We start from the raw sequence: 44,206 nt of genomic DNA on the forward strand, positions 1-44,206 counted from the left end.
GCCCGTCCTGAGCCTGTCGAAGGGGCTGTCCGTCCGGTGGACCGGCAGCGGCAGGCCGATGTCGGGCTGTCGGCGGTCGACATCCAGGTGAAGTTCGACGGGCTCGAGGCGGGGCGGCTTCTCAACGTGTCGACCATGCCGGTGGAGCGCACCTATTCGGCCGGCGAGGCGGTGACGTTCCTGGCGACCAGCAACTATCCGGCCTTTATCGACAAGGCGGAGATCCGCATCTTCGAAGCCGATGCGGTGCACGAGGGCCGGCCGCTGGCCATCATTCCCGTCGCGATCAACGGCACGGCCTCTTGGACCATGCCGGCGGCGGAAGAGAGCGCGTTCGCCTATGTGCTGCGCGTCCATGACAAGAGGGGCCGCTATGACGAGACGGTGCCGCTGACGATTGCGCGCACCGACCGTGCGGATCTGGCCGACCACAGGCGCGAGGACGCGGTTGCGCCCGGCTGGGGCGAGGACCGCACCGCCTTCCACAACATTCCCGTCAATGGCGGGGCGGTGACGGTCTATGGCCGCAACGTTCCGCCTGGCTACCGGGTGGAGGTGCTGGGCGAGACGATTCCGCTCGATCGCGAGCAGTCCTTCGTGGTGCAGCGCATCCTGCCGCCGGGCGACCATGCCGTGGCGGTCGCGGTGAAGGGCGCGTCGAAGACCGGCGGGCTCACCTTTACCCGCGACATCAACATTCCCGACAATGACTGGTTCTACGTCGCGCTGGCCGATCTCACCATCGGCAAGCGGATGGGCGACGACCGGATCGAGGAGGTGCGGCCGGGCGAATATGACGAGGTCTATTCGAAGGGAAGGCTGGCCTTCTATCTGAAGGGCAAGATCAAGGGGAAGTATCTGCTGACGGCGGCCGCCGACACCGGCGAGGACGATCTCGACGCGCTCTGGCGCAACCTCGACAAGGAGGACCCGCGGCGCATCCTGCGCCGGCTCGATCCGGACGACTACTACCCGGTCTATGGCGACGATTCGACCATGGTCGAGGACGCGCCGACCAAGGGCAAGTTCTATGTGCGGCTGGAGCGCGGCGACAGCCACGTGATGTGGGGCAACTACAAGACGGCGATCACCGGCACCGAGTTCCTGCGTTCCGACCGGGCGCTCTACGGGGCCAACGCCGTCTACCGCTCCGAAGCGGCGACGCCCTTCGGCGAACGGCGCACCGAGGTCACCCTCTACGCCGCCCAGCCCGACACGCTCCCCTCACGCGAGGTGTTCCGGGGCACCGGCGGCTCGGCCTACTTCCTGAAGCGCCAGGACATCGTCGAGGGCTCGGAGACGGTGCGCGTGGAGGTGCGCGATCCGGTGACCGACCGCGTCGTCGAACGGCGCACGCTGGCCTATGGCGAGGACTATCACTTCGACTACATGCAGGGCGTGATCATCCTGCGCCGGCCGCTCAATTCCATGACCGGGGCGCGCGGCCCCGTGCGTAACGGCGCGCTCGGCGGCGAGCGGCTCTATCTGACGGTGGACTACGAGTACGAGCCTTTGGCGAGCGATGTCGACGGCTATGTCTATGGCGGGCGCGCCCAGCACTGGCTGAACGATCACGTCCGCCTCGGCGTGACCGGCATGGACGATTCGACCGAGCTTGCCGACCAGAAGGCCTATGGCGCCGATATCCAGATCCGCCATTCCGAGCGCACCTTCCTGGAGGCCGAGATCGCCCATTCCAAGGGGCGCGGCTTCAACCTGTCGCAATCGGTGGATGGCGGGCTGACCTGGGGCGACAACCGGCCCGGCGCGCCGGCCGGCGCGGACGACGAGGGCACGGCCTGGCGCGTGCGCGGGCAGGTCGACCTCGAGGAGGCCGGCGCCGGCATCAAGGGCACGGTGGGTGGCTATTACGAGGAGAAGGAGGCGGGCTACGCCAGCCTCTTCGACCATGCCGGCGTCGACCGGCGCATCTGGGGCGCCCACGCCGACCTGGAGCTGACCGAGGATCTCGGTTTGAAGCTCGCCTATGACGACCTGAAGGACGGTGACGGGCGGGTGCGGCGCGACGGCACCGGCAGCGTCAGCTGGCAGTTCGACCGGCACTGGAAGGCCTCCTTCGGCGTCACCTATACGGAGATCATGTCGCCCTGGGCGAGGCGGGCCGGCAAGTCGGGCTATGACGGCAGCCGCGTCGATGCCGGTGTGCGCATCGACTACCGCTTCGACGACGACCGGCTGGTCTACGGCTTCGCGCAGGGCACGGTTCACCGCTCGCGCGACATCGACCGCAACGACCGGGTGGGCGTCGGCGCGGAATGGCGGCTGACGGAGAAGGTGGGGGTGACCGGCGAGGTCTCCTACGGCACGCACGGCATCGGCGGGCTGGCCGGCATCACCTATGACCCGACCGCCGACGACCACTACTATGTCGGCTACCGGCTCGACCCCGACCGCGCCTTCCAGCTCGACAACAGCCGCGACCTCTACGGCACCGACAAGGGCACCATCGTCGCCGGCATGCGCCGGCGCATGGGCGAGGCGGTGTCGGCCTATTCGGAAAGCAATTACGACCTCTACGGCAACCGCAAGTCGCTCACCCAGACCTATGGCGTCGTCTATACGCCCGACGCCCAGTGGACCGTCGACGCCGGGCTGGAGATCGGCCGGGTGCGCGACGACACGGTCTATGAGGGCAAAGCGCGCGAGGACTTCGACCGCTACGCGCCCTCGCTCAGCCTCGCCTACAAGGACGAGGAGGCGGGCATCAATGCGCGGGTGCGCGGCGAGGTCAGGATCGAGCGCTCCGACGACGGCACGCGCGACCAGAACTCCTATCTGTTCGCCGCCGGCCTCGGCTGGAAGACCAGCCCCGACTGGCGGCTGCTCGCCCATGTCGACGCGGTGGTCTCCGACACCAAGTCCAGCGAGGTCTTCTTCGCCGACACCGACTATGTCGAGGCCTCGCTCGGCTACGCCTACCGGCCGGTCGACAACGACCGCTTGAACGCGCTGTTCAAATACACCTGGCTCTACGACCTGCCGGGCAACAGGCAAGTGATCAGCGGTGCGACCGGCGATTCCCATGCGCCGGCCCAGCGCAGCCACATCCTGTCGGCCGACGTCAGCTACGACCTCGTGCCCTGGCTCACCATCGGCGGCAAATACGGCTTCCGCATCAGCGAGGTCAAATACCGCACCGGGCACGGTTCGCACACCGCCTTCGAGGAGGAATGGCAGAAATCCTCCGCCCATCTCGGCATCCTGCGCGCCGACCTGCATCTCATCAAGAAATGGGACCTGCTCGTCGAGGGCCGCCTCATGCACATCCCCGACGTCGACACCGAGTATGGCGCCCTCGCCGCCCTCTACCGCCATGTCGGCAACAACTTCAAGGTCGGCGTCGGCTACAACTTCGGACGCTTCTCCGACGACCTCAGAGACCTCACCCTCGACGACCAGGGCGTCTTCCTCAACGTCGTCGGAAAATTCTGACCGCGCTCCGCTCACGATCAGCGGAGGGGCGTCTGCGAAAAGCGGGAGTCCTCGCAGCTTATCAGGATCGGCATCGAGGCCGGTGGTTCGGGGTGTCGGCCTCTCGCCGACGCAAGGCTGTTCCGCTGCACAGAAATCGTGCTGTAATCTCTCGGGCTATAACGGCGAAGAAAACCGCGCTGGGCGGCGCAGACCGGCTCGGTCAGCCCGGGCAAGATGGGCGGGCACCGCTGGAGGGGCAGCGGGACTGGCTGCTCGATCAGGTCCGGACCCGTCCGGAGACAACCCTGAAAGGGCTTCAGGCGCTCCTGGCCGAACGTGGTGTCGCGGTCAACCACGATACCATCTGGCGGTTCCTGCGGGCCTGCGGGCTCAGTTTCAAAAAAAGACGCTGGTCGCCGGATGAACGCAACCGCCCTGATGTGAGGCGCCGCCGTGAACGCTGGCAGCGCCATCAGGGGCGGATCGACCCGAAGCGGCTGGTCTTCATCGACGAAACCTGGGTGAAGACCAATATGGCGGCGCTCAGGGGCTGGGCGCCGAAAGGGGGAACGGTTGCCGGGCGCGGCAGCGTCCGGGCACTGAACACGTCGACCTTTATCGCAGCGCTGAGGCACGACCGGATCGATGCGCCCTGGGTCTTCGATGGCCCGGTGAATGGCGATATCTTCCGCACCTGTGTCGAGAAGGTGCTGGCTCCGACCCTGCAGCGGGGTGATGTCGTCGTGATGGACAATCTCGGTAGCCACAAGAGCGAAGCCGTGCGTCGGGCCATCCGTACCGCCGGGGCTCACCTGCTGCTCCTGCCGCCATATTCGCCCGACTTCAATCCCTGTATGGATGGCTCCTGCGGGTCAAGGGTGTCAGATCGGGTTTGGTGAACAGATCGGTTGCGGCCATATATACGGCGTCTGAATGTGCAACGGGATCGCTGCGCGCCCTGATGAATATCCGCTTGAGAACAGGTCCCACTCAATCGAACGCGATCGAGGCGCGTCGGATTGATCGGGGTATCCTGGTTCTTCGTCTCCGTCCGTTCGCCATCACCTCACTTCACTTTGCCCTGACCGTTCCTTGAGCCATCAGGCGGCAGTGGCCTGCGGCTTCCGTGATCTGCGCCATGGCACCCAGATACAGCAACCGCCGGATATATCGATTGCCCATCTTTGAGATCCGGCCCACCCTCGGCACCGTCAGGCCGGGCGAAACAGTCGACAAGGCGGACCTTTCCAATCCCTGGGCCGTGTTCGACAACGATATCGACCGCGTCGTCATCGAATGCGTCAATACGCTCACGCCCGAATGGGAAGACAAGATGGCCGGCCGGCTTCGACGTCTTCATCTATGACCAGTGCCTGGCCATGGAGCAGAGCATCCGAGTTGACGGGCCGAGTCTGTGATGAGAATGAGCCGGGGCGCCGCCAAGGCGCCCCGCGCGGCTCAGGCGTCCAGTCCGCGCACATAGATTGCGGCTACCCCTGCTGCGACCTTACGGATCTCGGCCTCACTCTCGCGATCTGGTGGGCGTTGGTCGAGGGCTGCGCGATAGGCCTGCCGCGATATCGCTTTGGCAAAGCGCGTTCGGCAGGAAAGCTTACCTAGGCAGGCTCCTGCTCGGCGCAGATCCGGCCGGAATCATCATCGGAGAGCGGAACATCGAGCAATGCGCAGCGATGCGGCATCGTGCGATCGCCGGCGCGCTCATCGCGACGGAAAAAGCGGCAGGTCGCGCAGATGCCGAAGCTCTTTGAGCGGTTTTGAAGGATGGCTTCATGAAGAACGGCCGAAAGCGCCTCTTCCAGGGTGCCGTCCGTACCGGTCGCAGCAATATGCGCCGCGAATTCCCGCAGCGGGTCTTCGGCAAGCTGTGCGCGGCCGGCATCGGTCAGGGTCATATCCACCGACCGGCGATCGCGCGTGCTTTGCCGCCGCTCAACGCAGCCCTTCTTCTCAAGCGCAATCAGCGTCTGAGAAACCGTACCCCGGGTCGAGCCGAGATACTCGGCAAGCGCAGCAGGCGTACGCGAGAAGCGGTTCGCCTTTTCGAGATAGCGCAGCGCCTCCCACTGCGCCGGATTCAGGGGACTCTTCTGCTCTTCCGCCTGGATCAGCCGGCCGATGCGTTCGATCAGATCGGCTGCCCGGCGTGCTTCATCTTCTGACATAGTAGCGACTCGCTATTTTTCTTGACGGCTCGCGACCACATTGCTAGCGATATGATAGCGACTCACTACTATATGAGCAAGAAAGGAGCCCATGTGTCATTTCGCGTCCCTACAGCACTTGCGCTTCCTGCGCTGATCGCGGCCCTTGCGGCAGCGCCGGTCCAGGCTCACAGCATTGAAGGCACGGCGGCAACGCAGCCTGCGGCCTTCGATATTCACCAAGCCGACATCACGGCGGAGGGCAACGATCTCGTCTTCTCGATGCAACTGAAGGCCGCGCCGGGCAGCGCCGTTCCGGAGGCGGCAGGCCAGCTTCGTGGTGCGCCGGTATGGTCCTATGTCTGGCCGACCTCGTTCGATTCCGGTGTCGTCGGATTTGAACCGGAGGCGGGCATCCTCGCCTTTGCCGTTACTGCCCATCCGGATTTCGACGACACGCCGCTTTTTGATGAAGACGGCGATGGCGATCTGGGCAATGACGGGCGCCGCTGGCACTCGCACTGGGTTGTTCTCGTTGAGGATGATGCCTGCGGCGGGGGCGCGCTGAAGGTCAAGGACATCCCGGAGGGTGAGACGCCCCGGCTTCCCAAGACCTGGCCGAACCTGCCGATCCTGATCGACAGCCCCGGCTGGCATCCGCAGTTCACCGAAGACAGTCTGAGCGTGCGCGTCCCGTTCGATCCGGAAACGGACCTCAAAGGCGTGAAGTTCGATGCCGTCACGGCGGCGCTGCAGGTGAACGCGAACATCCACGCCCCCTTGCTGTGCGTCACAGACGTCTTTGAAGCGGCTGGCAGCCTCGGCCTGCCCGGAACGATCGACTAGGGAGGCCGCCGATGGGAAAATCCGCAATCGCAATTCGGCACTTGGCATTCGAGGATCTCGGTGCGTTCGGCCTCGCCATAAGTGCGGCCGGTTACACGGTGGGCTATCATGATGTCGGACTCGACGAATGGGAGGCTCTCCGCAAGGCGGACCCTGACCTGCTCATTGTGCTCGGCGGTCCCATCGGCGCCTATGAAGACTGCAACTATCCGTTCTTGGAAGACGAAGTGCGGCTTCTCGCCAAGCGCCTGGAAGCCGGACGTCCGGTGATGGGCATCTGTCTCGGCGCGCAGCTGATCGCCCGCGCCGCCGGCGCGCGGGTCTATCCGGGTTCGGCCAAGGAGATCGGGTTCGCGCCGATCGAACTCACCGATTCCGGGCGCCTCTCTTGCCTCTCACCCTTTGCGCAAGACGCGGTGACCTTGCACTGGCACGGCGACACTTTCGATCTGCCCACAGGCGCCGTTCACCTTGCCACGACGAAAGCCTGCACCAACCAGGCTTTCTCGATGGGGCCAAACGTTATCGGCTTTCAGTTTCACCCGGAGGCCGGCGGCGCGGGTTTCGAGCGCTGGCTGATCGGGCATACCGGCGAACTTGGCGCCGCCGACATCGATATCCCGGAACTGCGCGCGCAGGCCCTGCACTACGGGCCCGCGCTCGCAAGGAAGGCGGAGGCAACCTGCAGCGCGTGGCTAGGTGGCCTGCGCCCATGACAGCGTCTGCCGACACGCATGGTACGGACAGGGACGACACAGAGGATGTGGCGCTGATCCGCCGCAATCTGCAGGCCGTTCATGCCCGCATTGATGCCGCCTGCACCCGCGCCGGGCGAAGCCCTTCCGAGGTCCGGCTGCTGCCTGTCACGAAGACCGTCCCGGAGCGTCGAATCCGGCATGCCATCGAAGCCGGATGCACGATCTTCGGTGAGAACAAGGTGCAGGAAGCTCGCATGAAGGCGGAGGCCCTTTCCGATCTGCCGGTGCGCTGGTCGGTTGTCGGGCATCTGCAGACGAACAAGGCGAAATATGTCGCCCGCTTTGCATCGGAATTCCAGGCGCTTGATAGTGCAAAGATCGCGGAAGCGCTCGATCGTAGACTGCAGATCGAAGGCCGCGCGCTCGATGTGTTCGTGCAGGTGAACAGCTCGGATGAGAAGAGTAAATACGGCCTCGCGCCGGACGAGGTAGAGCCCTTCCTGAAACTCCTGCCGCGCTATCCGGCATTGAAGGTGCGCGGCCTGATGACGCTCGCCGTGCTCTCCGCAGATCACCGGCGTGTCCGGGAGTGTTTTGTGCGGCTGCGCACCCTGCGCGATCGCCTGCGTGCGGATGCGCCGAACGGCGTGGAACTCCACGAACTCTCGATGGGAATGTCGGGCGATTTCGAGGTCGCGATCGAGGAAGGCGCGACCGTGATCCGCGTCGGCCAGGCCATATTCGGGCCGCGCCTTCTTCCGGACAGCTACTATTGGCCCGCGTGAAACAGGAATGGAGGGAAACCGGTGGAACTCTATTACGGCGAGATTTCCGGAAACAGCCGTAAGGTGCGCCTGTTCCTCTCGCTGATCGGCGGGCAGGCAACGCTGCGGCCGCTCGATCTTGCCGCCGGGGAACAGCGCGAGGAGGGCTACCGCGCCCTCAATCCGTTCGGCCAGGCCGCGGCATCGGCACGCTGCGTCTGATCAGAAAGCTTGGCCGCCCCTTCGACGAGCAAGCGGCAGCCGCGGCCGCGGATCGTATCCTCGGCATCATGGACTCGCACTTGGCGCAGCGGAACTGGCTCGCAACGAACGAAGCAACGATCGCCGACATCGCATGCTTTCCCTATATCGCACTGGCGTACGAAGCCGATCTGAGCATCAAAGACTACCCTGCGATAACGAGATGGTGTGAGCGCGTCGCCGCACTGCCGGGATTCGCGTGGCTTCCGGCCGATTTCTACGCCGTCTATGTCGGCTTCCGCTGCGCCTATGTCAGACCGGCCTTGGTCCCGAAGTAATATTGAACCAGACGCAGCGAAACTCCGGCTTCGGTCGCCACTGCGCGAAACGAAACGGCATGCAGTCCCTCATGCGAGGCCACTCTCATCCTTGACAAGCGCTGGTTCGCTTTTCACGAACCTGCCGGCGCGCTGGTGCTTGCTGCCCGTCGAGTGTCCAGGCAGCATTCTGCTAACGTTTCAGAAAAGGAAAGACAGATGTTCGACAGCGCTCATATCGCCGAGGCCATCGCATGGCGTCACGACCTGCACCGCCATCCCGAGCTGGGCTTTCAGGAAACGCGGACCTCCAAGCTGATCGCAGGGCTGCTCGAGGGCTGGGGCTGGCGGGTCCATTGCGGGCTGGCGGAAACCGGCGTGGTCGCGCGGCTGGGCGAGGGCAGCCGTTCAATCGGGCTGCGCGCCGACATCGACGCGTTGCCGATCGAGGAAGCGACGGGTCTCGATTACGCTTCGGCCCATCCGGGCAAGATGCATGCCTGCGGTCATGATGGGCATACCGCGATGTTGCTTCTGGCCGCACGACAGATCGCTGCCGAGGGTGTGGCGGGCGGCAGCGTGATGCTGATCTTCCAGCCCGCCGAGGAAAATGATGGCGGCGCGCGGGTGATGATCGAGGATGGCCTCTTCCGCGAGTTTCCCTGTGATGCGGTTTTCGGCATTCACAACTGGCCTGGCCTCACTCCCGGACGGCTCGTCGCCTGCGATGCCGAGATGATGGCGGCTTTCGCGGTTTTCGAAATCATCATTGAGGGCCGCGGCGGCCATGCCGCCATGCCCGAACAAAGCGACGGTGTGGTCGCTGCGGCGGCTCGGATGGCAGCGGCTTTGCAGGAACTCCCGGCGCGGCGATTGTCGCCGCTGGTCCCTGGCGTCTTGTCGGTGACGCAGATCCATACCGGCTCTGCCTGGAATGTCTGCCCGGACCGCGCGGTCCTGCGCGGCACGGCGCGCTGGTTCCTGCCGCAGGCGGGCGATGAAATCGAGGCGCGGCTGTCCGAAGTCGTGCACGGCGTCGCTGCGGCGCATGGCTGCCGGGCCAGCGTCGACTACCAGCGTCGATATCCCGCGACCATCAACAGCGCGGCCGAGGCGGCATTGGTTCGGCGGGTCGGCGAGACGATGGGCCTCGATACCAGCGAAACTGAACCCAGCATGGCCTCGGAGGATTTCGCCTTCATGCTGAACGAGAAGCCCGGCGCCTATATCTGGCTGGGTGCGGCGCGCGAGGGCGACAATCCGGGACTGCACTCGCCGCATTTCGATTTCAACGATGCCGTGCTGCCGACCGGCGCCGAATTCTGGGTGCGACTGGTGCGGCAGGTCTTGGCCTGATGGATGCGCTCGACAGCCGCTTCCTGCGCGCGTTCTTGATCGTCGCGCAGGAAGGGTCGATCCGCCGCGCGGCCGAGCGGCTGAACATCGCGCCTTCGGCGATCAGCCGCAAGCTGGCCGAAGTCGAAGCGCGCCTGGGCGTTGCGCTGGTGGATCGCAGCGCGCAGGGCATCAGCCTGACCGATGCAGGGCGTTTGGTTCGCGAGCATGCGCTGTATCAGCAGGATGAACAGACGTTCCTGCTCGACGAGTTGGGCAAATTCCGGGAGGCTGGCGGTCAAGTGGTGCGGATCGCGGTGGGAGAGGGCTTCGCCGCCGATCTGATGCAGAACGGTCTGGCACCGCTCGGCCGCAACCATCCGCAACTGCGGTTCCGTATCGAATTGGCCGGGACTGAAGAAATCCAGCGCCGCGTGATCGAGGGCGAGGTCGATCTGGGCATCGCCTACAATCCGGTACCGACAGAGGCAACGCGCTCGGTTGCTTTCGCGCGCCAGCCGCTTTGCGCAATCGTACCGGTCGGGTCGGCCCTGGCGGCGCGCGGGCACATTCCACTGACCGAGATGCTGGCGCAGCCGGTGGCAATGCTCGACGGGCGTCACGCGATCCGCAATCTGGTCGCACGCGCGGCCAGCGATCAGGGCCTGGCCCTGCGCCCGCAGGTCGAAACCTCGTCCATCGCCACGTTGATCCGCTATGTGGGCGCGGGAATGGGCGGAACATTCCTGCCGCGCTTCTCGGCCTCGATCCAGGCTGAGCGGGGTGAGGTTGCCATCGTCGATCTGGACGAGGAAAGCCTTCAGCATGTCAGCGCGCATCTGATGGTTCGCGCCCGCCGCAGGCTGCCGCAGTCGGCGGCGCTGACAGCCGAATATCTGGCGGCGCATATGGTCGCGTTTCGCGAATAGTGTTGCGAAAATCGCAACACATCGTACCGGATTCCAAGTCTACTCAAGAACACGATGTCACCGCAGTGTCACGAAGCCAAGTGAAGTGGGAGGCATCATGGCGCAGTCGATCGGTGTGATCGGACTTGGGGCGATGGGAATGGGCATGGCCCGAACCCTTTCTGCCAAGGGTTTTGCGGTCGCGGCCTATGATCTGTCTCCAGCAACGATGACTAAGGCAGCCGAGGCTGGAATCGCCACGCTTGCGACGCCCGCCGAGGTGATTGCCGCCGGCGACGTGGTAGTGCTCTCGCTGCCTTTGGCCAGTCATGTCGAAGCAACCATCGAGGCCGGGCTGGCTGCCGATGCCTTCAACGAGCCAAAGGTCATCATCGATACCTCGACATCCGAGGCGGCGGTCAGCCGCAAGCTGGCAGCAAAGCTGGCCGATCTCGGCCATGGCTTTCTTGACGCTCCGGTCAGCGGCGGCCCGCAAGGTGCCGCCGGAGGCGCGCTGTCGGTGATGCTGGGCGGGGATGCGCATTGGGTCGCCAAGGCGCAGCCGGTGCTGAACGCAATGGCGGCGAAGGTGATCCATGTCGGCCCCAGCGGCGCCGGGAACATCGCCAAACTCGTCAACAACATGCTGGTGGCCTGCCACATGCTGACCACGGCCGAGGGGCTGCGCCTGGCCGAAGCCGCGGGCCTGCCTGCCGAGGATGCGCTCCGTGTCATCAACAGCGCCACGGGCCGCAGCGCGCTGAGCGAGGTGCATTTCCCGAACTGGGTTTTGAGCGGCAGTTTCGACAGCGGCTTTTCTGCCGGGCTGATGCGTAAGGACGTGCGGCTGGCGCTGGAGCTGGCGCAGGAGTCGGGCTGCGCGCTGCCGGTCTCGGAACTGGTCGCAGCACTTTGGTCCGAGGTACGTTCGGGCATCGGTGACAATCAGGATTTCATGCTGCTGGGCCGTCTGGAGGCCGGCGCGAAAGAGAATGCGAATGGCTGACGATATGACTTTTGCTCTCGACAGCCGGACCGAAGTTGCGCGGCTGATGACGGAACTTCTGGGCAGCCCCCAGGTGCAAAGCCATGTCGCCGGACGGCTCATGCCGGGCGACGGCGAGACGCTGGCGCTGACTGATCCTGCGATCGGCAAGGTCTTCAGCGAGTTTTCCGAGGCGGGTGAGGCGGTCGTCGAGGCGGCGGCCGAGGCGGCCGTCGCGGCGCAGCGCGCTTGGTGGCGCAAGACCGCTTCCGAACGCGGCCGCATCATGTTCGAGATCGCCCGCCAGATCCGCGCGCATGCCGAGCCGCTGGCGCGTCTGGAAGCGATTTCCGCCGGGCGCCCGATCCGTGACGTGGGGGGTGAACCCGCCCGCATGGCCGAAATGTTCGAATATTACGCGGGCTGGTGCGACAAGATCACCGGTGACGTGATCCCGGTCCCCACGAGCCACCTCAACTATACCCGTCACGAACCCATCGGGGTGGTCACGCAGATCACCCCCTGGAATGCGCCGCTTTTCACCTGCTGCTGGCAGGTGGCGCCCGCGATCTGCGCCGGCAATGCGGTCATGTTGAAGCCCTCGGAGTTGACGCCGCTCAGCTCGCTGGTAATCGCCGCCCTGTGCGTGAAGGCAGGGGCTCCGAAGGGGCTGGTCAACGTGATCGCCGGGCAGGGGCCGACGGCGGGACAGAAGATGATCGAGAATCCCGCGACAGGGCTGGTCGTCTTCGTGGGCTCGGCAGTGGGCGGCGCGGCCATTGCGGCAGCGGCGGCGCGGCGGCTCATCCCCTCGGTGCTGGAACTGGGCGGCAAATCCGCCAATATCGTTTTCGGTGATGCGGATATAGATCGCGCGGTCGTCGGCGCACAGGCGGCGATCTTTGCCGCGTGCGGGCAGAGCTGCGTGGCAGGTTCGCGTCTATTGGTGCATCGCAGTGTCCACGCGGAGCTGGTAAAAAAACTGGCCGAGGCCAGCCCGCGGATCCCGGTGGGGTTGCCGCTGGATCCGGCAACGCAGGTCGGTCCTGTCAACAATGCCCGGCAATGGGACAAGGTGGACGGCATGGTCCGCGCAGCCGTCTCCGAGGGCGCGCAACTGGCGACCGGTGGCGGAAAGCCTGTGACGCTGGGCGAGACGGGCGGCTTCTTCTACGCCCCGACAATTCTGGACGGTGTGACCCCTCAGATGGAGATCGCCCGCGAAGAGGTTTTCGGCCCGGTCCTGTCGGTCCTGACCTTTAATGACGAAGACGAGGCCGTCGCGCTGGCAAACGCCACGCCCTATGGGCTGGCGGGCGCGGTCTGGACCCGTGATGTCGGTCGCGCGCATCGGGTTGCGGCAAAAGTGCGCGCCGGCACCTTCTGGATCAACAGTTATAAGACCATAAACGTCATGTCGCCCTTTGGCGGCTTTGGCCAGTCGGGTTACGGCAGGTCCTCGGGTCGCGAGGCGCTGGCCGCCTACACAACGACGAAATCGGTCTGGGTGGAAACCGCAGCCGACCCCGCCATCGGCTTCGGCTATTCGCCTGGCTGAATCACGCGGGCGGTCCTGACCGGGCCGCCTTTTGTTCCATCTGAGCCCGCGTCAAGAATGGGCCCAGGATCAAGAGAGGGGAATTCATGGACAGGACAAAAGACATCCTTTTCGACTGGCGCCTCCATCTGAGCGTGCTGGTCATCACCATCATCGCCGAGGCCATCGGCGTCATTGCAGTGCCGATCGGTATCGGCTCGATCCTGCTTCTGCCCTTGCTCTATGCCTTCGTGATGGGGTTGGTACTCAACCCGAATGTCGTGCGCAAGGCCGGGGCCTGGATGGGCCAGCGCGAGGTTCGTGCCGCTTCGCCCCTGATCGTCATCGCGATCATGCCGTTCATCGCCAAGTTCGGCACGATCATCGGCCCGTCGATGGAAAAGATCATCGCTGCCGGACCGGCGCTGATCCTCCAGGAGCTTGGAAATCTGGGCACCATCCTGCTAGCGTTCCCGGTAGCCGTGTTGCTTCTTGGCATGGGGCGCGAAGCGATTGGCGCCAGTTTCTCGGTCGCGCGCGAGCCGAACATCGCCATCATCGCGGACAAATACGGGCTGAAATCGCCCGAAGGCGCGGGTGTCATGGGCGTCTATGTCATCGGCACGCTGTTCGGCACCTTCATCTTCGCCATCCTGGCCTCGCTTCTGGCGACGTCGGGGCTGTTCAGCATCGAAGCGCTGGCGATGGCCTGCGGTATTGGCTCGGGCTCGATGATGGCTGCCTGTTCGGGCGCTCTGTCCCATGCAGTTCCGGAGATGAAAGATCAGATCCTCGCCCTGGCCGGCGCCAGCAACGTGCTGACCTACGCAACCGGGCTCTATCTGTGCATCTTCGTCGCTCTGCCGGTGACCGAGAAGCTCTATGACCTGCTGGGCCGCAAGGAGCCAGCCACCAACATTGCCGGAGAATGACCATGAGCAATGCTGAACTCCCCGTTGATTTCGAAGCAGAGGCAAAGCCTGATCTGGCGCAGCACGCGGTACTGCTGATCGCCGTCTGTCTGATCGCGCTGGTCGGCAATACGGTGGCGACCGATGCCACGGTCATGCAAGGGCTGGTTGGTTTGGCGATCCTGTATGTGATCGCAATCCTGGGGCTGGTCCTGACCCATATCGTACCGGTGGGGCTTCCCTCGGTCGCGTGGATCTCGCTGGTGGGCATCGTGGTGACTTTGCCCTGGACGCCAGGCAGCGCGTGGCTGCTGGAGAAAGTCAGCCACGTGAACTTCCTGACGCTCGCAACCCCCTGTCTGGCCTATGCCGGCATCGCCATCGCCCGGCGCGAGATCGAGATCGCCAGGTCCTCGGGTTGGAAGCTCTTTATCGTCGCGGTTCTCGTGATGACCGGCACATATGTTGGATCGGCGATCGTGGCCGATCTGTTCCTCTAAGGGATAACTTGTGACAGCCGCTTCGGTAAGAAGCGGCTGTCTCCGGGCTTCCGCATAAGAGTGGCGGCTTCGTGCTGCGGAGATCACCCACGATCACGAGCGCAATTCGGCGGGCAACGCATCGCCAAGACAGAATGTCTGGAAATCAGTCGCTCTCGGCTCGAAACACCTGATCAGGCATCCCCAGCACGAAATCGCGTGCGCGGCTGATGTGGGCGCGGGCAGCGATGTCGGCGGCAATCAGGTCGCCATCGAGGATGGCTCGCGCAATTGCGCGGTGTTCGGAGATCGACGCATCGATCGTGTCGGGCGTCATGGACGTCGCGATCTGTGCCATGATCAGCGACAACTGAAGTTGACGGTTGAGTTGTTCGAGCGCACTGTTGCCAGCGGCGCTGAAGACGGCCGCGTGAAAGCGCTCGTTTTCGGAGAGGTAGGCCGATGCGGACAGGCGTATCTCTGCCGCCCAGATCGGCGCCACTTCCTCCTCGAACTTGCTGCGAACGACGAAATCCTGCGCATTCTCCGCAGCCAGGCGCGCAGCCAGAGCCTCGAGCTCGATGCGGATCTGGAAAAGTTCGGATGTTTCGGTTCGCGTGAGCCGTCGCACGAGTGCCCCGCGGTTCGGAACGATCTCGATGAGCCCTTCGGCGGAAAGCAGCCGGAATGCCTCGCGCAGCAGGCTGCGGCTCACTCCCAATTCCGCCGTCAGGTCTGCCTCGACGAGACGCTGGCCCGGGACGTAGCGTCCGCTCTGGATTGCCTGGCGAACCGCATCGGTCACGCGCTCCCCCTTGACCCCGCGCGGGCTTCTTTCGGTCTCGCCAATCACCTGCACCGGAACGCCTCCAGACCGTTTTGACCGCTTCGCCTTCTATTATCCGCAACGCAGTCGATTGACAACAGCAAGATTGTCCGACAATATTGGTGGCGGTCAAGGGGAGGAAGCTGCATGATTGGAAAGCGTGGCAGCGCGACAACGTCGATCAGCACGGCCGACGCTGCGTCGATCACCGTGCGGGGCAGGGATCTGACGCGGGAGCTCATGGGCCATGTCTCCTTCAGCTCCTACTTTTTTCTCCTTTCGACCGGACGGTCGCCCACGAAGGAGCAGGAATTCTTTCTCGACCTGCTGCTCGTCGCCATTGCCGAGCACGGACTGGTGCCCACAAACCAGGTGGCTCGCATGACGCTGGCGGCCGAACCCGGCTGTCTGCAAGCGGCCGTCGCCGCCGGCATCCTGGGATGCGGAACCGTGATTCTCGGAACGGCGGAAGCCTGCGGGAAGTACCTGCAACAAGCACGGTCAACGACCGAAAGCGCCGCAGACAAGAATGCTGCCCTGGAAGCGCATGTTCGGGGGATCCGCGACGCAGGGCTTAAGATCCCGGGATTTGGCCATCCGGTTCACAAGCCGGTCGACCCACGCACTGAGCGCATTCTCGAACTGGCGGAACAGCATGGGGTGGCGGGACCGCATGTCGACCTCGCGCGTCGCACGCGCTCCGCAGTCCACGAGGTCTGGGGCAAGCCGCTCACGATGAACGTTTCGATGATGATCGCTGCCGTGCTGCTGGATCTCGATTTTCCGGCCTCGATCCTGAAGGGCGTGCCGATTCTCGCCCGCACGGCAAGCCTTCTGGCGCACCTCGCCGAAGAGAAGGAGACCCCGATCGGGTTCCTGATGGCCCATCACGCCGAAGAGGCAATCAGTTACGAGGAAAAGCTTGCATGATGCGGGATCCGGTCGCCGAAACACTGGACTGGGACGAGCAACAAGCCCTGGACGATGGTGCCTACCGCGCACAGATCGCCTACCTGTTCGAGAACGCGCCTTTCTACCGCGAGAAGCTGACCGCTGCGGGTTTTGCCGACGCGGCCAGCGTGGGCGGGCTCGACGCCATCTCCGCCTTGCCCTTCACGACCAAGGACGCGTTGCGGAAGAGCCGGACCGCCGAAAATGCCATCGGCGGGCATCTGGCCGTGCCGCGTGAGCAGATCGTGCGCATCTACTCCACCAGCGGCACCACCGGCACTCCGAGCTATATTCCGCTGACCGCCACCGATGTCGCCGACTGGGTCGAGATCTCGTCGCGCTCATATTCAGCTTCGGGGATCGGTCGTGGTGACCGGCTGGTCTCCACCTACAACGCAGGACCCTTCGTGGCCGGTGTCACGCTCGATGCCTTCGCGGCACTGGGGCTGGCTCATATCCCGGTTGGCGCGGGGAACACCGAGCGCCTGATGGCGGCGGTTGAACTTCTCGCGCCGGACGCACTCGCCTGCACGCCCTCCTACGCCCTCTATCTCGCCGAATGGGGCGAGGCGCGCGGCATCGATCTGAAGGGATCGAGCGTGAAGCGCATCCTGGTTGCCGGAGAACCCGGCGGCGGAGAGCCTACGCTGCGCGCCCGCATCGAGGATGCCTGGGGGGCAAAAGTGACCGAGGCCATGGGCATCGGCGACGTCTCCGTATCTCTCTGGGGTGAGTGCGAGGCGCAGGACGGAATGCATTTTTCCGGCCGCGGCTACGCTCATTTCGAGCTGATCGATCCCGACACGGGAGATGTGCTGCCGATCGAGGACGGGGCCGAGGGCGAGCTGGTCTACACGCATCTGCGCCACCGCGCCGCGCCGATCCTGCGCTTCCGGAGCCGCGACCATGTCGTGATCCGTACCGGCACCTGCAGTTGCGGGCGCACCGCGCCGCGCGTGCGCTGCATCGGGCGGACCGACGACATGCTCATCGTGCGGGGTGTGAACGTCTTCCCGACGGCGGTGCGCGAGGTCGTGTCGGAATTCGCCCCGAACGTAACAGGCGTCATCTCGATCCGGCCCGTCCAGCCCGGCGTCAAGCAGGAGCCGCCCCTTCCAATCCGCGTGGAACTCAGCGACGGCGTCGCGGGGGAAGACGTTCTTGCAGAGCGCATTCGTCAGCGCATCCGGGACAAGCTGATTTTTACCAGCGCGGTGGAACTCGTGCCGTTCGGAACGCTGCCGCGCACGGACTACAAATCGAAACTCGTCGACAGGAGCGCATGAACTGAGCGCCTCGCGACGCAAAGCATTCATGGAGGAGGAAACCAATGAAGAACCTGATGATCGCCCTGGCGATGGTCTCCGGCGCGGCGACAGGCGCGGCGGCGGCAGAGTACGAACTCAAGATGTCCTCGATGTTCCCGTCGACGCATTTCATCAACACCATGGCCATGCAGCCCTGGGCCGATGAGATCGAGAAGCGCACCGGCGGGCGCGTCCACTTCACGCTCTTCCCCGCCGGGTCGGCTCTCGGCGATGCGACCAAGCAGTTCGATCAGGCGCGCACCGGTGTGGTCGACGTCTCCGTGGGCATCCCTTCGATTCCGCGCGGCCGGCATCCGAAATCGGTGCTTGTGGAACTCCCCTTCACCGTCCCCAACTCGGAAATCGGCACCTGCGCCATGATGGCGATGAAGGACGAGATGTCCTCCGACTATCCCGATACGCGCGTGCTGTACTTGACCGTCACGGAACCGAGCGGCGCGCATACGTCGAAACCGATCAAGACACTCGACGACCTCAAGGGCCTGCGTATCCGCACACCCACTTCGGCAATCACGGCCATGCTCGAGGAGATCGGGGCGGTCCCGGTCGGCATGCCGCCCACCGAAATCTACGAGAGTGTCGAGCGCGGGGTCATCGACGGCAACATCATGCCCTGGGGCCCTGTCGGTGCCTTCAAGCTGCACGAGGTGCTGGGCTATCATTTGGACGCGGCCATCAACCCGGTCGCCATGTACATCGTGTTCAACCAGCGCAAGTTCGATAGCCTGCCCGAAGACGTGCGGCAGGTCATCGACGAGGTCAGCGACGAGGTGTTCTCGAACTGGGGCCGCTGGTGGCACGAGACGGATCAGGAGGCCGTCGAGATGGCCAGGGCAGCGGGCAACGAGATCGTTCCGATGTCCGACGAGGACCGGGAGGCATGGCGTGAGCGGCTCCAGCCGGTGATCGACAATTACCTGACGAACGAATCCGACATGGAAGTCGAGAAGGCCGAGACCACTTATGCCGCCATTCTCGACGCGGTGAAGGACTGCGAGTGACATCGAACGGGGTGGCGGATTCGGTTCCGGCACCCCTTCGAATGCTGAGATCTGATGGCATGAAACGAATCTCGCTCGCACTTGCCCTTGCTGGAACGTCGGCTTTTCTTGTCGCTGTCTTCCTTACCGTGACAGACATCGTCCTTCGTTCCTTCAGCGGTATGACGGTGTATGGGCTGACCGACATCGTCACGCTCTGCACGATGATCGGTGCAATGCTCGCCATTCCTCGCGGCTTCGCGGCCGAAGAGCATGTCGCGGTCGACGTTTTCACCGCCAGGATGCCTTTGCGGGCGCAGAACGTCTGCGCGCTCGTTGCGGCGCTGCTCGCCCTGATATTCCTCGCGGCTGTCGCCTGGTTCGGCTTCCAGCAGATGATGCGGGAATATGCTTATGGAGACCGTAGCCAGTCCATCGGCATCCCGATGATCTTCTACTGGTTACCGCTCGTCACGGGCATGGCCGTCGCCGCTCTGGCCAATCTATGGCTCGTCGTCCGATACGCACGCGCCGTGTTCGGGAAATAACACATGTCTGCTCCGCTCACTGGAGTTGTCGGGCTTGTTGCGCTGCTGGCCCTGATTTCTATCCGCGTTCCCGTCGCCATCGCCATGGGCGTGGTGGGTGTGGTTGGAGGCATCTACATCAACGGCTGGTTCAGCCTGGGTTTTGTGCTCGGCTCGCAGCCCTTCGTGACGTCATCGAGCTATTCGCTCTCGGTCATTCCCCTCTTTGTGATGATGGGCGCCTTTGCTTCCCGCGCGGGGCTCTCCGCCTCGCTCTACCAGGCGCTGCATGCCCTGATAGGCCACTGGCGCGGTGGGCTTGCCTCCGCCACGATCGGCGCCTGCGCCCTCTTTGGCGCCGTGTGTGGCTCCAGCCTCGCGACCGCCGCGACGATGGCGCGTGTCGCGGTGCCGGAAATGACCGGGATCGGCTACGACCGTCGCCTGACATCCGGCGCTCTGGCCGCGGGAGGCACTCTCGGCATCCTGATCCCGCCTTCCATCATCATGGTCATCTTCGCCCTTCTGACCGAGCAGTCCATCGGGCGGATGTTTCTGGCGGGCATGATACCCGGTGTGCTTGCCGCCCTTCTCTACATCACCACCGTGACAATTCTCGCCACCCTTCGTCCGGACTGGGCGCCCCGCATGCAGCGCGTTCATGGCGAAAACCGCCTTGCTGCCCTGCGCATGATGAGCCCGATCCTTGGTCTCTTCCTGGTCGTCATGGGGGGCATCTATGCGGGCATCTTCTCTCCCACGGAGGGGGCCGGCGTCGGAGCTTTCGGCGCAATCGTCCTCGCAGGGCTGCGCGGGTCGCTCAACCGGCAGGTCATACGCGACGCGCTGGTCGAGACTGCCTCTACCACCGCCATGCTCTTCATGATCCTGATCGGCACGTCCGTTCTGCAGTTTTTCATCGAAACCTCCACGCTGCCCCGCGTCATCGTCGACTGGATCGGCACCCTGGGGCTCTCGGCCACCGGGGTCATCGTCCTGATCCTCGTGATCTACATCATCCTGGGATGCTTTCTCGACAGCCTGTCGATGATGCTCATAACGTTGCCGTTGGTATTCCCGATCGTCCAGGAAATGGGGATCGATCCCATCTGGTTCGGCGTGCTCGTCGTTTCCGTCGTCGAGGTTGGCCTCATCACGCCACCGCTCGGGATGAACCTCTACGTCATTGCAAGCTCGGTGCCGAACCTGCGCTTCGAGACGGTCGCCGCAGGCGTCGTGCCGTTTCTGCTCGCGGATTTCGTGCGTATCGCGCTTCTTGTGGCGATACCCGCCCTGTCGCTTTTTCTCCCAAACCTGCTGATGTGAAGCGTAGAGTTACAGCTCTGTTCGGCTAACTGCCACCCAATCGTGCGGAACCTTACAGAAGGAGGACGAAATGCCTTCGACATGGTGTTTTCCGAAGCCGACCGCATTTCGCCCGTGCGCGCCATCGCCGCCATGAAGGACGCCGGTGTTTCGGTCACGGTTCCGCAGGACGCGACCATGCCCGACAACGATGTGGCACTCAGCGAGGCGTTTGCCCGCAATCCCGTCGTCGCCGGAATTGCGATCAGCAACGAAACCGCGGCGACCCTGTCACCACTGAAGGCGGGATTTGCCTTCGGCGGTGCCGATCCAGCAACATATCCTCCCGCCTTCCGCGGCGGCCTCACCAATCTGCCGGTCCTGGAAAGGCAGGCGGAAGGCCTGGACTTTTTCTCGTTCCCGCTGAGCGGCGACGGCGTCGTGCGCTCTCTGCCCCTCCTGGCGGCGGCGCAGGGCCATTTTTATCCGTCGCTGTCGATTGAGGCTCTGCGGGTCGCGCAGGGGGCCGGCTCTTTCGTCGTCCGCAGCACCGGCGCGAGCCAAGAGACGGACACCGGCCACGTGGCCATGGTCGACTGGCGGCTGATGACGGCAGGCGTGCGGCGGGATGCTTCTTGCCGATGCCGGCCATGGACTCTCGGCGCCGTTTGACATCGCCTGCTGGACGTGTGCGTCGCATTGCGAGACGAACCGGGCTATATTCCGGGTTGACAATGCGTGTGAACTAGGCAAGCCTATTATTTAGGCGCGAGCAGCGTTGCTCATTCGAAGCGCCGCCTGAACGACAAGTCGATAATGTCCAGATGCCGTTTCGGCATTCCGGGACAGGCAGTGAAGCCCGCGGCAGCGTTGCCGGCGGGCTTTTTGCGTTTTGGGGTATGCATAAGGGGACAAGCCGTCATGGCGCCGAAGTGTTACCGAGTTGGCCTGCTGTTCTCGACCTCCGGTCCGTATTCGGTGGTCGCCCAGTCGATGCTAAACGGTGCGCTGCTTGCCCTTGAGCAGGTCAATGCGGAGCCGGAAGCCGGGGTGAGGCTCGAGCCTGTGATGGGCGACCCGGGTGGCGTCAACGCCGAATATGCCCGCCTTGCCCGCGAGATGCTGAATGACGGGATCCGCCACGTCGTCGGCTGCTATACCTCTTCCAGCCGCAAGGAGGTGATCCCCTTCTTCGAGAAGCACGATGCGCTTTTGTGGTACCCCTCCCATTACGAGGGTTTCGAGGCATCGGCGAATGTCGTCTACACCGGTGCCGCACCGAACCAGCACATCCTGCCGCTCACCAGATACCTGATCGAGGAGTACGGAAAGCACGCCTTCTGTGTCGGCTCGAATTACATCTGGGCATGGGAGAACAACCGCATCCTCCGTGAGACGTTGCTGGCCAATGACGGTGAGGTTATTGCCGAGCGCTATTTGCCCGTTGGCGAGACGGACTTCGACCCTCTCATCGAGAAGATTGTCGATGCGCGTCCGAGCTTCGTCTTCAACACCCTGATCGGCACGAGCGCCTACCATTTCTTCCGCACCTTCCGCGCCGCATGCGAGAAGCGCGGTATCGAACAGGCGCGCGAGATACCGGTCGCCAGTTGCAGCCTTTCCGAACCTGAGTTGGAAGAGATCGGCCCCGACGCCGTTGACGGGCATCTGAGTTCGAGCGTCTATTTCTCGACGATCGACAGCGCGGCGAACGCCCGGTTCATCGAAGCCTACCGCGCGCGCTTTCCCGCCGGGCCGACGATGTCGGCGGATGCAGAGGCGACCTTCATCGCCGTCCGGCTGCTCTCTGACGCGCTTCGCAGTGCCGGGAGCGATGCCATCGACCCGGTGCGGGAGGCTGTCGGCGGCGCGGCCATCACGGCGCCGCAGGGCCGGGTCTCCATTGATCGCGATTCCCGGCACGCTTACCTGACGCCGCGCATCGGCCGCTCCAATGGGCGCGCGCGCTTCGACATCATCCTGGAAAGCAGCCGACCGGTGCGACCCGACCCTTATCTGATCGAGTCTGCCCCGCGCTACACGCTCGTCGCCCGCCGGCCCAATCTGAGGATCGTCTCATGAACGCCTTGAGGCTCCAGCAGAATTTCCGCGGCTCCCGCGCGCACTTCGTTCTGCAGGATGCCGGCGCCTCGGACGTTCTCGCCACCGCATTGAAGCGTCTGGGCGTGGAGGTGGCCACAACGAGCGTGCAGACCGCCACGGTGTCCCTGCCGGAGTTGGCGGCCGATCGTGACATCGTCTTCCTCGATGGCGATGTGGATTTTTCCTTCGATCCGCCCCTGTTCCGCGCCGGTCACCTGCCACCCGCGCCGATCATCGGGATTGTGGGGATGGAGGCACCGAGCCGTCTCAAGGGACTGATTCATGCCGGTGCAACGGCATTCCTGCGCAAACCGGTGCACACGGGCTCGGTCTATTCGGCACTTTTCATGGGCATGAACGGATATCTGCGCTGGCGCGATCTGGAAAGCCGGATCGCGGCCCGGGACCAGCGGCGGCGCGGACGGCGCTCCGTGGTGAAGGCGATCTTGCTCGTGATGGACCAGAACGGCGTCGATGACGACGAAGCCTACGCGGTCCTGAGGCGCGCCTGCATGAAGGCCCGCGTGAGCCTGGAGGACTATTGCGAATCCCTCGTCGGGACCACGCAAGTGGAGAGGATTCGGAGGCTCACCGCCTCCGCTGCACGGTCCGGACGGGCCAAATAAAAAAGAACCAGAGGAGAACAGGAATGAACGTCAAGCAAGCATATGCGCAACCGCTCGCCGTGGGCGCGGTCCTTCTGTGCCTGGGCGCCGGCACCGCACAGGCCCAGGAAGCGATCAAGGTGGGCGTACTCGAGGACCAGTCCGGCGATTTCGCCGCCGCGACCGCGGTCAAGGTCCATGCCATCGAGCTGGCGGCCAAGGAGATCAACAATGCGGGCGGAATCGACGGCCGCCCGGTCGAGTTGGTCGTCTATGATACGCAGTCCGACAATACCCGCTATCAGGAATTCATGCGCCGCGTATTGCAGCGCGACCAGGTGGACGTCGTCTTCGCCGGCTTCTCCTCCGCATCCCGGGAAGCCTACCGGCCGATCCTCAACCAGTTCGACGGCTTCGCCTTCTATAACAATCAATATGAAGGCGGGGTTTGCGACGCGAACATGGTCGTCACCGGCGCCGTGCCCGAGCAGCAGTTCTCCACCCTCATTCCGTGGATGATGGAGGAATACGGATCGAACGTCTACACGATCGCCGCGGACTACAATTTCGGTCAGATCTCGGCGGAATGGGTGCGCAACATCGTGGAGGAGAAGGGCGGCACAATGGTGGGCGAGGAGTTCATTCCGCTCGGCGTCTCGCAGTTCTCCCAAACCATCCAGAATATTCAGGACGCCGATCCGGATTTCGTCGTGACGCTCCTCGTGGGCACCGCCCAGGCCTCCTATTACGAACAGGCCGCCGCGGCCAATCTCGGGCTGCCGATGGCCTCTTCGGTCAATGTCGGCCAGGGCTACGAGCACAAGCGCTTCAATCCGCCGAGCCTCGCTGACATGTACGTCACCACGAACTACATCGAGGAGGTCGAGAGCGGGGCGAGCAACGACTTCAAGGGCCGCTTCCACGAAATGTTCCCGGACGAGGCCTATATCAACCAGGAGGCGGCCAACTCGTACATTGCGCTCAATCTCTACAAGCAGATGGTCGAGCGCGCCGGCGGTTCCACGGACCGCGAGGACCTGCGCAAGGTGATCGCTCAGGGTGACGTGTGCTTTGACGGCCCGTCCGGCAATGTCTGCCTGGATCCCAAGAGCCAGCACATGTCGCACACCATCTATCTGGCGAAGGTGGGCGAGGATCATTCGATCTCCTTCCCGAAGGTATGGGAGAACATCCAGCCTTACTGGCTGGGCGAGGTCGGCTGCGACCTGACGCAGAACGATCCAAGCGCGCAGTACACGCCGTCCAGCCCGCCACCGGCCGAATGAGCCTTGCACCACGGCGTGCGTGAATGCGTTCGCGCACGCCGCGCAAATCTCGCGCTTGCGGACGATGTCGCGAGCGTTACCCGGCTTTCCCGCCTCGGAGACCCGCCTTGGACCTTTTCAGCGCAGCTTTCGCTCTGCTCTACCAGTTCGGTGACGCGTTCGCCTTCCTGGTGCTCGCCGCCTGCGGCCTCGCCATCATCTTCGGCATGATGGGTGTGATCAATCTCGCCCATGGCGAGTTCATCATGTGCGGCGCCTATGTGACGGTGGCGGCGGCGCGTGTCGGCATTCCGCTGCCTGTGGCGGTCGTCTCCGGCGCGGTCGCTTCCGGGCTCGTGGGAATGCTCGTCGAGCGCATTGTGGTTCGCCCCCTCTATCGCCGACCGCTGGACACCATCGTTGCGACCTGGGGCGTCAGCCTCATCGCCACGCAGGGAACGCTCATCCTGCTCGGCTCCACCATGGCGGGCATCGGTACCCCGTTCGGCAGCATCGATGTCGGGGGATATTCCTACTCGGTCTACAGGCTGGTCCTGATCGCCGCCGCCATCGCCGTCCTGGTCGGTCTCTACCTGGTCTTCAACGCCACCCGTTTCGGGATCGTCGCCAGGGCCACCATCCAGGTTCCGCATATGGCCGAGGCACTCGGCGTTAACACCGGCCGCGTCTACGGCATTACCTTCGGCCTTGGCACCGCACTCGCCGGGCTTGCCGGCGGGCTCTACGCGCCGACCATGACCCTCGTGCCGACCATGGGTTCGACCTTCCTGATGGAAGCATTCGTGACTGTCGTCGTCGGCGGCGCGGACGTTTTCCTGGGTACGGCGCCGGCGGCGGTGGTGCTGGGCCTCGTGAAGGCACTCCTGACGTCCTGGCAAGGCCAGCTCTTCGGCCAGATCGGACTTCTCGTTGCCGTCATTATCGTCATCCGGATCCTGCCTAAAGGCTTTTCCGGTTTCTTTCTTCGCGAGCGTGCCTGACCCATGAAGAACGTTTCCACCTTGCCTGATACGGCAATCTCCGCCCCAAGGGTGCTGCGCCTGCTCGAAGGACCCCAGACACTGGGCAGTGGGCCGGTCTTCTGGAGCGGGTTCGCCGGTGTGGTCGTCCTTGCCTTCGCCTATCCGTTCTTCACCGACGGCTACACGGTCGGCAACACCGTCTACTTTCTCAACTGGACCTTCATGGCGCTGGGCCTCAGCCTGATCTGGGGGTACGGTGGCGCGCTTTCGTTCGGTCAGACCGCTTTCTTCGGCATTGCCGGGTACGGCTACGGCATCCTCACCATCAACGTCGGCGACGCATACGGGTTCACCTTCGCCGCCCTCTTCCTGAGTGTCGGGATTGCCGGGCTGATCGCGGCCGCGCTCGGCTATTTCCTGTTTTTCGGCCGGATCAGCGGTGTCTTTCTCGGGATCGTCACCCTGTCCGTGACGCTGGTCCTGGAGCGTTTCATGGCGCAGACGGCCGGGCCGGAATGGACCGTCGGCACGGCACGACTGAACGGCTATAACGGGATGGGCGGAATGCCGCCATTGACCCTCCCTTGGCCGGGTGGCGATATCATCCTGTTTCCCGACCGGCTTCTCTACTGCCTCGTGCTCGCGCTCCTGGTGCTCGTCTATCTGGGGCTCCGCATACTCGTGAACTCCCGCTTTGGAAACGTGCTCGTGGCCATTCGCGAGAACCCCGAGCGGGCCGAGATGCTGGGCTACGATGTACGCAAATACCAGCTCGGGGCGTTCGTCATCGGTTCGTGCCTGGCCGGACTTTCCGGCGGTCTCTACACGAGCTGGGGGCAGTACATCACGCCGTCTTCCATGTCCATCACGTCGGCCGCCTTGCCCGTGATCTGGGTCTCCGTCGGCGGCCGCTCCGACCTGACGGCGACGCTGATCGGCACGCTCGCTGTGATCGCCGGCTTTCAGTGGCTCACGATCTACGGCAGCCAGTACGCGCTGGTGGTGATGGGGCTGCTTCTGGTCGTTACCGTTCTTCTGGCGCCGGATGGCTTCATCGTCACGCTCGCCCGCCATCTGGGGCGTCTTTTTCGAAAGGGGGCGGGCTGATGCCGTTGCTGGAAACACGCGCACTCAACAAGCATTTCGGCGGCCTGCACGTGACCGCGGATGTAGACTTCGCCGTCGCGGAAGGCGAGGTTCACTGCCTGATCGGCCCCAACGGTGCCGGCAAGAGTACGCTGTTCCGGCTCATACTCGGCGAGCACGCGCCATCGAGCGGCTCCATTCATTTTGCGGGCGAGGACATTACCGGGCTGAAGCCCTTCCAGCGCATCCACCGTGGCATCAGTGTCAAGTTTCAGGTCCCCGGCATCTTCAAGACGTTGTCGGTGCGCCAGAACCTGGAGATCGCGTTACAACATCACCACGGACGGGAGTCGCTTGACGGCGAAATCGACCGCCTTTTGGCGTTCCTGAAGCTCGAACAAGCGCGCTCGCAGCCCGCCGGCGACCTCAGCCACGGTCAGAAGCAGTGGCTGGAAATCGGTATGGCGGTCAGCCTCAAGCCGCGGCTATTGCTGCTCGACGAGCCAACCGCCGGCATGTCCGAGGAAGAAACCCGCGCGACCGGCGACATGATCTGCCGGCTTAATCGGCAGGGAACGACGGTGCTGGCCGTGGAGCACGATATGACCTTCGTGCGGCAAGTGGCGGATCAAGTCACCGTTCTCCACCAGGGCCGTGTTTTCGCGCAGGGCTCGATGGACGAGATCGTCAGCGACGAGCGCGTCACCGCGATCTATCTTGGACAAGGACATGCCCATGCCTCGTGAAGTGCTCCTGAACACCGTCGGCCTCTGGTCGGGGTACGGCGGGAAACCGGTACTGCAGGGCGTCGATATGGAGGTCCGCGAAGGCGAGATCGTTGCCGTGATCGGCCGCAACGGCGTCGGCAAGTCGACACTGATGAAGACCATCACCGGCCTGCTGCCGGCGATGGAAGGCGACGTCGTTTTCGCAAGTAGGAGCGTTCGCGCCCTGCCGGCGCACCGGCGCGCCCGCCTCGGGCTCGGCTATGTGCCGCAGGGCAGGGATGTCTTTCCGCGCATGGACGTGGTCGAGAACCTGAAGGTCGGCGAGATGATCCGCGGCGGGCGACACGTCAAAGCCGATGTCGACGAAGCATATGACGCCGTCTTTACAACCTTTCCCATCCTCAGGGAACGACGGCGGCAGCGCGCGGGGACCCTGTCGGGCGGGCAGCAGCAGCAGCTCGCCATCGGCCGGGTGCTGGTCGGGGGCCCTAAGATCATTCTGCTCGACGAGCCCTCGGAAGGCATCCAGCCCTCTATCATTCAGGAGATTGCCCGCTCGATGGTCGCCCTGAACCGGGCAAGCGGCGTCACAGTTGTCCTGGTGGAGCAGAATCTGGACATGATCCAGGCGATGGCCGAGCGCTGCTATGTCATGGACAAGGGCCGGATCGTCGCCGAGATCACGGCCCGAGAGCTCGACGACCGGGAGCGCGTCCGCCAGTACTTGTCGGTCTGACACCCGTGGCGGCGGACACTTCATAACCAAAGGGAGAACCACATGTCCTGGCTGGAAACCTCAATCCTGGCAACGCGCGGCGAAGCCGCCGGCAAGGCGCTTTCAGAGCACACCATCACCGAAGCCGAGCAGGGGACTTACCACTATGTCTACGGCCCCTATGTCGATCCGGTGATCGAGGTCGATCCCGGTGCCGTCGTCACCGTGGAAACCCATGATGCTTTCGAGGGCCGCATAAAGCACGAGACGGACAAGCCGAGCGAAATTCTGAACTTTCCCTACCTCAACCCGCAGAACGGGCCGATTTACGTCAACGGAGCGGAAAAGGGCGACTGTCTCGCCGTCTACATCAAGTCGATGGTGCCACGCGGCCCCCAGCCCGCCGGCACCACCGTCATCATGCCTGATTTCGGCGGGCTGGTTTCCACCGGGGACACCGCGCTCCTGAACCCGCCGCTGCCGGAGCGCGTGCGCAAACTCCACGTCGATCCCGACACTGGAGTGAGATGGAACAGTCGGCTCACCATCCCCTACCAGCCGTTCATCGGCACGATCGGCACGTCACCGGAAATCGAGGCGATCACGTCGCTGCAGCCGGACTACTACGGCGGCAACATGGACCTGCCGGACGTGCGCGTCGGCGCGGTGATCTACCTGCCCGTCAACACACCCGGCGCGCTTTTGTATCTCGGAGACTGCCATGCCGCCCAGGGCGATGGCGAGCTGTGCGGTGTGGCCGTCGAGCATCCGACCGTGACGACGATACAGATCGATCTCATCAAGGGCTGGACCCTCAAGTGGCCGCGGTTGGAGACGGAAGACTTCATCATGACGATCGGTTCGGCCAAACCCATGGAGGACGCGGCGCGCATCGCCTATCGGGAACTGGTACGGTGGATGGCGTCCGACTACGGATTCGAGGAGATCGACGCGTATATGTTTCTCACCCAAACCGGCCGCGTGCGTCTCGGCAACATGGTCGACCCGAAATACACGCTGGGTGCATCGGTGCAGAAGCATTACCTTTGACAGTGGAATGGATTTCGCTGTCGTCCTCGACGATTCACCGTTCCAGCGAAAGCCCAGCGTCTTTCCGGCCTCGATCTCTGGCGGGATATGGCGCAATCGGGGCGATACATTGCGGCCGCGCGGAATGAAACCGGGTATTGCGTCATAATCGGGCTATGACAGCTTTGAGTTCATGAAATCACTTTAGAATCAAGCTGTGTTTGCGTCCGTCTACCGGCACGCGTACGCTCTCTCCTATACACTGCAAAGGTTCGTCGTCCATCACTGCGGACCAGGCATCCGAACCGCGGCGCGTCGCGTTGTCCACGCGGATCTCGTAGCGGGTTGAACCCAGTTGCAGGGTGGCTTCGAAACCCGGCCAGGCCGACGGGATACACGGGTTGACAATGAGGAATTCCCCCTCGCGCCGGATGCCCAGAATGCCCTCGATGCCGGAGCGGTACATCCAGGCGGCGGAGCCGGTGTACCAGGTCCATCCGCCCCGGCCGACATGTGGCGCGACGGAATAGACGTCCGCGGCAACGACATAGGGCTCGACCTTATAGCGTTCGGTCTCCTCGCGCGTGAGCGCATGGTTGATCGGGTTGAGCAGCGAGAACAGGCCGTGCGCCTTGTCGCCCGCGGCCGATTTTGCAAGGGCCAGGATCGCCCACATGGCGGCATGGCTGTATTGCCCGCCATTCTCGCGCAGGCCCGGCGGATAGCCCTTGATGTAGCCGGGATCGCGCGGCGTCTTGTCGAAGGGCGGCGTGAACAATAGTGCCATGCCGTCTTCACGGCGGACGAGATGCTTTTCCAGCGAGACCATCGCCGTTGCCGCCCGCGCCGGGTCGGCTGCACCCGACAGGACGGCCCAGGACTGGGCGATGGAATCGATCCGGCACTCCTCGCTGTCCTTCGAGCCGAGCCAGGTGCCGTCGTCGAAGGTCGCGCGGCGGTACCATTCACCGTCCCATGCATGCTTTTCAAGCGCCTCACGCAACAAGGCTGCGTGCATACGCCAGCGTTCGGCGCGGTCTGCGTCGCGGCTTTCCGCCAGGGGCGCGAACAGCTCGATGGTGCGCAGCAGCAGCCAGCCGAGCCAGACGCTCTCGCCCTTGCCGCCTTCGCCGACGCGGTTCATGCCGTCGTTCCAGTCACCGGTACCCATGAGGGGAAGGCCGAGCTCGCCGGTCAATTGGAGGCACTGGTCTAGGCCACGGGCGCAGTGCTCGAACAGAGAGGCGGATTCAGCCGCCCCCGTTGGATGAAAGAACGCGTCGTGCTCGCCGGGGTCAAGCGGCGGACCGTCGAGAAAAGGGACGGTCTCATCCAGAACCGCGGCATCACCTGAAGTGTTCACGTAGGTCGCCGCCGCGAATGCGAGCCAGACTCGGTCGTCCGAAATCCGCGTGCGGACGCCTTGCCCCGACTGAGGCAGCCACCAATGCTGGACATCGCCTTCGACGAACTGCCGGGCGGCCGCACGCAGGAGATGGGCCCGTGTCTCTTCGGGCCTTGCCAGCACCAGGGCCATGCCGTCCTGAAGCTGGTCGCGGAAACCGTAGGCGCCGCTCGCCTGATAGAAGGCCGAGCGCGCCCAGATGCGGCACGCGAGCGTCTGGTACAGGAGCCAGCCATTGAGCATGATGTCCGTCGCGCGGTCCGGCGTCTTGACCTGGACCGCCTGCAGAAGGCCGGTCCAGTGATCCGTCACCTCCTGGAGAACGGCATCGAGATCGGTGGTACGATAGCGCGCAATCAGCGCCCGGACCTCCTCCTGCGAGCCGCACTCTCCCAAAAACGAGACGATCTCGACCGTCTCGTTTGCGCCGATCTCGATTGTCTGCTGCAGGGCCGCGCAAGGATCGAGGCCGGCGCCGGTGATCCCCGACAGCGGCATATGACCGGTGAGCGCGCGAGGGGCCGACGGGTTGCCGTAGCTGCCAAGGAATTCGGTTCGATCGGCGGTCCATGCCGTCTGCCGCCCGCCAAGATCGGCAAAAGCGATGCCACCGGAGGAATTGATACTCCAGGGATTGCGCGCCAGCATCGCGCCGGTGGTCTCGTCGATCTCAGTCACCAGGAAGGGCGCCGTGGCGCTGCGCGAGGTGCCGAGCACCAGTTCAGCATAGCTCGTGACCGACAAGCGGCGGGGACGGCCGGAAAGGTTTCGAAGGGTCAGGCGCGAGATCTTGATGGGGTCGGACAGAGGCACGTATTGCAGGAGATCGAGCGCGATGCCGTTTGCCTCGTGCTCGAAGCGACTGTAGCCGAAACCGTGGCGCGAGACATAGGTGCCGCTGTCGCGGATCGGCTGCGCGGTCGGGCTCCACAGATCGAGGGTCTCTTCGTCGCGGACGTAGATCATCTCGCCGCTCGGATCGGCCACGGGATCGTTCGACCATGGCGTGAGCTGGTTCTCGCGGCTGTTTTCTGCCCAGGTGTAGCCGCTTCCCTCCGCCGAGACCTGAAAGCCGAAATCGGGGTTGGCGATCACGTTGATCCATGGCGCGGGCGTGACGGCGCCGTCGTCGAGGATCGCCACATATTCCCGTCCGTTCTTGTCGAAACCGCCGAGCCCGTTGAAGAATTCGAGCGGCTGCGCGTGCGGCGCAGAAGGCGCGGAGAGCTGCTGCACAGGCCTTTGTAGGAGGGAGGCCGAGGGGCGATCGAGAGATGGGGTCAGCAGACGATCGAGTTGCTCGGCTATCGGTCCGCGACGTGCCGAACATGTGACACGGGCGATCGAATGGAGCCGGTCGCGCGCCTTGGCGCTCATCAGATCCGCGCGAACTGCGTAGACGGAGCCCTGCGCGAGTTCCGCGCCAAAGCGCGGTCGCGACTGGCTGCTGCGCACAGCCGTCTCGATGCCGACCTGCAAGTCCTGCGTATAGGAGGACGCTCGCTCGTTGACGATTACCAGGTCGACGGCGAGGCTCTTCATCCGCCAATACTCATGGGCGCGCAGCAACTGCCGAACCTGAGGCATGTCCTGGGGATCGTCAATGATCAGCAACACGATCGGCAGATCACCGGAAATGCCGAGATGCCACAGGTCGGATTGCGAACCGGCACCGTGGACGATCTCATCGGAGGGCGCCCGGTAGCTTGGATCGGCGTAGAGGATGGGTGCGGCCAGGCGCTGAAAATCCGCGGCCTCCCCGGCATCGACATCGAGATGGCGGAGCTGGACCTGCCCCTGGGTCCACGCCAATGTCCTGGCACGTTCGAACGCGCTGCGATCGTGGTGTTTGTCGATGAGGTCCATGAGTTCGGCGCGCGACGATGCGACGACGGTCCAGTATGCGATGCGCGCAACTTTGCCGGGTGCGATCTTCACGCGTTGCCGCAGCGAGAATATGGGATCGAGGACCGTACCCACCGTGTTCGAGAGCGGCCCCGCTTCCGCCACCGCCGCTGCCGTGCGTATTGTGCGGCCGCGCCCGACGAAGCGGGCGCGGTCGGTCTCGTATTGCGGATCGGCGACTATCTCCCCCTCGACCACGGCGAGATGGGCAGCCCAAACGTGCGGTTCGGCGTGCGAGCGCCGACGGCGCGTTGCAATCAGCGCGCCGAATTCGGCGGCATGCTCGGTCTGCACGAACATCTTGGAGAAGGCGGGATGTGCCCGGTCGGCGGCGGGTGGCGCCAGGACGATCTCTGCATAAGACGTGATTTCGATCTCGCGTGGCCGCCGCCCGCCATTGCTCAAGCATATGCGCCGGACCTCGCAGTCGTCCTCGCCGGAGACCAGAACATCCATCCGGGTCGTCAGGTTGCCGTGGCGGCAGGTGAACTGGGCGCGATCCTCATCGAACACGACCTCGCGATTCTCCCCCTCGGTACCGAGGGGCTGGGCCCCGGCGGACCAGATATCCCCGCTTTGGACATCGCGCAGGAAGATGAAAGAGCCCCAGTCGTCGCGGGTCGCATCCTCTTGCCAGCGCGTGACGGCGATGTTGCGCCAGCGGCTGTAGCCTGCGCCGGCGGCTGTCAACATCACCGCGTAGCGACCGTTCGACAGCATGTGAGTGACCGGCGGACCGGCCATGGTGGCGGCAACGCGGCGCGAGGTCGGGAATTCGGCATCCGCCGTGGTTGGGGAGACCTTTACCTCTTCCGCCCTCGGATGGCCGGTTGCGACGTTGCGGGGTATGCGTTCCTGAAGCAGCAGCTCGCATGCTTGGATCATCGGTTCGCGATGGAAGCGGGCACGCATCTCGCCATCGTGCAGCGTATTGGCGATGGCGACGATCGTCATGCCCTGGTGATGGGCCATGGATGTGCGGACGACGGACACCATCGTCTTTTCGGGAAGCCGCGAACGGGTGAAATCGAGCGCTTCGAAAAAGCCGTAGCGACCATTGGCACCCAACCGCGCGAGGCGGGCAAAGTTATCGCGAGCGCCGTGCGGGTCTATCATCGCCGCGAGTCCGGTGGCATATGGCGCGATCACAATGTTTTCGGAGAGGCCGCGCTTCAGACCGAGACCAGGAACGCCGAAATTGGAGTACTGATAGGTCAACTCCATGTCGCGTGCGTTGTAGGCGGACTCGGAGATCCCCCATGGAATGTCGAGCGACCGCGCGTAGGCCTGCTGGCGCTCCACCACCAGCCGGTTGGTCTGTTCGAGCAGGCTGCCGGCAGGCGCGCACATGACGAGCGACGGCATCAGATATTCGAACATGGAACCTGACCAGGAGATCAGCGCCGACGCGTTTGCGAGTGGTGTCGCGGCCCGCCCCAGGCGGAACCAGTGCCGTGTCTCGACATCGCCCTTCGCGATGGCGAAGAGGCTCGCAAGCCGCGCTTCCGAAGCGAGCAGATCGTAGCAGCTCGGATCGAGGCTATCGTCGGCGAGGGAATAGCCGATCGACAACAGCTTGCGCTCGGGATCGAAAAGGAAGGCGAAGTCCATCGCCAGCGCCATCTCGCGCGCATCCGCGGCAAGCGCCTGCAATCGCTTTTTCAGAGCGGGGTCCGCGGGCCGGTCACGCGCATGTTCGGCCACGCCCTTCTTGAATGATTCAACCCAGAAGACGAGATCCGGGGCGCTGCCGTCGATATCCGCCGGGATCATATCGCGCGCTGTGCCGGCGGCCTTGTCGGCCAGCCGCGTCAGCACGGGAGACAACGCATCGAGCGTCTGCGGGCCGTTCAACAGGGCTTCCATTTCATCAAGCACCCGGGAGAGTTGAGCTCCGCGATGATCCCTAGACAGGGCGCCGAGCGCTTGACGTGCAAGTTGGATACTGTCCGTCGTGCCGAGCCGGGCATTCGGCGCGACGCTATCGTTCAGCCAATCCTCGCAAGCGTTGGCGAGCACGATAAGATGTCCCGCGAGGTTGCCGCTGTCGACCGAAGAGATGTAGGCAGGTTCGAGGATACGCAGGTCCTGCGTCGCATACCAGTTGAAGAAGTGTCCGTTGCGCCGCGCGAGCTTGCGCATGGTCGACAACGTGGCTTCCAGCCGCTCCACCGTTTCAACCGTGCCGGCCCAGCCGAAATCGCGGGCGGCGACCGCCGAGATGAGATAGAGCCCAATGTTGGTGGGCGACGTCCTGTGCGCGAGGACGGGCTTCGGATCCTCCTGGAAGTTGTCCGGGGGCAGCATATTGTCCTCGGGCGTCACGAAGGTCTCGAAAAAGCGCCAGGTGCGGCGTGCGATGAGGCGCAGTTCGGTCGCATCCGGATCGGAAACCGCAAGGCGCGGTCCGGCCTTCGGCGACCGGCTTGCCCACAGGGCGAGCCCCGGCGCGGCCAGCCACAACAACGCGAAGGGCAGGATGAGCGGCCAGGACGAAGGCGCCAGGGCAATGGCGCCCGCAGCCACGGCAAGCCCGAGCAGCGTGCCGGAAGCCATACGGCGATAGAAACCGGCGAAGTTCAGGCGCGGACTTCCCTTCGATTGCGCGGCCGTGGTCCATTCCAGCAGATGGCGGCGGGATCCGAAGAGGCGCACCAGCGTCCTGACGATGGCATCGCCCATTCGCCACGCCTGGTCGGGCAGGAAAACGATGGAAAGGACGCTCTGAACGGCTGCGAGCCGCACGTCAGCGGCGAGCGTTGCAACATGATTGCGCAAGCGAATGCCGGATCGATGCGGCACGAGGGTGAGTAAAATCGGCAGGAACGCTGGGATCGCGACGGCGACAAGAAGGAGCAAAGTTCCCGTCACTGCGGCCGGCAGCGGCATCAGCCATGTGAACCCCAGAGCCAGGAGCGTGAACGGCGCCAGCAGTGACCGCCTCAGATTGTCCAGCATCTTCCCCCGGCCGACGGAGGGAAGCCCAAGATTTCCGCTGCGCAGTCCCGTTACCCAGGGAAGGAGTTGCCAGTCGCCACGCGTCCAGCGATGCTGGCGTTTGGCGGCGACGTCGTATCGGGACGGGAATTCCTCGATCACCTCGACATCGGAAGCGAGACCGGCGCGGGCGAACACGCCCTCGAAGAGATCGTGGCTGAGCATGGTGTTCTCCGGCACGCGGCCGGCAAGGGACGCCTCGAAGGCGTCGACATCGTAGATGCCCTTGCCGGTATAGGTGCCTTCGCCGAAGAGATCCTGATACACGTCTGATGCGGCAGCCGCGTAGGGGTCGATGCCGCCGGGGGCAGAGAAAACGCGCTGATAGAAGGATCCTTCGCGGCCGACCGGAAGCGAGGGGGTGACGCGCGGCTGGAGAATGCCGTAGCCGTCGACGACACGTTGCTCCGCATCGCTGAAGCGCGGGTGGTTCAGCGGATGCGCCATCTTGCCGATCAGGCGGTGCGCCGCATCGCGCGGCAGCCGCGTGTCGGCGTCCAGCGTGATGACGTAGCGCACATCGGCGGGCACTTGCGGCGGCCGTCCGCCTATGGGCATGAAGGTGGTGTCGTCAGCGCCACGCAGTAGCCGGTTGAGCTCATGCAGCTTTCCGCGCTTGCGTTCCCACCCCATCCATTTGCCTTCGCCCGCGTTGAAGACGCGGCGCCGATGCAGGAGGAGGAAGCGGCTTCCGCCGGCGGCTGGTTCGTGACGTCGGTTCAATCGAGCGATCGCCTCGGCGGCACTATCGAGCAGTCGGGCATCTCCCTCCATGACTTCCTGATCCGCATCGAGCCCGTCCGTAAGGAGGGCGAAGACAAGGTCGCCGCCGACGCCGGAAAGGTGGTGAACCTCGAGGCGCTCCACCTGCTCCAGAAGGTCTGCTTCACTGGTAAGAAGCGTCGGCACGGCGACGAGCGTCCGCATGGATTCCGGAACGCCCTGCTTGAGTGAGAGACCGGGCAGGATCGTCGCGCCGAAACTCCAGGTCATCGCACGGTTGACGAGGGAGGTCGCAACCTCGGTCGCGGGGAGAAATCCGACCAAGGCGAACAGTACGAGCCAGATGGTGTCGAGACCGAATCGCGAAAGCACCCACAGGGCGACGGCCAGCACCATCGCCGTGACAAGCAGGATCAACCCGATATAGCCGCCAATGCCAAGTCGCGTGTTGAAGCGGCTGATCCGCAGCCGCGGCGGCGGCCGGAACCGGATCGCGCGCTCAAGTGCCGCGCGGCCTTGCGCGATCAGGTGATAGCCCGGGTCGCCGGCACGCTCCGCGCCTGGTGTACTGTCCGCTTCAGCATCTGCTTGGCGCGCAGCATCAAGCGCAATGTCCGAAACCTCGAGCTCAGAGAGCGAGGAGCCACGGGCCAGTTGCTCGATCGCGTTCCTGTAAAGGTCGCGGGTCGGAAAATCCATATCGGCAAAGGCGCTTCCCGCCCGCAGCCGCTCGTCGACCAGACTCACGCTCTCGAAAAGCTCCGCCCAATCGATGTCGGAAATCAGCCGGATGCTGGTGATGATGTTGCGCACGGTGACATTGGAGGCGCCCTGCCTTTGCTGGGCGTGCTGCACCACGGCGTCGACCGACACGCCCTGGAGTATAAGGCGCTCCTCCAGCCAACCGAGCGCCGGTGTTGTTTCGGGATCCTGATTCCGCAACTGTTTGGCCAGTTGCGCTGCAAAGAGTTCAGACAACGGTTCCGGTGAGCGCGAGGCGATATCCGTTTCGAGCGCGGTCTTGCCGCAGTCCGATGCAAGAAGCCGCCCGGCAAGCGCCGCCGCATCCGCGCGCGCCGCGCGGCCAACGGTCATCTGATCGGCCAGCCGGCGCAGGTTCTCGATGAGGACAATGCGCAGGGTGATCGCTACTGCCCACAGCTCGCCAATCGTCAGGGGCTGAACCCGCTGATAGGCCACCAGAAACCGCCGCAGCTTCTCCCGATCGAAGAGGCTGTCGGTATGCGCGACAAAGGCCCAGGCGAGCCCGAGAACCCTCGGATAGCCCGCAAGTGGTCCTTCACTCAGCTTCGGCAACTGGCGATAATAGCCGGGAGGCAGATCGTTCCTGATCTCGCGAATCTGCTCTTCGACCAGATGATAATTGTCCAGAAGCCATTCAGCGGCAGGGACCACACCCCTGCCGCTCTCCAATTCCGCGGCACTGGCCCGATAGGCGGCAAGCAAAACAGTGGCATTGTCGTTGAGCCTCGTGTGCAGGGGCAGGACGGCTGGAGGCCGATTGCTCACCGGCTGCGCGGCAGCGAGGCTTTCCGCGTGCTGCTCGAGCCGCTCCACGCTGAAAAGCTCCTCTCTCACCGGCGCCACATCGTTCCATGGCGATGATGAGGAGCGAAGCCCCAGAAGATTAAGGATCGATTTCAAGAAGGGCCTTTCCAGCCTGCGCGCTACTCGCGCTCAACAGGCTGATTTTGTTGAATCCCCGGCCCTTATTCAGACAGAGGCAGAGTCCGAGCACGATCGATAATCGCGGCAACTGAGTCCGACCGTCAGTGCCGCCACTCCGTCTGCGGCGGCAGGTCGCCGGCAACGTCCACGTGAGCGGCGTCGCTGGCCTCAGGCAGGTGCTTATCGGAGAAGCGTAGACTCAGGAGCCGCCCCTCATCGGTCAGGAACTGCAGATCCTTGCGGCCGAATACCTGTCGCAGCCTGTCGGGAGTCATCCGGATTTCGCCGCTGCCGATCACTTCGCCCGGCTTCCTCAGGAAGCCGTCAAAATCATAGTCCGCGCGGCCAAGTGTTTTGTCTCCGCATTTCAGGACGCCGGTACCGTGAATTCCACCAAGGTGCTGCACGAACGGCTACTCCTCAACAGTCCGGCTTGCGAGCGCATCCGCGTCTAATGCCGCCGCCAGTTCCTCCGGGTCGACCTCCACCGTTTGATGTCGGCTGCTTGTCACGGAAATCGCCGGAGTTTGCAGCACCGTGGCTTTGCGCCGGTAGGCGAGAAAGGAAAGACCGAAGATTTCTTCCTCGTCGACCGATAGGCGATAGGTTCCTGCCGGCTGCCGAGCGTCAAAGGCGCTCAGCATGAATGGTCGCTTGAACGTGATCTCTGTATGCGTGGTGCGAACGGTCATGGCAGAATCCAATCTTTAACTCCCATCCGGGGTGATCCAGGGGAGTCCCAGCTTAACGAAAGTCCGCCGCCGTCAGCACATATTCGGTCTTGCGGGCGTTCCTGTAGATTTCCCGAGCGACATCGTGGATCGTGGTGCGCGCTGCATCGAAAGCGGCCAGATAATGCGCTTCGTCGTCGGTTGCGGTGGAGAGCGCGTTGGTCTCGACGGAGAACCGCACCTCGAACATGCCATCATGGCCGATGAAACGGACACGCTCTCTGGTCTCGTCATAGCTGCGGCTTCTATTGGGGAATGTGAGTGTCACAACTGATACCTCATTGGCATTGGAAGGAGAGAAATTGCTGTTCGTCGCCCTGCCGTTTCTGCAAAGGGCGAGCGGCGACAGCGCCGCCTTCATTCACGCAGACGCTGATCTCGCACGCGTCACGGTCCATTCGGGCAAGATGGCCGGACTCGACTGCCGCGCAAAATGCTGTTGCTGGCCCGCTGGACCTGAGAGCTGAGTGGCGCCTCCATCTTCGGTCCTCACTTGGATGTGAGAAGCCACACTCAGGCCACCAGGGCGACCGCGCAGCCTTCGGCCGCACGGCGAGTGGCGGACGTGCTGCCGGGCATCGTCGCCCAGCCGCCGGCCTCGATGAATTGTCGCTGCCTGTAGGTGCTGTTAAGTGCCTTGAGCTCGACGAGGCGGCCCCTTGAATCGGGGGCCGCATTGAACCTCTCCACGCATATGAGCGCGGCTAGTTCTCCGCGTGCGACGTCTCCCGCCGTCGATGCCAGCGTGCGCGACGTGCCGCCCGTGACCCAGCCGCCCCAACTGAATCCGACGACCATGGTGGCAACGGCCGTGACGGCGCATGCCCACACGAGTGTCGATTTCGACGGCTGATAGTTGTTCCAGCGTTGGGCGATGGATGTGCTGTTGTTCTGCGTTCCCATGGAATTGGTCCTTCCTGATTGTTGCTCCGGCTATGCGCGGTCGTCTCCGACAGGCTTTTCCGGTACTGCTCAGTATCCCATCCCGCCCATGCCGTTGGCGCCAGCCATGGCCGGTGCGCCCTTCTGCGGGATCTCGGCGACCATCGCTTCCGTCGTGACAAGAAGCGCTGCGATGGATCCGGCATCCTGCAGGGCCGTGCGGACCACCTTGGCGGGATCGACGATGCCGGCTTCGATCATGTCGACATAAAGTTCGGTCTGTGCGTTGAAGCCCGTATTCGGGTCCTTCGCGTCCATCAGCCGGCCGACGACGATTGAACCTTCGACGCCGGAATTGTCGGCGATTTGCCGGACCGGGGCTTCAAGGGCTCTCAGTACGATCGAGATGCCAGCGGACATGTCCGCGTTCGTTCCTTTTAGGCCGGTTAGCGCCGCCTTGGCGCGCAAAAGCGCCACGCCGCCGCCAGGCACGATGCCTTCCTCGACCGCCGCACGGGTGGCGTTCAGCGCATCGTCGATGCGGTCTTTCTTTTCCTTGACTTCGGTCTCGGTCGCGCCGCCGACGCGGATGACCGCCACACCACCGGCGAGCTTGGCCAGTCGTTCCTGGAGCTTCTCCTTGTCGTAGTCCGAGGTGGTCTCCTCAATCTGCCCCTTGATCTGCTGGATGCGGGCCGAAATATCGGCCTTTTCGCCGGCACCGTCGACGACGGTGGTCGTATCCTTCTCGATCAGGACCCGCTTGGCGCGGCCGAGCATATCGAGCGTGACGTTCTCGAGCTTGATGCCGAGATCCTCGGAAACCAGTTGACCGGCCGTCAGCACCGCGATGTCCTCCAGCATCGCCTTGCGGCGATCCCCGAAGCCTGGCGCCTTGACGGCAGCGACCTTCAGGCCGCCGCGCAGCTTGTTGACGACGAGCGTGGCGAGCGCTTCACCCTCCACGTCCTCGGAGATGATCAGGAGCGGCTTGCCCGTCTGTACGACAGCTTCGAGGATCGGCAGCATCGCCTGCAGATTGCCGAGTCTCTTCTCGTGGATGAGGATGTAGGGATCCTCGAGCTCCGCCCGCATCTTCTCGGCGTTGGTGACGAAATAGGGAGAGAGATAGCCGCGGTCGAACTGCATGCCTTCGACGACGTCGAGCTCGGTATCGGCGGCCCTGGCCTCCTCGACGGTGATCACGCCCTCATTGCCGACCTTCTCCATCGCCTTGGCGATCATCTCGCCTATCGAGACATCGCCATTGGCGGCGATCGTGCCGACCTGGGCGATCTCGCCGGAGGATTTGACCTTCTTGGCGCGCGCGGCGATGTCCTTGACGACGGCGTCGACCGCAAGGTCGATGCCGCGCTTCAAGTCCATTGGATTCATGCCGGTCGCCACAAGCCGGGTGCCTTCGCGCAGGATGCACGCGGCAAGTACGGTCGCGGTGGTGGTGCCGTCGCCGGCAAGGTCGTTGGTCTTCGAGGCCACCTCGCGCACCATTTGTGCGCCCATGTTCTCGAATTTGTCCTCAAGCTCGATTTCCTTGGCGACGGTGACACCGTCCTTGGTGATGCGCGGCGCGCCATAGGCCTTGTCGATGATGACATTGCGGCCTTTGGGGCCGAGCGTCACCTTGACGGCGTTGTTCAGGAGCTCGACGCCGCGCAGCATCCGCTCGCGCGCATCGATGCCAAACTTGATTTCCTTGGAAGACATGATTTTCTCGATTCGTTCGTTCTTGAAACTGGGCCCGCAGAAATCGCTCGGTCAGGCGGCCTTCTCGGCAAGCACCGTCTTTTCGACGATGCCCATAACGTCGGCTTCCTTCATGATCAGCAGATCCTGACCGTCTATTCTGATCTCGGTGCCCGACCATTTACCGAAGAGAACCGCATCGCCTTCCTTCACGCCGAGCGGAACCAGCTTGCCGCTTTCGTCGCGAACGCCCGGACCAGCGGCGAGCACTTCGCCTTCCTGCGGCTGCTCCTTTGCATTGTCGGGAATAATGATCCCGCCCTTGGATGTGCTATTGCCTTCGGCGCGCCGAATGACGACGCGGTCGTGGAGGGGCCGGAATTTCATGAGTGTTCTTTCTGCGGCCGGGTGTAGGGGGCCACATCCCTTCATATAGGCATATTGGCAGTCGATTAACAGGAGTGCCAGAAACAATCGTTTAGGGGCGAGGCTCTTCTGATGACGGTCCCGATAACCAGTTTCTTGGTCGCAACCTTGTTTTGGACACCGGACATGCCTATATAGGAGCGGATCGATCTTGTTTGATGAACTTTGTTATGCGCCACAGCGCTCTGACGATCTTCCCTCTCAAATTCGACCTTGACCGCTTCTCGCGTCATGCGCGGCAAGCATATTCGTAATGACTGATTGAAAGGAAATCGTCATGACCGTTGGAACCGTAAAGTTCTTCAATGCCACCAAAGGCTTCGGATTCATCCAGCCCGATGACGGCGCTGCGGACGTATTCGTCCACATCTCTGCCGTCGAGCGTGCCGGCATGCGCACCATCGTGGAAGGCCAGAAGCTGAGCTTCGATGTTGTCAAGGACAACCGTTCGGGCAAGAGTGCTGCGGAAAACCTGCAGGCCGCGTAAACTTCGTCTTCGAGACGTGACCACGGATGTATTGGCACGGATCGTCGAGACGAGGAGGAGGTCGGGCTTCTGCCCGGCCTTTTTAGTTTCAGGCCAATCCGTAAGGAGAGCAATGATATGACAGACACCATCACGAGAAACAATCTGTTTCGGCCCGTGCCATCGAAGGCGCAGAGCAAAGCGGATCTGACCGACAGTACGGCGCGCGCGCTCATCAAGGCGGAAGCCGACAGCCGACAAGCCAAGACCCAAAGGCTGAGGCAGGCGCGTCTGGAAATGGAGGCGCGGCAACCTCAACCCACGCCGACCAAGGCTCGCGCTGCAAAGAAAACGAAGGCGGCTGCTTCCCGCCGTGCAGTCTGAGTACCCGAAACGACGTGACTATCACCACGCGTCCCGCCTGGGCGCATATGTTAAGTTGGATAGCTTGTGAAAAGTAACTTCGCCGCTGACGCCCCCGCTGAGAGGAAGGAGCGCTCCTGGACTGCGGTTCTCGCACAGTACAAACAACCCAGCCCGGCCCGCAGCACACTCGAGATAGCTGTCACGGCCCTGCCTTTTGTCGCGTTGTGGACCTTGTCGGCGGTCGCTGCCGTGTACGGCTACTGGTGGGGCCTCCTGCTTACGATCCCCGCAGCCGGCTTTCTGGTCCGCCTTTTCATCCTGCAGCATGATTGCGGGCACGGGGCCTTGTTCGCCCGCCGCTCCGCCAACGACTGGACGGGCCGGGTCATCGGCGTCTTCACCCTCACACCCTATGATTACTGGCGTCGCACCCATGCCGTCCATCATGCGACGGCAGGCAATCTCGACAAGCGCGGGATCGGCGACGTCAACACCCTTACGGTGGGGGAGTATCATGCATTGCCCTGGTGGGGCCGCCTGCGTTATCGGCTCTATCGCCATCCCTTGGTCATGTTCGGTTTCGGCCCTGCCTGGCTGTTCATCTGCCAGTATCGACTGCCCCTCGGCCTCATGCGCGCCGGCGTGCAGCCCTGGACCTCGACGATCGTCACCAATCTCGGCATCGCCCTTCCGGTCGCGAGCCTGATGTGGCTGATGGGGGTCGGTCCCTTTCTCATGGTGCAGGTGCCGATCACCCTCATGGCGGCGACGGCCGGCGTGTGGCTCTTCTACGTTCAGCATCAGTTCGAGGAGACGCACTGGTCCGAGGACGACGACTGGAACTTCCAGCACGCCGCTCTGCACGGCAGCTCGCATTACGATCTTCCCTTTCCACTGCGCTGGATCACGGGGAACATCGGCATCCACCATGTGCACCACTTGTCGGCCAAGGTGCCGTTTTATCGTCTGCCGGAAGTGCTGCGGGACCATCCAGATCTGCGCGACATAGGCCGCATTACCTTTCTGCAGAGCCTGAGATGCGTCAAACTCGTGCTGTGGGACGAGAGTGCCAAACGCCTTGTCTCTTTTCGCGAAGCAAGGGCGGCTTGAGTGCAGTGAACGCGGCATGATCTTGCGTCGTCCATGGACCGGTGCGGTCCTGGTGCTCGCCGCTCTGACCGCCGGCCCGGCCGAAAGGTCGCGAGCCGCGTGAGCTTGATATTTGAGGAAATGCCGGACTGCATTGACCGTGAGCACCTGTCGCGGAGGACGCAGAGAGATCGGCTTTGCGGAGGTAGCGCGTGACGACATGGCTGCACGAGCAGCGGCTTGACGCGGCGCACCGGATCGTCCGCGCGAGCGGAGCTTCCAGTGTCCTGGATCTGGGGTGCGGCGATGGCGACCTGCTCGTCCGCCTGGCAACGGAACCGCAGATAGAACGGATCGTCGGCGTCGATCTGTGCGGAGCCTCCCTAAACCGCCTTCGCGCGCGGCTGGACGCATTGACGGAGGAAGCAACGGCAAGGGTCGATCTTGTTCTCGGCTCGATGACCGAGGGCAATTCCAGGCTGACCGGCTTCGACTGCGCCATCCTGATCGAGACGATTGAGCATATCGCACCCGACCGGCTGTCGACCTTGGAACGGGCCATTTTTGCCCGGATGCGCCCGGCGACCGTGGTCGTAACGACGCCGAACGCGGAGTTCAATCCGCTGCTCGGCGTTCCACCCCATAGATTTCGCCACGCCGACCATCGTTTCGAATGGGATCGGGCGAAGTTCCGCCGCTGGGCACGCGGTGTTGCCGCAAGAGGCGGTTATGCCGTCACCTGCAACGACATTGCCGGACGGCATCCCGCCTATGGCGGCGCGAGTCAGATGGCGGTTTTCAAGATCGCCGGCTC

General features: G+C 63.7%; 42 protein-coding genes and 1 pseudogene. 32 read left to right on the forward strand and 11 right to left on the reverse strand.

The window, feature by feature from the left end:
* A partial coding sequence (locus tag SIN08_RS09320; protein WP_322450624.1) for a TonB-dependent receptor occupies positions 1–3,453 on the forward strand: 3,453 nt, incomplete at its 5' end.
* Positions 3,454–3,545: 92 nt separating this feature from the next.
* Complete coding sequence (locus tag SIN08_RS09325; protein ID WP_322451312.1) at positions 3,546–4,334, forward strand: IS630 family transposase; 789 nt, start codon at positions 3,546–3,548, stop codon at positions 4,332–4,334.
* Positions 4,335–4,563: 229 nt separating this feature from the next.
* On the opposite strand, the pseudogene SIN08_RS09330 reads toward SIN08_RS09325, so the two are convergent.
* Positions 4,564–4,638 (reverse strand): annotated as a pseudogene (locus SIN08_RS09330) (transposase); the annotation flags it as partial.
* Here SIN08_RS09330 and SIN08_RS09335 point away from each other — a divergent pair.
* Positions 4,610–4,801: a hypothetical protein gene (locus SIN08_RS09335; RefSeq protein WP_322451352.1), complete on the forward strand. Its 192-nt coding sequence runs from the start codon at positions 4,610–4,612 to the stop codon at positions 4,799–4,801. The pseudogene SIN08_RS09330 and the gene SIN08_RS09335 sit on opposite strands and share 29 nt — an antisense overlap.
* Before the next feature lie 250 nt (positions 4,802–5,051).
* On the opposite strand, the gene SIN08_RS09340 is transcribed toward SIN08_RS09335, so the two are convergent.
* On the reverse strand, positions 5,052–5,618 hold the full coding sequence (locus tag SIN08_RS09340) for a MarR family winged helix-turn-helix transcriptional regulator (RefSeq protein WP_322451313.1): 567 nt from the start codon (positions 5,616–5,618) through the stop codon (positions 5,052–5,054).
* A 21-nt stretch (positions 5,619–5,639) separates the two neighbouring features.
* On the opposite strand from SIN08_RS09340, the gene SIN08_RS09345 reads away from it, so the two are divergent.
* Genes SIN08_RS09345 through SIN08_RS09365 form a run of 5 tightly spaced genes read left to right on the forward strand, consistent with a single transcriptional unit; the run spans position 5,640 to position 8,444 of the window.
* Complete coding sequence (locus SIN08_RS09345) at positions 5,640–6,443, forward strand: hypothetical protein (RefSeq protein ID WP_322451314.1); 804 nt, start codon at positions 5,640–5,642, stop codon at positions 6,441–6,443.
* An 11-nt stretch (positions 6,444–6,454) separates the two neighbouring features.
* Positions 6,455–7,159 carry a glutamine amidotransferase gene (locus SIN08_RS09350; protein ID WP_322451315.1) on the forward strand — a complete coding sequence of 235 codons (705 nt, stop codon included), beginning with the start codon at positions 6,455–6,457 and terminating at the stop codon, positions 7,157–7,159.
* Positions 7,156–7,926: a YggS family pyridoxal phosphate-dependent enzyme gene (locus SIN08_RS09355; protein ID WP_322451316.1), complete on the forward strand. Its 771-nt coding sequence runs from the start codon at positions 7,156–7,158 to the stop codon at positions 7,924–7,926. Before SIN08_RS09350 ends, SIN08_RS09355 begins: the two co-directional genes overlap by 4 nt.
* Before the next feature lie 21 nt (positions 7,927–7,947).
* Entirely contained in the window at positions 7,948–8,127 is a 180-nt protein-coding gene (locus SIN08_RS09360) for a hypothetical protein (RefSeq protein ID WP_322451317.1), read from the forward strand.
* A complete protein-coding gene (locus SIN08_RS09365; RefSeq protein WP_322451350.1) occupies positions 8,127–8,444 on the forward strand; it encodes a glutathione binding-like protein in 318 nt (105 codons plus the stop codon). The genes SIN08_RS09360 and SIN08_RS09365 overlap by 1 nt, the downstream gene beginning before the upstream one ends.
* On the opposite strand, the gene SIN08_RS09370 is transcribed toward SIN08_RS09365, so the two are convergent.
* The gene (locus SIN08_RS09370; RefSeq protein ID WP_322451318.1) at positions 8,414–8,533 is read right to left on the reverse strand and encodes a helix-turn-helix domain-containing protein; all 120 of its coding nucleotides are present in this window, start codon (positions 8,531–8,533) and stop codon (positions 8,414–8,416) included. The genes SIN08_RS09365 and SIN08_RS09370 overlap by 31 nt on opposite strands.
* Positions 8,534–8,642: 109 nt before the next feature.
* Here SIN08_RS09370 and SIN08_RS09375 point away from each other — a divergent pair, with 109 nt between their 5' ends.
* From SIN08_RS09375 to SIN08_RS09400, 6 genes are all read left to right on the forward strand, one after another.
* Complete coding sequence (locus SIN08_RS09375) at positions 8,643–9,779, forward strand: M20 aminoacylase family protein (protein WP_322451319.1); 1,137 nt, start codon at positions 8,643–8,645, stop codon at positions 9,777–9,779.
* Positions 9,779–10,687 (forward strand): LysR family transcriptional regulator, encoded by a 909-nt coding sequence (locus tag SIN08_RS09380; RefSeq protein ID WP_322451320.1) that lies wholly within the window; start codon positions 9,779–9,781, stop codon positions 10,685–10,687. The genes SIN08_RS09375 and SIN08_RS09380 overlap by 1 nt, the downstream gene beginning before the upstream one ends.
* A gap of 10 nt (positions 10,688–10,697) precedes the next feature.
* On the forward strand, positions 10,698–11,672 hold the full coding sequence (locus SIN08_RS09385; protein ID WP_322451351.1) for an NAD(P)-dependent oxidoreductase: 975 nt from the start codon (positions 10,698–10,700) through the stop codon (positions 11,670–11,672).
* On the forward strand, positions 11,665–13,209 hold the full coding sequence (locus SIN08_RS09390; RefSeq protein WP_322451321.1) for an aldehyde dehydrogenase family protein: 1,545 nt from the start codon (positions 11,665–11,667) through the stop codon (positions 13,207–13,209). The genes SIN08_RS09385 and SIN08_RS09390 overlap by 8 nt, the downstream gene beginning before the upstream one ends.
* 86 nt (positions 13,210–13,295) lie before the next feature.
* Positions 13,296–14,120, forward strand: a complete 825-nt coding sequence (locus tag SIN08_RS09395; protein ID WP_322451322.1) for a DUF3100 domain-containing protein — start codon at positions 13,296–13,298, stop codon at positions 14,118–14,120.
* A gap of 2 nt (positions 14,121–14,122) precedes the next feature.
* The gene (locus SIN08_RS09400) at positions 14,123–14,599 is read left to right on the forward strand and encodes a hypothetical protein (protein ID WP_322451323.1); all 477 of its coding nucleotides are present in this window, start codon (positions 14,123–14,125) and stop codon (positions 14,597–14,599) included.
* Between the two features lie 145 nt (positions 14,600–14,744).
* Here the strand turns inward: SIN08_RS09400 and SIN08_RS09405 are convergent, their stop codons facing one another.
* Complete coding sequence (locus tag SIN08_RS09405; protein WP_322451324.1) at positions 14,745–15,437, reverse strand: GntR family transcriptional regulator; 693 nt, start codon at positions 15,435–15,437, stop codon at positions 14,745–14,747.
* Positions 15,438–15,551: 114 nt separating this feature from the next.
* Between SIN08_RS09405 and SIN08_RS09410 the strand changes: the two genes are divergently transcribed.
* The 14 genes from SIN08_RS09410 (at position 15,552) to SIN08_RS09475 (ending at position 29,030) form a co-directional block, all read left to right on the forward strand.
* Positions 15,552–16,334 carry a citryl-CoA lyase gene (locus SIN08_RS09410; protein WP_322451325.1) on the forward strand — a complete coding sequence of 261 codons (783 nt, stop codon included), beginning with the start codon at positions 15,552–15,554 and terminating at the stop codon, positions 16,332–16,334.
* Positions 16,331–17,641, forward strand: a complete 1,311-nt coding sequence (locus SIN08_RS09415; protein ID WP_322451326.1) for a phenylacetate--CoA ligase family protein — start codon at positions 16,331–16,333, stop codon at positions 17,639–17,641. Before SIN08_RS09410 ends, SIN08_RS09415 begins: the two co-directional genes overlap by 4 nt.
* A gap of 44 nt (positions 17,642–17,685) precedes the next feature.
* Positions 17,686–18,684 carry a TRAP transporter substrate-binding protein gene (locus tag SIN08_RS09420; protein WP_322451327.1) on the forward strand — a complete coding sequence of 333 codons (999 nt, stop codon included), beginning with the start codon at positions 17,686–17,688 and terminating at the stop codon, positions 18,682–18,684.
* Positions 18,685–18,743: 59 nt separating this feature from the next.
* Complete coding sequence (locus tag SIN08_RS09425) at positions 18,744–19,211, forward strand: TRAP transporter small permease (protein WP_322451328.1); 468 nt, start codon at positions 18,744–18,746, stop codon at positions 19,209–19,211.
* Positions 19,212–19,214: 3 nt separating this feature from the next.
* On the forward strand, positions 19,215–20,516 hold the full coding sequence (locus tag SIN08_RS09430; RefSeq protein ID WP_322451329.1) for a TRAP transporter large permease: 1,302 nt from the start codon (positions 19,215–19,217) through the stop codon (positions 20,514–20,516).
* Between the two features lie 81 nt (positions 20,517–20,597).
* On the forward strand, positions 20,598–21,167 hold the full coding sequence (locus SIN08_RS09435; RefSeq protein WP_322451330.1) for a CHASE2 domain-containing protein: 570 nt from the start codon (positions 20,598–20,600) through the stop codon (positions 21,165–21,167).
* A 249-nt stretch (positions 21,168–21,416) separates the two neighbouring features.
* Positions 21,417–22,577: a transporter substrate-binding domain-containing protein gene (locus SIN08_RS09440; RefSeq protein WP_322451331.1), complete on the forward strand. Its 1,161-nt coding sequence runs from the start codon at positions 21,417–21,419 to the stop codon at positions 22,575–22,577.
* Entirely contained in the window at positions 22,574–23,224 is a 651-nt protein-coding gene (locus tag SIN08_RS09445) for an ANTAR domain-containing response regulator (RefSeq protein WP_322451332.1), read from the forward strand. Before SIN08_RS09440 ends, SIN08_RS09445 begins: the two co-directional genes overlap by 4 nt.
* Before the next feature lie 23 nt (positions 23,225–23,247).
* Complete coding sequence (locus SIN08_RS09450) at positions 23,248–24,489, forward strand: urea ABC transporter substrate-binding protein (protein WP_322451333.1); 1,242 nt, start codon at positions 23,248–23,250, stop codon at positions 24,487–24,489.
* A 107-nt stretch (positions 24,490–24,596) separates the two neighbouring features.
* The gene (locus SIN08_RS09455) at positions 24,597–25,469 is read left to right on the forward strand and encodes an ABC transporter permease subunit (RefSeq protein WP_322451334.1); all 873 of its coding nucleotides are present in this window, start codon (positions 24,597–24,599) and stop codon (positions 25,467–25,469) included.
* A gap of 3 nt (positions 25,470–25,472) precedes the next feature.
* The gene (locus SIN08_RS09460; RefSeq protein ID WP_322451335.1) at positions 25,473–26,558 is read left to right on the forward strand and encodes a branched-chain amino acid ABC transporter permease; all 1,086 of its coding nucleotides are present in this window, start codon (positions 25,473–25,475) and stop codon (positions 26,556–26,558) included.
* A complete protein-coding gene (locus tag SIN08_RS09465) occupies positions 26,558–27,283 on the forward strand; it encodes an ABC transporter ATP-binding protein (protein WP_322451336.1) in 726 nt (241 codons plus the stop codon). The genes SIN08_RS09460 and SIN08_RS09465 overlap by 1 nt, the downstream gene beginning before the upstream one ends.
* Positions 27,273–28,001: an ABC transporter ATP-binding protein gene (locus tag SIN08_RS09470; protein WP_322451337.1), complete on the forward strand. Its 729-nt coding sequence runs from the start codon at positions 27,273–27,275 to the stop codon at positions 27,999–28,001. The genes SIN08_RS09465 and SIN08_RS09470 overlap by 11 nt, the downstream gene beginning before the upstream one ends.
* Positions 28,002–28,043: 42 nt before the next feature.
* Positions 28,044–29,030 carry an acetamidase/formamidase family protein gene (locus SIN08_RS09475; RefSeq protein WP_322451338.1) on the forward strand — a complete coding sequence of 329 codons (987 nt, stop codon included), beginning with the start codon at positions 28,044–28,046 and terminating at the stop codon, positions 29,028–29,030.
* Positions 29,031–29,208: 178 nt separating this feature from the next.
* Here SIN08_RS09475 and SIN08_RS09480 read toward each other — a convergent pair whose 3' ends face one another.
* The 7 genes from SIN08_RS09480 to SIN08_RS09510 all read right to left on the reverse strand — a co-directional run bounded on the left by SIN08_RS09480 (position 29,209) and on the right by SIN08_RS09510 (position 41,432).
* The gene (locus SIN08_RS09480) at positions 29,209–37,704 is read right to left on the reverse strand and encodes a GH36-type glycosyl hydrolase domain-containing protein (RefSeq protein WP_322451339.1); all 8,496 of its coding nucleotides are present in this window, start codon (positions 37,702–37,704) and stop codon (positions 29,209–29,211) included.
* A gap of 125 nt (positions 37,705–37,829) precedes the next feature.
* Positions 37,830–38,135, reverse strand: a complete 306-nt coding sequence (locus SIN08_RS09485; RefSeq protein ID WP_322451340.1) for a hypothetical protein — start codon at positions 38,133–38,135, stop codon at positions 37,830–37,832.
* A 6-nt stretch (positions 38,136–38,141) separates the two neighbouring features.
* Positions 38,142–38,420, reverse strand: coding sequence for a hypothetical protein (locus tag SIN08_RS09490; RefSeq protein WP_322451341.1), 279 nt, complete (start codon positions 38,418–38,420; stop codon positions 38,142–38,144).
* A gap of 52 nt (positions 38,421–38,472) precedes the next feature.
* Positions 38,473–38,727: a DUF1488 domain-containing protein gene (locus tag SIN08_RS09495; RefSeq protein WP_322451342.1), complete on the reverse strand. Its 255-nt coding sequence runs from the start codon at positions 38,725–38,727 to the stop codon at positions 38,473–38,475.
* A 245-nt stretch (positions 38,728–38,972) separates the two neighbouring features.
* Positions 38,973–39,362, reverse strand: a complete 390-nt coding sequence (locus SIN08_RS09500; protein ID WP_322451343.1) for a hypothetical protein — start codon at positions 39,360–39,362, stop codon at positions 38,973–38,975.
* A 69-nt stretch (positions 39,363–39,431) separates the two neighbouring features.
* A complete protein-coding gene (groL, locus tag SIN08_RS09505) occupies positions 39,432–41,066 on the reverse strand; it encodes a chaperonin GroEL (protein ID WP_322451344.1) in 1,635 nt (544 codons plus the stop codon).
* Between the two features lie 51 nt (positions 41,067–41,117).
* On the reverse strand, positions 41,118–41,432 hold the full coding sequence (locus SIN08_RS09510) for a co-chaperone GroES (RefSeq protein WP_322451345.1): 315 nt from the start codon (positions 41,430–41,432) through the stop codon (positions 41,118–41,120).
* A gap of 316 nt (positions 41,433–41,748) precedes the next feature.
* Between SIN08_RS09510 and SIN08_RS09515 the strand changes: the two genes are divergently transcribed.
* The 4 genes from SIN08_RS09515 to SIN08_RS09530 form a co-directional block, all read left to right on the forward strand.
* Positions 41,749–41,958 (forward strand): cold-shock protein, encoded by a 210-nt coding sequence (locus tag SIN08_RS09515; protein ID WP_322451346.1) that lies wholly within the window; start codon positions 41,749–41,751, stop codon positions 41,956–41,958.
* Between the two features lie 117 nt (positions 41,959–42,075).
* Positions 42,076–42,321, forward strand: a complete 246-nt coding sequence (locus SIN08_RS09520; protein WP_322451347.1) for a hypothetical protein — start codon at positions 42,076–42,078, stop codon at positions 42,319–42,321.
* A 66-nt stretch (positions 42,322–42,387) separates the two neighbouring features.
* Positions 42,388–43,413, forward strand: coding sequence for a fatty acid desaturase (locus tag SIN08_RS09525; protein WP_322451348.1), 1,026 nt, complete (start codon positions 42,388–42,390; stop codon positions 43,411–43,413).
* Positions 43,414–43,604: 191 nt separating this feature from the next.
* A partial coding sequence (locus SIN08_RS09530; protein WP_322451349.1) for a methyltransferase domain-containing protein occupies positions 43,605–44,206 on the forward strand: 602 nt, incomplete at its 3' end.

Origin of the sequence: Chelativorans sp. M5D2P16 (genome assembly GCF_034427935.1) — a bacterium.
Classification (GTDB): domain Bacteria; phylum Pseudomonadota; class Alphaproteobacteria; order Rhizobiales; family Rhizobiaceae; genus Chelativorans.

Coding starts and splice junctions, on each gene's coding strand:
- SIN08_RS09340 (WP_322451313.1), bottom strand. CDS start 5,618: ATGTCAGAAGATGAAGCACGCCGGGCAGCCGATCTGATCGAACGCATC.
- SIN08_RS09350 (WP_322451315.1), top strand. CDS start 6,455: ATGGGAAAATCCGCAATCGCAATTCGGCACTTGGCATTCGAGGATCTC.
- SIN08_RS09355 (WP_322451316.1), top strand. CDS start 7,156: ATGACAGCGTCTGCCGACACGCATGGTACGGACAGGGACGACACAGAG.
- SIN08_RS09370 (WP_322451318.1), bottom strand. CDS start 8,533: ATGAGAGTGGCCTCGCATGAGGGACTGCATGCCGTTTCGTTTCGCGCA.
- SIN08_RS09375 (WP_322451319.1), top strand. CDS start 8,643: ATGTTCGACAGCGCTCATATCGCCGAGGCCATCGCATGGCGTCACGAC.
- SIN08_RS09380 (WP_322451320.1), top strand. CDS start 9,779: ATGGATGCGCTCGACAGCCGCTTCCTGCGCGCGTTCTTGATCGTCGCG.
- SIN08_RS09390 (WP_322451321.1), top strand. CDS start 11,665: ATGGCTGACGATATGACTTTTGCTCTCGACAGCCGGACCGAAGTTGCG.
- SIN08_RS09395 (WP_322451322.1), top strand. CDS start 13,296: ATGGACAGGACAAAAGACATCCTTTTCGACTGGCGCCTCCATCTGAGC.
- SIN08_RS09400 (WP_322451323.1), top strand. CDS start 14,123: ATGAGCAATGCTGAACTCCCCGTTGATTTCGAAGCAGAGGCAAAGCCT.
- SIN08_RS09410 (WP_322451325.1), top strand. CDS start 15,552: ATGATTGGAAAGCGTGGCAGCGCGACAACGTCGATCAGCACGGCCGAC.
- SIN08_RS09415 (WP_322451326.1), top strand. CDS start 16,331: ATGATGCGGGATCCGGTCGCCGAAACACTGGACTGGGACGAGCAACAA.
- SIN08_RS09420 (WP_322451327.1), top strand. CDS start 17,686: ATGAAGAACCTGATGATCGCCCTGGCGATGGTCTCCGGCGCGGCGACA.
- SIN08_RS09425 (WP_322451328.1), top strand. CDS start 18,744: ATGAAACGAATCTCGCTCGCACTTGCCCTTGCTGGAACGTCGGCTTTT.
- SIN08_RS09430 (WP_322451329.1), top strand. CDS start 19,215: ATGTCTGCTCCGCTCACTGGAGTTGTCGGGCTTGTTGCGCTGCTGGCC.
- SIN08_RS09435 (WP_322451330.1), top strand. CDS start 20,598: ATGGTGTTTTCCGAAGCCGACCGCATTTCGCCCGTGCGCGCCATCGCC.
- SIN08_RS09440 (WP_322451331.1), top strand. CDS start 21,417: ATGGCGCCGAAGTGTTACCGAGTTGGCCTGCTGTTCTCGACCTCCGGT.
- SIN08_RS09445 (WP_322451332.1), top strand. CDS start 22,574: ATGAACGCCTTGAGGCTCCAGCAGAATTTCCGCGGCTCCCGCGCGCAC.
- SIN08_RS09450 (WP_322451333.1), top strand. CDS start 23,248: ATGAACGTCAAGCAAGCATATGCGCAACCGCTCGCCGTGGGCGCGGTC.
- SIN08_RS09460 (WP_322451335.1), top strand. CDS start 25,473: ATGAAGAACGTTTCCACCTTGCCTGATACGGCAATCTCCGCCCCAAGG.
- SIN08_RS09465 (WP_322451336.1), top strand. CDS start 26,558: ATGCCGTTGCTGGAAACACGCGCACTCAACAAGCATTTCGGCGGCCTG.
- SIN08_RS09470 (WP_322451337.1), top strand. CDS start 27,273: ATGCCTCGTGAAGTGCTCCTGAACACCGTCGGCCTCTGGTCGGGGTAC.
- SIN08_RS09475 (WP_322451338.1), top strand. CDS start 28,044: ATGTCCTGGCTGGAAACCTCAATCCTGGCAACGCGCGGCGAAGCCGCC.
- SIN08_RS09490 (WP_322451341.1), bottom strand. CDS start 38,420: ATGACCGTTCGCACCACGCATACAGAGATCACGTTCAAGCGACCATTC.
- SIN08_RS09500 (WP_322451343.1), bottom strand. CDS start 39,362: ATGGGAACGCAGAACAACAGCACATCCATCGCCCAACGCTGGAACAAC.
- groL (WP_322451344.1), bottom strand. CDS start 41,066: ATGTCTTCCAAGGAAATCAAGTTTGGCATCGATGCGCGCGAGCGGATG.
- SIN08_RS09510 (WP_322451345.1), bottom strand. CDS start 41,432: ATGAAATTCCGGCCCCTCCACGACCGCGTCGTCATTCGGCGCGCCGAA.
- SIN08_RS09515 (WP_322451346.1), top strand. CDS start 41,749: ATGACCGTTGGAACCGTAAAGTTCTTCAATGCCACCAAAGGCTTCGGA.
- SIN08_RS09520 (WP_322451347.1), top strand. CDS start 42,076: ATGACAGACACCATCACGAGAAACAATCTGTTTCGGCCCGTGCCATCG.